This is a genomic window from Proteus columbae (genome assembly GCF_009914335.1).
GTDB lineage: Bacteria > Pseudomonadota > Gammaproteobacteria > Enterobacterales > Enterobacteriaceae > Proteus.
In genome coordinates, this window is record NZ_CP043925.1 from 2,529,824 (window position 1) to 2,587,494 (window position 57,671).

Annotated in this window: 49 protein-coding genes, 4 tRNA genes and 1 pseudogene (1 of these 54 cut by a window edge); 12 read left to right on the forward strand and 42 right to left on the reverse strand. The window is 38.8% G+C overall.

Going from position 1 to position 57,671, the window contains the following annotated elements; genetic code table 11:
- The 18 genes and pseudogenes from F1325_RS19400 to F1325_RS12205 form a co-directional block, all read right to left on the reverse strand.
- Positions 1 to 807, reverse strand: the 5' portion of a protein-coding gene (locus F1325_RS19400; RefSeq protein ID WP_244313565.1) for a pyocin knob domain-containing protein. 414 nt of this gene lie to the left of the window's left edge; 807 of the gene's 1,221 nt are visible here — the first part of the coding sequence; it begins with the start codon at positions 805 to 807; the stop codon falls past the left edge of the window.
- Positions 781 to 1,152 (reverse strand): annotated as a pseudogene (locus F1325_RS19190) (hypothetical protein); the annotation flags it as partial. The pseudogene F1325_RS19190 and the gene F1325_RS19400, both read right to left, overlap by 27 nt.
- A gap of 5 nt (positions 1,153 to 1,157) precedes the next feature.
- Entirely contained in the window at positions 1,158 to 1,814 is a 657-nt protein-coding gene (locus F1325_RS12130; protein ID WP_160230513.1) for a DUF2612 domain-containing protein, read from the reverse strand.
- Positions 1,811 to 2,998 carry a baseplate J/gp47 family protein gene (locus F1325_RS12135; protein ID WP_160230514.1) on the reverse strand — a complete coding sequence of 396 codons (1,188 nt, stop codon included), beginning with the start codon at positions 2,996 to 2,998 and terminating at the stop codon, positions 1,811 to 1,813. Before F1325_RS12135 ends, F1325_RS12130 begins: the two co-directional genes overlap by 4 nt.
- Positions 2,991 to 3,335: a hypothetical protein gene (locus F1325_RS12140; RefSeq protein ID WP_109373844.1), complete on the reverse strand. Its 345-nt coding sequence runs from the start codon at positions 3,333 to 3,335 to the stop codon at positions 2,991 to 2,993. Before F1325_RS12140 ends, F1325_RS12135 begins: the two co-directional genes overlap by 8 nt.
- The gene (locus F1325_RS12145; protein WP_109373845.1) at positions 3,332 to 4,024 is read right to left on the reverse strand and encodes a Gp138 family membrane-puncturing spike protein; all 693 of its coding nucleotides are present in this window, start codon (positions 4,022 to 4,024) and stop codon (positions 3,332 to 3,334) included. Before F1325_RS12145 ends, F1325_RS12140 begins: the two co-directional genes overlap by 4 nt.
- Before the next feature lie 2 nt (positions 4,025 to 4,026).
- The gene (locus F1325_RS12150) at positions 4,027 to 4,839 is read right to left on the reverse strand and encodes a baseplate hub protein (protein WP_109373846.1); all 813 of its coding nucleotides are present in this window, start codon (positions 4,837 to 4,839) and stop codon (positions 4,027 to 4,029) included.
- Positions 4,808 to 5,128 carry a phage baseplate plug family protein gene (locus tag F1325_RS12155; protein ID WP_160230515.1) on the reverse strand — a complete coding sequence of 107 codons (321 nt, stop codon included), beginning with the start codon at positions 5,126 to 5,128 and terminating at the stop codon, positions 4,808 to 4,810. The genes F1325_RS12150 and F1325_RS12155 overlap by 32 nt, the downstream gene beginning before the upstream one ends.
- Positions 5,129 to 5,140: 12 nt before the next feature.
- Entirely contained in the window at positions 5,141 to 5,629 is a 489-nt protein-coding gene (locus tag F1325_RS12160) for a phage baseplate protein (RefSeq protein ID WP_109373848.1), read from the reverse strand.
- Between the two features lie 2 nt (positions 5,630 to 5,631).
- The gene (locus F1325_RS12165) at positions 5,632 to 7,935 is read right to left on the reverse strand and encodes a hypothetical protein (protein WP_160230516.1); all 2,304 of its coding nucleotides are present in this window, start codon (positions 7,933 to 7,935) and stop codon (positions 5,632 to 5,634) included.
- Between the two features lie 82 nt (positions 7,936 to 8,017).
- Positions 8,018 to 8,476 carry a hypothetical protein gene (locus F1325_RS12170; protein WP_109373850.1) on the reverse strand — a complete coding sequence of 153 codons (459 nt, stop codon included), beginning with the start codon at positions 8,474 to 8,476 and terminating at the stop codon, positions 8,018 to 8,020.
- 63 nt (positions 8,477 to 8,539) lie between these two features.
- Positions 8,540 to 8,992: a phage tail fiber protein gene (locus F1325_RS12175; RefSeq protein WP_109373851.1), complete on the reverse strand. Its 453-nt coding sequence runs from the start codon at positions 8,990 to 8,992 to the stop codon at positions 8,540 to 8,542.
- Between the two features lie 10 nt (positions 8,993 to 9,002).
- Entirely contained in the window at positions 9,003 to 10,490 is a 1,488-nt protein-coding gene (locus F1325_RS12180; RefSeq protein ID WP_109373852.1) for a DUF3383 domain-containing protein, read from the reverse strand.
- Positions 10,491 to 10,498: 8 nt separating this feature from the next.
- The gene (locus F1325_RS12185) at positions 10,499 to 11,011 is read right to left on the reverse strand and encodes a phage gateway protein (protein WP_109373853.1); all 513 of its coding nucleotides are present in this window, start codon (positions 11,009 to 11,011) and stop codon (positions 10,499 to 10,501) included.
- Between the two features lie 93 nt (positions 11,012 to 11,104).
- Positions 11,105 to 11,554 carry a lysis protein gene (locus F1325_RS12190; RefSeq protein WP_109373854.1) on the reverse strand — a complete coding sequence of 150 codons (450 nt, stop codon included), beginning with the start codon at positions 11,552 to 11,554 and terminating at the stop codon, positions 11,105 to 11,107.
- Positions 11,551 to 11,955 carry a structural protein gene (locus F1325_RS12195; RefSeq protein WP_109373855.1) on the reverse strand — a complete coding sequence of 135 codons (405 nt, stop codon included), beginning with the start codon at positions 11,953 to 11,955 and terminating at the stop codon, positions 11,551 to 11,553. Before F1325_RS12195 ends, F1325_RS12190 begins: the two co-directional genes overlap by 4 nt.
- On the reverse strand, positions 11,948 to 12,256 hold the full coding sequence (locus F1325_RS12200; RefSeq protein WP_109373856.1) for a phage holin, lambda family: 309 nt from the start codon (positions 12,254 to 12,256) through the stop codon (positions 11,948 to 11,950). The genes F1325_RS12195 and F1325_RS12200 overlap by 8 nt, the downstream gene beginning before the upstream one ends.
- A 366-nt stretch (positions 12,257 to 12,622) precedes the next feature.
- The gene (locus F1325_RS12205; protein WP_160230517.1) at positions 12,623 to 13,438 is read right to left on the reverse strand and encodes an antitermination protein; all 816 of its coding nucleotides are present in this window, start codon (positions 13,436 to 13,438) and stop codon (positions 12,623 to 12,625) included.
- Between the two features lie 238 nt (positions 13,439 to 13,676).
- Here F1325_RS12205 and F1325_RS12210 point away from each other — a divergent pair, with 238 nt between their 5' ends.
- Positions 13,677 to 14,414 carry a LexA family transcriptional regulator gene (locus F1325_RS12210; protein ID WP_160230518.1) on the forward strand — a complete coding sequence of 246 codons (738 nt, stop codon included), beginning with the start codon at positions 13,677 to 13,679 and terminating at the stop codon, positions 14,412 to 14,414.
- A gap of 122 nt (positions 14,415 to 14,536) precedes the next feature.
- Here F1325_RS12210 and F1325_RS12215 read toward each other — a convergent pair.
- The 4 genes from F1325_RS12215 to F1325_RS12230 form a co-directional block, all read right to left on the reverse strand.
- A tRNA-Thr gene (locus F1325_RS12215) sits at positions 14,537 to 14,612 on the reverse strand.
- 6 nt (positions 14,613 to 14,618) lie between these two features.
- Positions 14,619 to 14,706, reverse strand: a tRNA-Ser gene (locus F1325_RS12220).
- A 291-nt stretch (positions 14,707 to 14,997) separates the two neighbouring features.
- Positions 14,998 to 15,073: transfer RNA gene (locus F1325_RS12225), tRNA-Thr, on the reverse strand.
- 6 nt (positions 15,074 to 15,079) lie between these two features.
- A tRNA-Ser gene (locus F1325_RS12230) sits at positions 15,080 to 15,167 on the reverse strand.
- Positions 15,168 to 15,369: 202 nt separating this feature from the next.
- Between F1325_RS12230 and rcsD the strand changes: the two genes are divergently transcribed.
- On the forward strand, positions 15,370 to 18,078 hold the full coding sequence (gene rcsD / locus F1325_RS12235) for a phosphotransferase RcsD (protein WP_109374145.1): 2,709 nt from the start codon (positions 15,370 to 15,372) through the stop codon (positions 18,076 to 18,078).
- Between the two features lie 2 nt (positions 18,079 to 18,080).
- Complete coding sequence (gene rcsB / locus F1325_RS12240; RefSeq protein ID WP_006533269.1) at positions 18,081 to 18,737, forward strand: response regulator transcription factor RcsB; 657 nt, start codon at positions 18,081 to 18,083, stop codon at positions 18,735 to 18,737.
- 390 nt (positions 18,738 to 19,127) lie between these two features.
- Here the strand turns inward: rcsB and rcsC are convergent, their stop codons facing one another.
- Positions 19,128 to 21,962, reverse strand: a complete 2,835-nt coding sequence (gene rcsC / locus F1325_RS12245) for a two-component system sensor histidine kinase RcsC (RefSeq protein WP_160230519.1) — start codon at positions 21,960 to 21,962, stop codon at positions 19,128 to 19,130.
- A 193-nt stretch (positions 21,963 to 22,155) separates the two neighbouring features.
- Positions 22,156 to 24,783: a DNA topoisomerase (ATP-hydrolyzing) subunit A gene (gene gyrA / locus F1325_RS12250; protein WP_160230520.1), complete on the reverse strand. Its 2,628-nt coding sequence runs from the start codon at positions 24,781 to 24,783 to the stop codon at positions 22,156 to 22,158.
- 172 nt (positions 24,784 to 24,955) lie between these two features.
- Here gyrA and ubiG point away from each other — a divergent pair, with 172 nt between their 5' ends.
- The 6 genes from ubiG to tyrP all read left to right on the forward strand — a co-directional run bounded on the left by ubiG (position 24,956) and on the right by tyrP (position 31,497).
- Positions 24,956 to 25,693 carry a bifunctional 2-polyprenyl-6-hydroxyphenol methylase/3-demethylubiquinol 3-O-methyltransferase UbiG gene (ubiG, locus tag F1325_RS12255; protein ID WP_109374142.1) on the forward strand — a complete coding sequence of 246 codons (738 nt, stop codon included), beginning with the start codon at positions 24,956 to 24,958 and terminating at the stop codon, positions 25,691 to 25,693.
- 348 nt (positions 25,694 to 26,041) lie between these two features.
- Positions 26,042 to 28,333: a class 1a ribonucleoside-diphosphate reductase subunit alpha gene (gene nrdA / locus F1325_RS12265; protein ID WP_109374141.1), complete on the forward strand. Its 2,292-nt coding sequence runs from the start codon at positions 26,042 to 26,044 to the stop codon at positions 28,331 to 28,333.
- An 11-nt stretch (positions 28,334 to 28,344) separates the two neighbouring features.
- Entirely contained in the window at positions 28,345 to 29,475 is a 1,131-nt protein-coding gene (nrdB, locus tag F1325_RS12270) for a class Ia ribonucleoside-diphosphate reductase subunit beta (RefSeq protein ID WP_109374140.1), read from the forward strand.
- Between the two features lie 25 nt (positions 29,476 to 29,500).
- Positions 29,501 to 29,779 carry a class I ribonucleotide reductase maintenance protein YfaE gene (gene yfaE, locus F1325_RS12275; RefSeq protein ID WP_109374139.1) on the forward strand — a complete coding sequence of 93 codons (279 nt, stop codon included), beginning with the start codon at positions 29,501 to 29,503 and terminating at the stop codon, positions 29,777 to 29,779.
- A 91-nt stretch (positions 29,780 to 29,870) separates the two neighbouring features.
- Positions 29,871 to 30,104, forward strand: coding sequence for a YgdI/YgdR family lipoprotein (locus F1325_RS12280; RefSeq protein ID WP_109374138.1), 234 nt, complete (start codon positions 29,871 to 29,873; stop codon positions 30,102 to 30,104).
- Positions 30,105 to 30,345: 241 nt separating this feature from the next.
- The gene (gene tyrP, locus F1325_RS12285; protein WP_244185081.1) at positions 30,346 to 31,497 is read left to right on the forward strand and encodes a tyrosine transporter TyrP; all 1,152 of its coding nucleotides are present in this window, start codon (positions 30,346 to 30,348) and stop codon (positions 31,495 to 31,497) included.
- A gap of 85 nt (positions 31,498 to 31,582) precedes the next feature.
- On the opposite strand, the gene F1325_RS12290 is transcribed toward tyrP, so the two are convergent.
- Positions 31,583 to 32,125 (reverse strand): YfaZ family outer membrane protein, encoded by a 543-nt coding sequence (locus F1325_RS12290; protein WP_100158496.1) that lies wholly within the window; start codon positions 32,123 to 32,125, stop codon positions 31,583 to 31,585.
- A gap of 283 nt (positions 32,126 to 32,408) precedes the next feature.
- Here F1325_RS12290 and F1325_RS12295 point away from each other — a divergent pair, with 283 nt between their 5' ends.
- Positions 32,409 to 33,863: a catalase gene (locus F1325_RS12295; protein WP_160230521.1), complete on the forward strand. Its 1,455-nt coding sequence runs from the start codon at positions 32,409 to 32,411 to the stop codon at positions 33,861 to 33,863.
- Between the two features lie 137 nt (positions 33,864 to 34,000).
- On the opposite strand, the gene menE is transcribed toward F1325_RS12295, so the two are convergent.
- The 6 genes from menE to F1325_RS12325 form a co-directional block, all read right to left on the reverse strand.
- On the reverse strand, positions 34,001 to 35,437 hold the full coding sequence (gene menE / locus F1325_RS12300) for an o-succinylbenzoate--CoA ligase (protein ID WP_160230522.1): 1,437 nt from the start codon (positions 35,435 to 35,437) through the stop codon (positions 34,001 to 34,003).
- Positions 35,425 to 36,396, reverse strand: a complete 972-nt coding sequence (menC, locus tag F1325_RS12305; RefSeq protein WP_160230523.1) for an o-succinylbenzoate synthase — start codon at positions 36,394 to 36,396, stop codon at positions 35,425 to 35,427. Before menC ends, menE begins: the two co-directional genes overlap by 13 nt.
- Complete coding sequence (gene menB / locus F1325_RS12310; protein WP_109374133.1) at positions 36,396 to 37,253, reverse strand: 1,4-dihydroxy-2-naphthoyl-CoA synthase; 858 nt, start codon at positions 37,251 to 37,253, stop codon at positions 36,396 to 36,398. Before menB ends, menC begins: the two co-directional genes overlap by 1 nt.
- Positions 37,254 to 37,265: 12 nt before the next feature.
- Complete coding sequence (gene menH, locus F1325_RS12315) at positions 37,266 to 38,033, reverse strand: 2-succinyl-6-hydroxy-2,4-cyclohexadiene-1-carboxylate synthase (RefSeq protein ID WP_160230524.1); 768 nt, start codon at positions 38,031 to 38,033, stop codon at positions 37,266 to 37,268.
- Complete coding sequence (gene menD, locus F1325_RS12320) at positions 38,008 to 39,702, reverse strand: 2-succinyl-5-enolpyruvyl-6-hydroxy-3-cyclohexene-1-carboxylic-acid synthase (RefSeq protein ID WP_109374131.1); 1,695 nt, start codon at positions 39,700 to 39,702, stop codon at positions 38,008 to 38,010. The genes menH and menD overlap by 26 nt, the downstream gene beginning before the upstream one ends.
- A gap of 333 nt (positions 39,703 to 40,035) precedes the next feature.
- Positions 40,036 to 41,367, reverse strand: a complete 1,332-nt coding sequence (locus F1325_RS12325) for an isochorismate synthase (RefSeq protein WP_160230525.1) — start codon at positions 41,365 to 41,367, stop codon at positions 40,036 to 40,038.
- A gap of 210 nt (positions 41,368 to 41,577) precedes the next feature.
- On the opposite strand from F1325_RS12325, the gene F1325_RS12330 reads away from it, so the two are divergent.
- Together F1325_RS12330 and F1325_RS12335 are read left to right on the forward strand one after the other, a co-directional pair.
- Positions 41,578 to 42,792 (forward strand): alpha-xenorhabdolysin family binary toxin subunit A, encoded by a 1,215-nt coding sequence (locus F1325_RS12330; RefSeq protein WP_109374129.1) that lies wholly within the window; start codon positions 41,578 to 41,580, stop codon positions 42,790 to 42,792.
- 15 nt (positions 42,793 to 42,807) lie between these two features.
- Entirely contained in the window at positions 42,808 to 43,851 is a 1,044-nt protein-coding gene (locus tag F1325_RS12335; protein ID WP_109374128.1) for an alpha-xenorhabdolysin family binary toxin subunit B, read from the forward strand.
- 59 nt (positions 43,852 to 43,910) lie between these two features.
- Here the strand turns inward: F1325_RS12335 and nuoN are convergent, their stop codons facing one another.
- Genes nuoN through nuoC form a run of 11 tightly spaced genes read right to left on the reverse strand, consistent with a single transcriptional unit; the run spans position 43,911 to position 57,638 of the window.
- The gene (gene nuoN, locus F1325_RS12340; protein ID WP_109374127.1) at positions 43,911 to 45,380 is read right to left on the reverse strand and encodes an NADH-quinone oxidoreductase subunit NuoN; all 1,470 of its coding nucleotides are present in this window, start codon (positions 45,378 to 45,380) and stop codon (positions 43,911 to 43,913) included.
- Positions 45,381 to 45,386: 6 nt separating this feature from the next.
- Positions 45,387 to 46,916, reverse strand: coding sequence for an NADH-quinone oxidoreductase subunit M (nuoM, locus tag F1325_RS12345; protein ID WP_160230526.1), 1,530 nt, complete (start codon positions 46,914 to 46,916; stop codon positions 45,387 to 45,389).
- Positions 46,917 to 46,935: 19 nt separating this feature from the next.
- A complete protein-coding gene (nuoL, locus tag F1325_RS12350; protein WP_109374125.1) occupies positions 46,936 to 48,771 on the reverse strand; it encodes an NADH-quinone oxidoreductase subunit L in 1,836 nt (611 codons plus the stop codon).
- Complete coding sequence (gene nuoK / locus F1325_RS12355; protein WP_023581731.1) at positions 48,768 to 49,070, reverse strand: NADH-quinone oxidoreductase subunit NuoK; 303 nt, start codon at positions 49,068 to 49,070, stop codon at positions 48,768 to 48,770. The genes nuoL and nuoK overlap by 4 nt, the downstream gene beginning before the upstream one ends.
- Entirely contained in the window at positions 49,067 to 49,600 is a 534-nt protein-coding gene (gene nuoJ / locus F1325_RS12360) for an NADH-quinone oxidoreductase subunit J (protein ID WP_109374124.1), read from the reverse strand. Before nuoJ ends, nuoK begins: the two co-directional genes overlap by 4 nt.
- A gap of 12 nt (positions 49,601 to 49,612) precedes the next feature.
- A complete protein-coding gene (gene nuoI / locus F1325_RS12365) occupies positions 49,613 to 50,155 on the reverse strand; it encodes an NADH-quinone oxidoreductase subunit NuoI (protein ID WP_006533299.1) in 543 nt (180 codons plus the stop codon).
- 14 nt (positions 50,156 to 50,169) lie between these two features.
- Positions 50,170 to 51,147 carry an NADH-quinone oxidoreductase subunit NuoH gene (nuoH, locus tag F1325_RS12370; protein ID WP_006533300.1) on the reverse strand — a complete coding sequence of 326 codons (978 nt, stop codon included), beginning with the start codon at positions 51,145 to 51,147 and terminating at the stop codon, positions 50,170 to 50,172.
- On the reverse strand, positions 51,147 to 53,879 hold the full coding sequence (gene nuoG / locus F1325_RS12375) for an NADH-quinone oxidoreductase subunit NuoG (protein WP_109374123.1): 2,733 nt from the start codon (positions 53,877 to 53,879) through the stop codon (positions 51,147 to 51,149). The genes nuoH and nuoG overlap by 1 nt, the downstream gene beginning before the upstream one ends.
- A 53-nt stretch (positions 53,880 to 53,932) precedes the next feature.
- A complete protein-coding gene (gene nuoF / locus F1325_RS12380) occupies positions 53,933 to 55,297 on the reverse strand; it encodes an NADH-quinone oxidoreductase subunit NuoF (protein ID WP_023581728.1) in 1,365 nt (454 codons plus the stop codon).
- Positions 55,294 to 55,839 carry an NADH-quinone oxidoreductase subunit NuoE gene (gene nuoE, locus F1325_RS12385; RefSeq protein ID WP_006533305.1) on the reverse strand — a complete coding sequence of 182 codons (546 nt, stop codon included), beginning with the start codon at positions 55,837 to 55,839 and terminating at the stop codon, positions 55,294 to 55,296. The genes nuoF and nuoE overlap by 4 nt, the downstream gene beginning before the upstream one ends.
- A 2-nt stretch (positions 55,840 to 55,841) precedes the next feature.
- The gene (gene nuoC / locus F1325_RS12390; protein WP_100158480.1) at positions 55,842 to 57,638 is read right to left on the reverse strand and encodes an NADH-quinone oxidoreductase subunit C/D; all 1,797 of its coding nucleotides are present in this window, start codon (positions 57,636 to 57,638) and stop codon (positions 55,842 to 55,844) included.
- Positions 57,639 to 57,671: the final 33 nt, after the last annotated feature.

Consider the following 57,671-nt stretch of genomic DNA (forward strand, 5'->3'; position numbering starts at 1 on the left):
ACCCGATACTAGATAATTCCCTTTCGGCTGATATTTTCCATCTGATTCACCTTTGGAATATGCGCCCACATCAGCTGCGGTCGGTTTATTTTGACTATTAAACTCTTTTGCCCATGGTGTAAAATTACCTTTATCATACTGGCTACGAGAATAAATACGGCTCGTGTTATAAACATAATAAAGTTGAGTAATACCAGCATTTTTTAAAACAATTAATGTACCCGCCATGGTTTCTGGGTAATTTAAATTTGTAGTCGCATTTGCATTCGCTGGCTGAAAATAAATACCCGCTGTTTTATAGTTATTTAAATTTTGATTAGCGCCAATTGAAATCGCCTGATTAGAAAAAATATCTTGCGATGTTACCGTCACATCGCCACTCAATGGCTTATCATTAACTTTACGTGTCGCAGTAACATAATTGCCTTTCGCTTGATATTTATTATCCGCTTCAGATTTTGAGTAACTATAACTCGCTACTTGGTAATTCCCTTTCCCCTGATATTTACTATCAGATTCTGCTTTAGTATAACTTTCACCTTTAGTCGCATAATCGCCCGACGGTTGATAACTTCCTTTTGGCTGATATTTACCATCAGATTCTACTTTGGTATAGCTATCGCCCTTAGTGGCATAATTTCCCGCAGGGGCATAATTCCCTTTCGGTTGATATTTCGTATCAGTTTCGGCTTTAGAATAACTATGACCTTCAACTTGATATTTACCTAGTGGTTGAAAGCGTTTGTCCGCATCGTCTTTAGAATAAGCGCCAACTTCATTCGCTGTAATATCCGCTTTTAATTCAATCCATGCATTACCAGCAATTGGCTCAACATTATTATTTTCAATTTTAGACTGCCAAGCTTTATTTTTATGATAAACCACACTACGAATAGGATAAGGTTTGCCTGCTTCCGACCACTTAGCAAAACCCTGCAATTGCATTTCACCAATAGACTCAGTGATATCGTGAAATAAACTATTCATTTTTTCACGTTCAATATCTTTTGCTGCTGGATCAGTAACTTGGTCACGTTCATAATCGTAACCATAACCTTGTGTATAAGACACAGAACCATCAGATTGAATTTCAACAGGCACAACTGTTTTATCCCCTTGTGTTGCAAAGGGGGTTTTAAATATTTTAGTCATAAGAATTATTCTCCGAAATTACTCTTCAGAAAGTTTTTACGATATTGACCATAACCAAAGGCCTTCTTGGTTACGATACGATATTTGACGCCCACGCCAGAAGGACGCGGCATTAAGTCGAAGTTTTCTAATAAAAGACGTAAACGTTCATCTGGATTAAAATTAAAAACATAATACATATACGTCATATCAAAAGGATCGAGCACAAAGACTTTGCTATCTTCACGCCAGAAAAAACGTTTAAGAAACTCATTAATATTGGTCACGGTAGGACTTTGAGTGAGATTAAAATAACGCATTCTCACCAGCATTCTTTTTTGATCTAAAGTCAGCGATAGAGTGTAATCCGCATTTCGTCTAAAGTTTGCCTTAAAATTGGCTTTATTTTTACCAAAACCAAGACCTATTTTATTTTTATCACTAGGAGGAATATCTATTCCTAAAGGTACATCTAAAATGCGTGACCATACTGATAAACCAAAATCGTTAGCTGTATCAATATTAAATACATCTCGATACCAGTTTTGCCAAAATGAAACCGTAGATTGATTAAAGTAAGCCGCTTTTAAATGTGCTAATGCTTTTAGCTTATCTGCATTTTCATATTGCCAGAGGATCGCTTTTAGTAGATCAGAATGAAAATCAAATTCTTGAATATTCATACGATCACCACTTGTACCGCCCCTTTTGGTAATCGGGCAATTTGATTAAGACCAATAGGAATTAATGCAACATTCCAATTTTTTCCATCTGTTGAAAGCTCCACTTTAGTGACAAATAAATGAGGCTCCACCGCATTAACCGCCGCTGAAATTTCAAAAGGAGAAACTTCTCGCCCGACCACCAGCCCGTTGTCTCCATCTATTTCACCCTGTACCCACTTCTCTAAAGCATTAGGAATAATGGTTTGTGCATCAATATTGGATTTTTTTACAGAAATACGGCAAAACACCGGTATTTCTTTCGGTCGTGAAAATTTAATAGGATATTCTTGACCACTTGCTGGCTCTATTACCTTTATTTCAATTTCACCATTAAATGCAGCACCTATTGTTTTTGTTCTTAATAATGATTTAGCAATTTCATGGCTATCCCCACCTTCTATACACACGTAAATGCTATGCGGTAATAATGAAATACCATCAACAATTAACGCTTTATCATTAAAATTTTCACGAAAAGAAAGAGAATTAACGCCCTCTAATTCATATAGCGAAGAAGTAATTGCTTCTGCGACGCTGACTGTATTTTTAGCGAGTGTTTGTTTACGCCGACGCCTTGCCTTTATATCTGACTCAGCATGACGACCAACAACTGCATGGGTTAAGTTATTCACTTTTTCCCATCCCAATACAGAACTTGCCACTTTATTTAATTGCCCAATACCACAACTAATAGAACCATATTCTTTGGCTCGCATATCGCCTTTAATTTTTCCATTATTAGCGATAATTAATGGTGATAACGTTTCAAAAACAGCCCCCATTATTGTGAGTGCCTGAGAACCTTTAGGAATAATAGTACCGGGAATACCCGTAAACTCGACATCACTTAAATAAGAATGTGTGGCATTAATACGCTCGCCGCCCATTAATGCCCATATTGCATCGAGAAAAATACCACCAGCAATATCTGGATTTATTTGATTTGCCAGTTCAGCATTATTACGAACAATCGCATCCCGATTTTCAATTTCCATAGTCACCAATACTCCTTGTGGAGTTTCTGGCGATAAATTAATGGATTGACCAAATACAGCACGAAATTCGTCTTCTACACGATTTCGTAATGTTGATGTATCAGGAACAATCACACCTTTATTATTGATATAACGATAGTCAGCCATTCAATGTAAATCCTCCATATATCGTGCGTATATCTGCCTGATATTTCAATGTTCCTTCTTCTAGAAAAGCATGGAAATAAGTGATAGAGACAACTTCCTCTATTTCAGCAATACGTTGTCGAAACGCCATTTCAAATAAAGGAAGATCAACTTGTCGGCTAAATGTAGCTGACCAATAAGGAATACCTTTATCTTTTTTATGTAGCATTTCACCACGGACAGCCTTAATAAAATGCTGACAAAGATTTTTTACTGCATCATCGTTGTCACAAATTTGAAGGTTACCATCAGCACCTATCGCAAAATCATTCTGCTGGTTTATTGAAAATGTCCTCATATTGGACTCCCTGTATTGTCTTTCCCTGCTTGTACCCCACTATGAGTATGTGTTGAGCCGATATCTTTTCCGTTATGGCGCATCAGCCCACCTTGTGAATCACTATTACCATTTACAGCGTAATTACCATTAACAGTAACATTGCCAGTAAATATCGTTTCAGGTGCGTTGATCTCATATTTTGGGGTTTCTAATACAACTTTATCGTTATGAAGAGAGAAACAGACTGAACCATCCATTGACTGAATAACTAAGGCATCAATGTTCTTCCCATCAATAGCCCATCCTTTGATCGTGTCAGGAAAAAACATAGCATCACTAAACGAATGTAATCGTGTTGTATTGGGTTGATCTTCTAAACCACCACGTTGAAAAATAAGGCTAATATCACGATCACAGGCTTTTAACCAGCCAAAATCACCAGGTTTAATGGGGGCTCTAATAAAAAATCCACCGCCACCAAATCGAAACACAGGAATGTTAGCAACAGGGGCTCGAGAGATTTTTTCATCATCCGTAGTCAACATCATGACCAAGGGCTTTATCATGGCTCGATTGGTTTTTTCATCATAATTAATGACAGTTGCGGGTAACATATCATCTGTATTCATCATTAAATGGCGAAATGCAGACGAAAAAGCCCCTGCCAATGAACCAACACTGGCAATATCATTATTGGGTTTACTCATAGTTAAGCTCGTTTACATGTTGCGGTATAGGCAAAATCAGCATCATGAGAGGCAACTTTAAATTCAAGCTGCTCAATAATGTAATCGCCATTTAGTGAGGTATTTAGTTTACTATCAAGGCGAAGCATTCCACCTAATTCAGAGGTACTATCGATAAGATAACTTACCGTCAATCCACTCTCCGTGGCTTTAGGAATGCCAATCATGCCTGAATTCATATTCAAAATACGAAATCGGCTTTTTAATGCTTTATCATCATCTTTTACGAATAACGTATCATCATCAATAAAAGCTTTAACATTTCCCGACTCTTGTAAACGCTCTATTTGATGTAATGCAGAGCCACAATAATACCAATTGGCAATATTTTTATCGGTCGCCTGAAAATCCAATTTCACGCCACAATCATTAGCAATAACTAACGCGATTTCACTCAATTTTTGAATTGCGCCACCACTAGAAGAAATAATTTTCCCAGAACAATGATGGCTAGTTTTTGCAGATAACGTTACGGTGACATTCGGAGGAGAGTCTATTTCTGCACTGACGATATCGCCAATAAAAAGCGAAAATAAACCAGAGTTAATTCGACCAACTTCTAAATAAAGCCGCCGAGCTTGCTTATTTTTATTATAAGGACTGGTTTCCGTCAGCAAATAATCCCTTGTCTCGGCATTAAGCCCTGTAATAGCGATTTTACATTCGTTTTGTAATGGATTTGCATATTTTTTTCCTCCTGCTGATATACGCAATCCTTCATACCATTGAAGCCTTTCGCCGACCTCAATCCCCACCCTTATTCGCCGAAGATCCATCTTCATTACTCCAATACACTAATGATTGTGTTTTTGTAAATTCCTCATACCACGGTAAAGCATCATTTTCTGTTAAAAAAACTAAATTAATCCCTTGTTTTAAATAACAATAAGGAATAATAGGTGTATTAGCGACCAAGCGAATACCTGTAATAAGCACTTCACCATCTCGCTCAATATCACAAAACATGGTTTGATTAGCGACCTTCAACGTAAAAATCCAATCAACACCAGCTATTTCGACAGAAAATCGCTGATTAGGAATAGCTTGTAATGGAATAGTTTGCATTTTATCTACCTCCTATTTTTCTTTTTTTCCTATTTGTGTTGATTTTTTACTTTTGACATTTCCACGATTGACTGTTGAGGTTTGCTTTGGTTTTTTTGTCGATTTAGAAGATTTTTTATTATATTCAGGCTCTATTGTTTTCCATTCTATAAATTTGAGTTTTAATTCGATGGCATTCACTTTTTGGGGATCTTCATCATGACTGAGGCTCTCTAACAACATCGGTTGATAGGTTTTGACTCTAGTTTGAATTCCCACTAGTGTGTGTTCGTCATAAAGCTGCTTGATAATAGAGTAACGATTCACAATATCACCCGTTAATAGTAATTCGACACTTATACTAATAGGGTCAACAATGATGTGGTCGCTACGATTTTCACCATTTTCAACCGCAAATTTAATAACTTGGTGACTATCAGTAATCGAAACTTTCATCGGATTAACGCTATCAAATAGTGTTGCAAATGACTCTAAATCAAAAATTCTAACTTCAGTTATCATAATTAACTCTTACCTCCGCTAGAGTAGTGCTCTGAAATTTCTTTAGCCGCTTCATTTATCAATGTTTCATTAATCGCTTTCACAACACCAGGCCCGTCAGTGGCTTGTGTTTCAATTCTGATTTCACCAATTTGAACATTACTTTCATTTTTAACGCTTGATTGGTTACTGATCATTTGACTGGTCATCGGGTTTAAACTATTTGTTGATGACAGTGCTAATCCATTATTTAACGCATTTACATCTTGTACTGGATTATAATAGGGTATTGCTGGCTTTGGTTGTGGAATGGTGTAATTGAGACTGCCTTCATCAGATAATTTCCGTTCCACCTTTTGAACAACAGTGATTTCTTTTTCTGTATCTTCCATACCTAAAAAGCTTTTTGCTGATTGCCAAATCCCTTTTATGGAATCAATACCTTCATTAACCCAACCTAATATTTTCTCTATATATTCCCACATCCAACTAAATACACCGACGATAGCCTCAGAAACAAAAACAAAGACACTAATAATCGATTGACCCCATTCAATAATATTATTAATGCCCGCTTTAAGAACCATAATAAATTGATTAAATGATTCAGATATAAAATTCCAAGCGGCAATAAAATATTCAGCAATAGCACTTGAGGCAATTTTTAACGATTCAACAAAGGTTTGCCATGCTGCCCATACAACCATAATTGCGTCTTTAAGCGCGGGGTATTGATCCAAAATACTGCCTATCATTGAATCATTACCATTAATAAAATTCATAATATCGTCATAGACGAGTTTAAATGCCGTCGCTAAGATCCCAATAACAGCAGCAATAGCTAATATAGGGAGTGCCGTTGCAAGTGTAGCAACTGCCGCAGACACCATTGCAGGTAAATAAAAAATGGCAACAGCACTACCAATAGCTGAAAAGAATCCGATAACAAAGTCTTTATTCTCAATACAAAAATTAACTAATTTATCAAACCACGTTATTCCTTTTGCAAGAACGGGAATAATTATCTCTAAAAAGTTATTTTTTAATTGTGCCGCTAATTGATCAAACTTATTCATTACTGCATTAAGCTGAATAGAACTTTCGATACTTTCATCATTAATACCAGAAAATTGTTTTTGAACCCCCATTGTGCGCTCTAATTCTTCGCGCCCCTTCATCATCAATTCAATGGTTTTTTCATCGACAACACCCAGTTTTTCCAGCTCTTTTTGGGCATCATCAAAGCTCATTCCTTTGACTTTATCTGCGGTTTTTAAAAGTTGTTCGATAGGATCTTCTGTATCATTAAATGCATTGGCCATTGCCGTCAAATCAGCTTGAGCGGCCTCTTTTGTGCCCCCAATTTCAGCCATAGCACCTGAAAATGCATCGATATCGATAGCTGCGATACCTATTTTTTCACTCAGTTTATCTAGCGACTCTATTTCTTTGGCGCGATCTAATGAAGCAGAAAAAACCTTTTGCAAAGTCCCCGTAATATCCTTAGCGCCAATGGCGTTAAGAATATAGTCCTTCATTTTCGCTGTGGTTTTCTGATAGCTTTTACCTGTTTCATCAACACTATCACCTAATCGACGTTGGGCCTTTGCTTCTTTAACTGCCGCCTCAATGCCTTGCGTTTGCATTGTAGTAATAAAAGTATCGTAATCAGCACCTAATTGTTTAATCAGTGCATCGATGACAATTTTACTTTCTTTATTTTTCTTTTCAGTTTCGGTTAAAGAATTCAACTCACCATTAAGTGAAGATAATTGCGCCTCCATTGCCTCATATTCAGTATTCAGGTTTGCTAAAATATGCGCTTCATCACCGCCACTATTATTGATCAATTCTCTTTGGTAATTTAAAACCGACATAGAATCTTTTAGGGTATCAATACTTTGTGTTACTGAATTAATTTTATCTTGAGTTTCACTGATATTAAGATCAATATTTATTGGCTCATTCAGTGATAAGCCCAGCATGCCCACTAAGATTTCTTGCAAGAATTTATCAAACTCTTGCGTTCCCATTAGAGCGCTTTTAACAATGCTTTGAATTGAGTTTTCAATAGTTACAGAAGCACTTGTCATTTCATCACTATTGAATGAAATACTTATGTCATGATCTTCGGGTAATTCCCCAAGATTGAAGTGAATTTCTTGAACAAAGTTATAGAAACTAGTAATACCTCCTGAAACCCCCTGTTCAATATTTTTCATTTCAACAAGAATTTCATCTGCTGATTTTCTAATATTTGCTAATGCACTATCAGATACTTCAGCCTCCAACATCAGTACCTGAGAAAATACCTGTAATAGAGACATTATCTCTCCTTTAACGCCGCTAGCGCCTCGTTATAACGATTAGTAATCGCGATCTCCCACAGATCAAAGGCTTCCTCTAGATCTATAGTTGTTTTGAGTTCTGTGAAGGAGGCGAAACCCGCGGAGATGATGACTGCAAAGAAGCCATCAGCGTTTTTATAATCGACGGGAGAGAACCGCTGAACTTGCCTAGAAGGTATTGTAGGAAATTTAGGCTCCCGTCTTTGCCGAAAAAACTGGTGTTGTACTTCAGCATTTCGAGTTCAAGACGAATCAAGGCTTCCCCATCAGGCACATGATTATCAATTAATGTGCTGGTTTTTAGATAAATCTCTTGCCCTTCTTTTTCAACTGCCACATAAGCCATCATTTTTAACATGGCTTCTTTGCTGACTTCATAATCACCAATTTTAGGTGCATTCGATAAAGGATATTTAGCGAGAATTTCTCGTCCAATCGTTGCAGGTAATCGGCTAATAATAAAAGTATGTTCTTCACGATCACTATCAATAACAGTGATCTCTTTTGGTTTAATTAACATAATTAAATCCCATAAAAAAGGCGGCCGAAGCCGCCATTAGATGAATAAGAATAACGCTAAAAATTAACGTGCTCTGACACGATCAAAATCTTGGAAAATAAAGGTGTACTGCTTAGATTTGAGACGCCCAGCACTCGCAATTGAATTACCACGACTACCATTAGTAATTCGACCATTACGAGCAGTGGTAATAGAACCATCACCATAAGAAGCCACTAATGTAATAATATCGCTTGCATGACGACGTCCTCGTCTTGCTGTATTTGCATCAAGCAAAATAGCCAAGTTTTCATCTTCTTCACTACCTGCTAATACATTAACCGTCACAGTTTGAGGTGTAGGCGCTGACCAACTCACTAAATTACCATTAATATCTACTGCGGTTTGAGTGATATCTACTGCTGGTAAATCTAAAGGATCACCATCATCTGAAAATGTGGTAATAGGAATACCTGCAGGAAATGTGTTACTTGCCTGAATAATTAAACTTAAACCTGTTGCTGAAATATCGTTCATTGTTTGTTCCTTAAACTAAATTGTGTGAGCCTTCAACTTTACGAACCCAATCGCCTTTACCGTAAATTAATACATATTTCATGATGTATTCTGGTAAATTAGAAGGACCTGTTTCTTCAACGATTTCAGCGTTATACCAATAACCTTTATTTTGTACATCGTGCCACGCTAAATCATCACCTGCTGCATCTGTAATTGCGATTTTTTGTACTTCAGCCAGCGTTTTACCCGTAAGAATAGTGCCATTATTTAATGCTTTCGTAACTGCACCCGCAATAACCATCATCGCTCTTGCTTCACCATCTTTATTCGCTGGAATACCACGAGTGGAAAGCAATAAGCTTAACCATTGCTGTGCGATATGGGCTTTTAGCCATTGCTCATTAGTATGAACACTCATATCTAATGGATTAGAAGCATTTCCACATAAAAAACCACGTTGATAGAAGCTAATATCAGTGCCAGTAACAGCTGTTTCACCGTAATAGTTCACGCGTAATTTATCTAATCGATCCGCCGCAATATCGGTCTTAACTTGAGATGGGAAAGTGATACCAAATTGACGATACATATAGTTAGTCGTCGCATTTGTGCGATCAAAATCTGTTGCAGCCATAATTGCCATCGGTAGAGCTTGAACAAAAAAGTCATCATCTGTTTTTAAATTTAATCCCGTTGATGCGGTACCGATTAATGCTTTACTATAAATTTCGGCTTGTTTATCTGGAACTGATAAATAGAGCTGGTATTTTACATTTTCACCCGCAATATACTCTGCTAACTCAACACTTTGCTCTACTGAAAGCTCGGTTAAGAATGTCGCACTACCAAATGAATCAGAAATCGCTTCGGCAGCGATAAATGCTTGAAGCGCTGTTTGTGCCACATTACCCTCAGATGCATCTCCGTCACTTAACCCCATAGCATCAGCTAAAGGTGAGTGATCTATGGTGATCTTCGCTTTTTCTTGTACACCACCACTCATCAAGAAAGCACCATCAAGTGCATTAAAAGTGACGTAACAATTGGCAAATTGAGGTTCGCTTTCAGCGTTTAATTTAGCTTGGATCAGAGAAGCAACATCAGCGTAAGACTCAACATCTTTTAGGGAAATATCAGTAATATTTTTAGAGATATCACCGATAGTCAAAGTAAATGCACCCTCTTCAATTAACTTTAATTTATCAAGAGTTGCTGCTGGTGTACCAAATAATGTCGGAGCACGACCTACGGGTTCAAAAGAAGCAATTTGTAGCTCTTTAGGTTTACTAATAGGTGCGGGACTAACATAACTAAAATATTGACGAGCAAATTTCGCTTCTGGTGATCCTGCACCAAGTAATTCATCCACTTGCCCACTAGCAAATTCAAGTACTTTCCCTGCTGGAATTTTAGGGTTTGTTGAGAAAATACGAGCTGTAAGTTTGCGCATAGGTGCGGCTGATGCACCAATAACCGCGCTCGCAATATCAATATAGCGCGTTTGTTTAATAGACATATTTATCCTTAAATACGATATAAGTTAGAAATAAGTAAATTTGTTGCAGCAGTGTCTAAAGATAACGTACTGGAAAAAGTGACATTAAAATCAAATGAAGGATTATGCTCATAGCTATTTCCAGCATTTATTATCGGCGCTCGTCTAATTTCGCTCGCACGTTGTATCCCTATTCCCTCTTTTCTCATTGATTCGACAAAAGACAACGAATTAATAATCATCCGAGTCATTCGAATTAAATCACCTGCTGTTAAATTTGGATGTTGTTTAATAAAACCTTGAACCTGAAATGTTAATTCGAACAGTTGTTGTTCTTTATGGTTTGCATTATTACCTTGAATATTATAATTTCTTTTTTGCCAACCTTGGCCAACCTCCTTTATAGGAAAAAACATAATAATATTATTATCTTGCTTTTTATCTGGTTGATAACCAGCAATAACATCAACATTAATACTTGCTGATCTAAATTGTTTTAATAGTTGTTCACGAATGGCAATATTAATATCATTATCTTTCATTTCACCTCCTTAATATAACTCTCCTTTTCTTTATAAAAATTCAATCTATTTTATAAATAATTTTTATTGATTATAAATTAATTAAAGTGATTTTTAATTAATACACTCTTGCCGAATATAATCTTGTAAACCTAAAATGATATGTTCTGATTGCGCAATTCGTTCTCTGAGTACCCAATAATTTCGGATAGCGGTGTCAGTAGGTCTGGCGGTGCTTGCATCAACCAAGCCGGCGGTGGAATTGGCTGATATTTTGGGGCATTCTGCTTTGATATACACCCGCTCAGGAGTACGTTCACTAATATCACGCAACTGATCAATTTCTTTTTTTGCATGCACAAGTTCCTGTAAATGACGATTATCAAGTTGATTAAGCTGACTTATTCTTAATTGATAATCTTTATTCTCTGCAATCTGTTGAATAAGAGATTGATTAATATTATTGTATTCCTGTTTCAAGGATTTATTTTTATCAATTAACCAAATCGATCCTATACCTAGGCATAAAATCACTATTGCCATTATCTTTAATAAATAATTCATAATAACAACCAAGCATCTTCAAAAACTTTTTCTGAATAAGGTTGATAGCCAAGTTCAATATTAACAATCGCTACTGCTAAAGGAATAGCGACATTTTTTAATTGTGTATTAATTGGATTATCAGCCTCAATACCAATTTCTTTTGATGCTCGACTAATATAGCCTACCGTATTATTTTCGTTAGGTGGAGCATAACGATTGATAATTGTTTTAATGGTATTTAACCCATATTTTTTTTGGTACGTTTGTAATAATTTGTAGATGGCTCGTATTCCATATTCAGGTGAAATAAATTGGCAAAAATCTTTATCGGTTTGCTCTATGGATAATCCTTGCCATTTCGAACCGTGCCGGATATTACCGGGGTTATTATTACGCTCACCTCGTGCTATTTTAGCCATTTTTAACTCCTGCTCTTCCTTTAAGGAGTTTACTCACGGAATCTACTCCGACATAACCAATAAACACACTGGCTAAGTAAGCAAACTCATGATTAATATTAAATAAAATTAGAATATCTTTAATAAACCAAGCAAACATTGCACACATCAGCCCATCTATAGAGGTTTTTTTCCATCCTCCGCCGTTATATAAACCTCGAAGAATAGCCATTCCTCCAGCAAGAGAGGCTGATATTCCTTGCTCTTTCATTGAAGAAAGGGCAATAAATATCTGTTCCCATAGATCTGGATTTTCTTTCATTGTTTCTCATGGCTTACCTCCAATAGGAGGAACTGTAATAAATAATATACTCATCCACAGCACTTAAATTTAAGCACTGTTTTAACATGAGTATGTTTATGTTTTATTTATCTAATTAGATAAATGGCAGATATAAAAAAGACCACATTGTGGTCTTCCATTGAAAATAAAATTTAACAGATATCGTTAATTTATATTAGCTAAGAAAATAGAGATACAAAAAAGCCCCACTTCAAAAATTGGGGCTTTTTATATTCTGTTGTGAGGTTTTTAGATACAAATATCTCACTGTGGAGTTATAGTATGCTTATTTTTCCTAAAAATCAATAACTATTTTCTACAAAAATAAATAAATAGAGAAAATTATTACCTAATGGTCACTTCTTGCAGAATTTTTTCTGATAAGGACTCTTCTTTAAAGCATTCTTCAACTAAATGTTCAAATAACGGCTTGTAGTTACTGTACGCAACAGTTTTAGAAACACTCACCACCATTTGTACTTGCTCTAATACTTCGCTGAATTTTAAACGAGGATATCCGCGTCCTGAACATTGATTACAAGGTTTGAAAACAGACATACCTTGCTTTTCACTCTCTTTTTTATCTAAAACTTGACCACGTCCATGGCAACGACATGCTAAACGAATTTCAGCTTTCCCCTTACATGTAGGGCAAACCACTCGAGTTGTTTCTCTTACTTCACGGTAAGAAGTTTTATTTTGGGGTTTAACTTTAAGCTCATTTTTAAAATTTCGCTCAAGCTCTTTAACAGATTTTGAGGTGTAGCTTTTTGTAGTAAAAACGTCAACTTCAATAAATCCATTACTGCAATCAGGACACGCTTTCTGACTTGCGGCACTTCTTGCGTAATCTTGGAAAGCATAATTAGCAATAATGTGTAAAACATTAACTTTCACATCTTCATTAAGTTTATCAATGGCTTTATATTGATAAGCCTGAGTTAGTGCATATTGATAAAGGCTTTCTATTGCTTCACTGGGATGATTAATACTATGTTTAGCTAAAAATAACTCTATGCCCATTCGCCCTTTTCGAGTTACTAAACTAATTGATGTCATCACATCAGTCACTGACAGTGAATCTACTGCCTTCACTGTTCTTACATCACTTAATACAATGCTTTTTGGTGAAAAATATTTAGGTAAGTCTGCTAGTCTCATTTAATGCTCCTTTTGATTTCCTATCACTACTAATTGGTCATCCATGTACCACGACAAGGCATGGCATTTATGCATCTAAATCACCCGCATTTTACGGCGTTATCTCAACGTGATTTTTACTTACCACTCTTGCATTGGTTTATTTAGTTAATTTTTTGTACTTTTCGTACTTTTATTAACTAATAGTTAATGCTATATTTTAACTAAAGTGACGTCAAGTAGCAAAGGAAATTAACCAATGGTTAAAAATGATAATAAAACGGAGTTCACAAAAAGGCTTCAAGAAGCTTGCTTAGATTCAGGGATTGCAGGACGTGGATTAGGTAAAAGAATTACAGATGCACTCGCTGAGCAAGGTATAAAAGTCAGTGCTCCAGCTGTATGGAAATGGCTGAACAATGAGTCAATTCCTGATCCAACAAATATCTTAGCATTAAGCCGATGGCTCGATGTTCGAGCAGAATGGTTAGAATATGGGCGAGGAGCAAAAAGAAACGATGGTGTTTCAGTAAATGAAATGACACCTGTTGATGATTGGGATAATAATACGCCGATAGAACGAGATGAAGTTGAGATCCCCTTCTATACTACTATTGAATTGGCTGCAGGTTTCGGAAGTTGTACCACTGATAATCAAAAGGTGGAATTATTGAGATTTTCTCGTTCTACATTTAATCGCTATGGCGTTCAACCTAGTGATGCCGTTGCTTTTAAAGTTCATGGTGACAGTATGTCCCCAGTTATTCCTGATGGTTCGATTGTCACTATCAGTACAGGACATACAAAAATTGTTGATGGTGGTATTTATGCTATTCAACAAGGCGATCTTTTGAGAGTTAAAATTTTACACCGACTCCCCAATAACACCATTATCATCCGTAGCTATAATACTATTGATTACCCAGATGAGCGTTCGACATTAGAAGAAGTGAAAATTTTGGGACGAGTATTTAATTGGTCTGTGATGGGGTGGTGATCACGATAATACACAAAAACACCACCATCTTTTTATGTGGTGTTTTTTTACTATATCATTTCAATATTAAAATTGATCCAAGAAAAAACCCGCTATCTCTTGCGAGATAACGGGTTCTTATATGGTGCCGGCTACCGGAGTCGAACTGGTGACCTACTGATTACAAGTCAGTTGCTCTACCAACTGAGCTAAGCCGGCTAATTCTGGCGGAAGGATAGAGATTCGAACTCTAGGATGGTTTCCCATCGGCGGTTTTCAAGACCGCTGCCTTCAGCCACTCGGCCATCCTTCCATAGCGCGGAATTATGCCTATCTCTGACCCCGCTGTCTAGTCCTGATTGTAAAAAAAATGACTTTTTTATCTGTTTGCTCAATCTTCAAACGCTTTCTGCTTAAAAAATGCTAACTCACTAATATATTGATTAATTTTTGATAACTAAAGATAAAAAATCAGAGTGATATTGAGAAATAAACGGAGTACCCCGTAAGGGTTTAAATAAAAATAAATAAGAGGAAAAATAAAAAAAGAGAATTATAGATAAGAAAAAACCCGCTACCTCTTACGAGATAACGGGTTCTTATATGGTGCCGGCTACCGGAGTCGAACTGGTGACCTACTGATTACAAGTCAGTTGCTCTACCAACTGAGCTAAGCCGGCTAATTCTGGCGGAAGGATAGAGATTCGAACTCTAGGATGGTTTCCCATCGGCGGTTTTCAAGACCGCTGCCTTCAGCCACTCGGCCATCCTTCCATAGCGCGGAATTATGCCTATCTCTGACCCCGCTGTCTAGCTCCGATTGTAAAAAAATTGGATTTTTTTGTTTGTTTGCTCAAAGTTCATCCGAATATCCCTTTTAAAAGGATAACCTGTTAATATAATGGCTGAATAATGGTGATTGTTTATTCAATTTTCTATTTTTAATTACATTGTCTCTTAAAGGCTCGCAAACTGAATGCGTACATTGAACCAACTCAAGCCAAATACACTAACTCGTCTATATGCCCTATTTCTTCTTTTTATGGTCATATCGCTTTTTCTCTACGCTTACAGTTATTTTGACACTTGGCTAGATAGCAAAAAAAACGCTATCAACAATACAACTCTCAAATTCTCTCGACAGGTTGAAGATTATCGTTACCACTCTAATCAGCTTTTTCAGTTATCAAATAAAATAACCGATACCTCGATGTTTCCTGTATTGCGACTTAATCCAATAAAATTGCGTTCTGATGTATTTTGGCTTGAAGGACGAGACCAAACCGTAGATTCCATTATATTTGGTAAACCCAATGAGCAAACCTTTCAGTTAGCACAACGATTTGCAAATTCACTCGAAATTCTTTGGGGTGTGCGTAATGATTACAGTTCACTTTATTATCTAAATGGTAAAGGGAATGATCTTATCTTAATTACAACTCATTCTGTGCTTAAACCGGAGATCCGTTACAAAGAAAGCTATTTAACATTAACGGCTGAAAGTAAACGGTCTGAGTTATTGATGCAATCAACTGCATTAGATGAAAAAGAGAGCCTTTCTCCTATTAGGAAAATGTCTACGGAAAACATTTATTACTATACTTATCGTATTATGTTTAATGTACCGGGTCAGCTAACCAGCGTAGTGGCGTTTGATCTGCCTATCAATAATTTCTTGCCTTCAGAGCTATCTCCACACTACTTAAGATTACTTCCGACAGGTCAGCAATCTGTTTATGACAAAAATAACATTGAAATATCAACCGATGGCTCTTCACTGATTTTTTCTCAACCGATTATTGGGATCCCATATTCACTCTCTTATGAATACCCTATGAAGTCGATTATAAAAGAGATTGCCTACAAAAATATTTGGTTATTAATCAGTCTGCTGATATTTATTTCTATCTCCGTTTTTGGCCATATTTATATCCGTAATAAGTACGTTTTTCCTTATATCTCGATGACTCGTAATCTACGGATCAAAGAAGAGATGACAAACGACATCATTTCAAACCTTCCGATAGGATTACTAGTCTATAATTTTTCCTCTAACCATAAGATTATTAGTAATAGTCATGCGGAAAAATTACTGCCTCATATCGATTTATCTAAGATCCGCCAAATGGCAGTTGAGCACAATGGCTTAATTCAAACGGCTATCAACAACGAAATTTATGAAATAAGAACAAGTAATAATAACAATATTGACAATACATCATTATTCATATTTCTGAATAAAGATAACGAAGCGCTAATCAATAAAAAATTACAACTTGCACAGCAAGAATATGAGAAAAATACCATCGCACGACGCAAGATCTTATCTAATATGTCATTAGAATTAATGCGTCCTATCAAAGATATAAATGAGATGGTTTATCAATTTAAAGAATTATTACCCGAAGACACTCATCAACAATTGCTTAGCTTATTATTAGAGAAAACAAATTACATTTCTGAATGGATAGAAAACATTACATTAATTAATAAGTTAGAAAACCAAGAATGGAAAATTCATAAGGATGAATTTGAACTATCAACATTAGTTGAATCTATTCTGATAACAGCATCACCTTTTATGATAAGAAAAGGCCTAACACTTTATTTCCACAATAATATAAGACCTGGATTACTTTTAATTAACGATGGTCCCGCTTTAAGTAAGATTATTTTATCATTGATTAATTATGCCATTAGCACGACTAATTATGGAAAGATAACCGTTAATCTGAATTTAGTTAAAAATAAAGATAAAGAAGAAATACTTATAGATATTATTGACAGTGGAAGCGGGCTTACACCTCAAGATATTGCTAATATAAAATACCCATTCTTAGGACAAGCAATGGGAGACAAATATTATTCTAATTCAGGTATCATTTTTTATTTATGCCATTTGCTATGCAACAAAATACAAGGAGAATTAACGATTAAGAGCCAAGAAAGTATTGGTTCTCATTTCCAAATTGCACTCCCATACCAGCATATAGATACTGAAGAACGAACATTTAACGTATTATTAGAGGGAATAAACGCAAAACTCGCTATAAAAAATCCTGAAATAGAAAAAATTATCTGTCAACAGCTTGATAAATATGGCGCCACATACTTTGATAAAAATAGAGAGAATCTTTATCCTGAATACGATATCATACTTAAGGATACACCGAATGATAACCCTGAATCTCCAACAATATTATTAATGAGTTCTATTGTTGGATTTGAAAAAATATCAAAAGATTTAATAAAGTGTAACTATAACTTCGGTGATCCTTTAATAGAGGCTATTACTTATTTAATTGAAGAAAATGAGTCATTTTCCCTAGATACAACTAAAGAGAGTATTTGGGATGAAAATAATAACCTTGATAAATACGAAGTAATTCTTAATAATTATAGGAAGAAGTTGAATGGTAGTGATTATAAGGAACTATTTATCAGTACTGTTCCTATTGATGTTGAAAAACTACACTTAGAAGCAACAAATAAAGACTTTCATTCTCTAGCCCAGACAGCTCACCGTCTAAAAGGGGTTTTTGCCATGTTAGATTTAGAATATCTCAGAGAAAGCTGTGAATATTTAGAGCATGACATAAAAAATCATAATGAATTAGAGATCAAAGAACGTATCACTCAACTGGATAAATGGATTCAACAGTTGCTGCAGCAAGGTAACAATTAAACATGAATAACCTTAATATTATTATTGCCGATGATCACCCAATCGTTTTATTCGGTATTCGTAAATCTTTAGAACAAATTGAATGGGTCAATGTTGTAGGTGAATTTGAAGATTCGACTTCACTTATCAATAACTTACCTAAGTTAAATGTGGATGCTTTAATTACTGACTTGTCTATGCCTGGCGATAAGTATGGTGATGGTATTACACTCATTAAGTACATCAAAAGACATTATCCTAATTTGTCTATTATCGTACTCACAATGAATAACAACCCAGCTATTTTGAGCGCAGTTCTTGATCTTGAAATTGAAGGTATTGTGCTTAAGCAAGGTGCTCCGACTGATCTACCAAAAGCATTGGCTGCACTACAAAAAGGCAAGAAATTTATGCCTGAAAGCGTTGCGAAGCTACTTGAAAAAGTAAATGCAAATGGTTATGGCGATAAACGTTTATCACCAAAAGAAAGTGAAGTGCTGAGATTATTTGCTGAAGGCTTTCTTGTGACTGAAATCGCGAAAAAACTTAATCGTAGTATTAAAACGATCAGCAGTCAGAAAAAATCAGCCATGATGAAATTAGGTGTCGATAACGATATCGCATTACTTAATTACTTGTCATCAGTGACTATTGATAAGGAAATTAACGGCCCGGATTAATTTCACCGTAGTTACCCTAGTCGCACCGATAAAATCAGGAAGCTCATCCCTTTGTGGGAGCTTCTCTGCTTTTTAATTTTTACTCTTTATCCCTCATTTTCTTTGGGTTTGCCTTTCTCTTTTCTTGCAAATATTTCCTGTTCAGAAGCACCTTATAAGCTACATGGCTTTATATCTGTACCTTTACTAGTTTTTTCGCTTATAGGCTGTTACAGAGACTCCCTCACTCTCCTTTTAATCAGCTTGTCTTATTATGGCTGTACTTTGCTTCATTTTATCTATCAAAATGCTTTGTAATTACGTCATTTTTACCTTATTTTGACTTAAAAAAAACCAAGGCTAATAAATTAGCCTTGGTTTTTAACTCGCTTTATTGTTCACGATCTAGAATTATTCTTTAGGTATATGCTTCACCAATACTTCTCTTAAAATAGAAAGCGAAACAGGTTTAGATACACAATCATTCATTCCTGCATCAATACAACGTTGTTTCTCTTCTGCAATCGCATTCGCCGTCACACCAATCACAGGCATATTACTGCCTATTTCTCTTATATGTGTTGCCAGCTGATAACCATTCATGTTTGGCATATTGACATCCGTCAGAACGATATCAACATGATTTTTAGCTAAATACGTTAATGCGTCACAACCATCTTCTGCTGTTACTGTATTAAAACCGATTTTTTTCAGTTGATCGGTCAACAATAAGCGGTTTATTGGGTGATCATCGACAATAAGAATCGTTAAGGTTTGTAAGCTACAATCAGTATCTTGCTCCACCATATCCACACAATTTGCTTCCACTTTATTTTGTGGCAATTGCAGTATTATTTTTGTTAACTCGTTTAATTTATAAGTACCGCAGACCCATACGTTTCCAGCTGTTTTCTTCGACGGCTCAAAATAATGCTCATTGATCCTAATAAATTGGCAGTTATCTTTTCTTGGTATATCGTAATCTGTGATAATAAAATCGGTCGAAGATAACACCACTTCTTCAGTAAGTAATTCACAGCTCAAGCCAAAATAACGAAGGTATCGACCAATAAAACCTTCTAAATAGAGATTTTTAATATCAATAAAACAGCGAACATTACTTTCTTTATAAATATTCTGTTTAAAAGAAGGCTCAATTCCTTCTAAAGCACCATAAAGAGGTATACGAACTGTAAAGCGGCTACCAATATTTTCTTGGGAAACAACGCTGATATCCCCATCCATTAAGTTAATTAGCTTTTCACAAATAGCTAAACCTAATCCTGTCCCTTCTGATGCACTTTCTGTATTTTGAGATACTTGGAAGAATGGTTCAAAAAGCTCATGCAATGCTTTATCGCTGATCCCTCGCCCTGTATCGTGAATATCGAAATAGAGATAATAATCATCTTTATAAAGATGCAAGGTAATACACCCTGTCGTAGTGAATTTAATACTGTTATTCAATAAATTAGAGATAACTTGTTGCACACGAACAGGATCACTATTTACAATTTTAGGTACATCAGGTTCGATAAAACAGTAAATAGCCAAGTCTTTTTTCGCAATCAAAGGTAAATAGTTAGAGATAACAAAAGAGAGCACTTGGCGACAATTAAATGGCTTAATATCAATTTTTAACTGTTTAGACTCAATTTTCGAGAAATCGAGGATATCACTAATAATTTTTAGTAATAACGATGAGGAGTTATCCATCGTTTTTAATAATCGAGCAGTATCATCGCTTTGTGTAAGAGATTGTAATAACTCTAAATTACCAATAATGCCATAAAGTGGCGTTCGTAATTCATGGCTGACAGTTGCCAAGAACATCGATTTAGCTTGGTTAGCTTGCTCCGCAGCTGTCGCCATGTTTTGTAATGAGCGCTCCATTTTAACCCGTGCGCTGATATCCACTAAAACACAGATAGCCACATCTTCATTTTGATAACGTGAATTAACAAAGCTGATTTGCAGATGATTACGATTGTTGGTCACTACATCGACCATATTGCTACTTTTCTCAGCAATAATAGAGAGGATATTTTGTTTATCGCTATGGCTAAGTAAACGAAAATAGTTATGAGCGAGTTCGTTACTTAAAATGATCATGCCATCACGTATTCTAAGAATACTAATCCCGACTGGCGCTGATGCCACAATCTTATGGTTAAACTGCTCGTGTTCTTCTAGACGAGAGGCATTGTTTTCAGCTGGGGAGAATATTTTTCGCTCAAAGATCCATACGAAGATAAAAATCATAATGGCTGAAATAATATTTAAGATCAGCGCATTAAAAATCGTAAATTTAAATTCATTTAAAATTTGTTTGAGTGGTAATGAATACACCACACTAAAAGATGAAGGCAATAATTTACGCTTAGCAACTAAGTCACTAAAGTCTTCATCAAAACCAAAATAAGGGGCACTAACATCAGGAACTTGTTTAACGGCATGATAGTTATTTTCTGCTGGATAGCTTAAAACAGTGGTGTTTCTACTATTAAGAAGGTGAATTGAAATCACTCTGTCTTTGGCGGGAGAAAAATATTCAAGGCGAATTGCCCTTTCAATACCGATCAAGCCAATAAATTTACCTGAGGCATAAACTGGCGACATAACATATAAAATTCCGCTATCTCCTTTTGCATCTGGCACTATCCAATATTGGTTAACCTCTTTACCTTGTGCGCGTTGATTGATGTAATTACGTGTATTTTCGTAAACCATCTTTTTCAACATTTCAGTATCAACAGGGGATGCGCGCAAAGGGAAGTTAATCATACACATGCTATGGGAGCCAACCATAAAGACTTGGTTTATTCCTTGCAGGGCGGGCGTATTATCTTTCCAATAATATAAGATGCTGTTAAATGAGCGAAAATAGTTATTCGTTTGCCCTTTAAACAATTCACAATCCGCAGTGTCATTAAGTTTATGAAGTGAAAAAGGTCCTTCATAAAATAATGAATTTTTCATACTCGGATTTAAATTGATCTGTTCTTGATGTCGTTCTGCGAGGTATTGTAAATCACGGATGGTGCCAGAGGTTTGCCTAAAGAAGCCAAGGAGATTGGTGTAGTTATTACTATACTCTTGCCGAATATCTGACTTTGTGTCATTGAAAATATTGATGAGGTAAAACATGGTTAACAATGCACCCATCGCCCACAACATGATACCTAATACACGAAAAAGGTAGCGGGAAATTTTTAACGATGTTTTAAAGGACGAGAGATATCTCAAACAACCACCCTAATCAATAATGCCTACCGCATAAGAAACTTATTCTATTCTAGCAGAAGTTACTGTATGTCTGAATGATATGATCTTTATCATCAAGATAATTTTTTCTGATGATGAACTGATCCTACCATATAAAAAAAGCAGGCAATTATGCCTGCTTTCTTTTATTTATACATCACAATAATGATAAATATTATTCTTCGTCTGCATCGTCCGCTAAATCTGAATCAGGTGCTTCTGATAACTCTTCGTTAATAACTTCATTAACTTCATCGTCATCTAATGCATCATCTTCATCTTCAACACGTTGCAAGCCAACGACCAACTCACCTTCGGTTGTACGAATTAAGGTAACACCTTGTGTATTACGTCCAACAATGCTGACTTCAGAAACTCGTGTACGAACTAATGTACCCGCATTCGTGATCATCATAATCTGGTCAGTTTCTTCAACTTGAATTGCACCAACAACTTTACCGTTACGCTCACTGACTTTAATAGAGATAACGCCTTGTGTTGCACGATTCTTCGTTGGGTATTCGCTTTGAGCAGTACGTTTACCATAACCATTTTCAGTTACGGTTAAGATATCACCTTCACCACGAGGGATGATAAGTGAAACCACTTTATCGTCATCGCTCAGTTTCATACCACGAACACCAGTCGCAGTACGTCCCATTGGGCGAACACAATCTTCTGCAAAGCGAACCACTTTACCATCCGCAGAGAACAACATAACTTCGTTAGTGCTGTCGGTTAAATCAACACCGATTAACTCATCACCTTCATTTAAGTTGACGGCAATAATACCTGCACTACGAGGACGGCTGAAATCTTGCAGAGGTGTTTTCTTCACGGTGCCGCTTGCTGTTGCCATAAAGACAAACTTACCTTCTTCATACTCTCTCACTGGCAAAATAGCCGTAATACGTTCATTTTGCTCAAGAGGTAATAAGTTGATAATTGGGCGACCACGAGCACCGCGACTTGCTTCTGGTAACTGGTAAACTTTCATCCAGTAGAGACGACCACGGCTTGAGAAGCACAGAATGGTGTCATGGGTGTTAGCTACCAACAGACGATCGATAAAGTCTTCTTCTTTAATTCTTGCTGCTGATTTACCTTTACCACCACGACGCTGTGCTTCGTAATCGGTAAGTGGCTGATATTTAACGTAACCTTGATGAGAAAGTGTCACAACAACATTTTCTTCATTGATCAAGTCTTCGATATTAATATCTGCTGTATTTTCAGTGATCTCAGTACGACGAGGATCGTTATATTGCTCTTTAATCGCATTTAGCTCTTCACGAATGACTTCCATCAGACGCTCTGGGCTTCTTAAGATATGCAATAGCTCAGCAATTTGGAGTAATAACTCACGATATTCATCTAACAGTTTTTCATGTTCAAGGCCGGTCAGTTTCTGCAAACGCAGATCCAAAATAGCCTGAGCTTGTTGCTCTGTTAGATAGTACTTACCGTCATGCACACCATATTGTGGCTCTAACCATTCAGGACGAGCAACATTGCTGTCACCAGCACGCTCTAACATGGTAGAAACGCTACCTAAATCCCAAGGTTGTGCAATTAACGCCGCTTTTGCTTCTGCTGGATTTGGTGCTTGACGGATCATTTCAATAACTGGGTCAATGTTCGCCAAGGCAACAGCCAGTGCTTCTAAGATATGAGCGCGGTCGCGTGCTTTACGTAATTCGAAAATAGTACGACGAGTAACAACTTCACGACGATGACGAATAAAGGCAGAGATAATTTCTTTTAAATTTAATAATTTTGGCTGGCCTTGGTGAAGCGCAACCATATTAATACCAAAAGAAACCTGCATTTGTGTTTGTGAGAATAAGTGATTTAATACCACTTCACCCACAGCATCACGTTTGATTTCAACGACAATACGCATACCGTCTTTATCAGACTCATCACGTAAGCCGCTAATACCTTCAATACGCTTATCTTTAACAAGCTCTGCAATTTTTTCAATTAAGCGAGCTTTATTCACCTGATAAGGAATTTCTGTCACGATAATAGTTTCGCGGCCTGTCTTCTCATCAGTTTCGATATCAGCCTGAGCACGGATATAAATTTTTCCGCGACCAGTACGGTAAGCATCTAAAATTCCTCTGCGACCATTAATAATAGCGGCAGTCGGGAAATCAGGCCCCGTAATATGTTCCATCAACTCTTCAATCGTGATGTCTTCGTTATCAACGTAAGCAAGACAGCCATCGATAACTTCGCCTAGGTTATGTGGAGGAATGTTTGTTGCCATCCCTACCGCAATCCCTGAAGAACCATTGACTAACAAGTTTGGAATACGGGTTGGCATTACTGCCGGAATATGTTCTGTTCCATCATAGTTAGGAACAAAATCAACCGTTTCTTTTTCCAAATCCGCCAGCAGTTCATGGGCGATTTTCGCCATACGAACTTCGGTATAACGCATCGCAGCCGCCGAGTCACCATCAACTGACCCGAAGTTACCCTGCCCGTCAACCAACATGTAACGCATAGAAAAAGGCTGTGCTAAACGAACAATCGTTTCATAAACAGCAATGTCACCGTGCGGGTGATATTTACCGATAACATCCCCAACAACACGGGCTGATTTTTTATAAGGTTTATTCCAATCGTTTCCTAGTACATTCATCGCGAAAAGTACTCGGCGGTGTACTGGCTTCAGTCCGTCTCGAACATCGGGTAATGCGCGTCCTACAATAACAGACATCGCATAATCCAAATATGAGCTTTTCAGCTCTTCTTCGATATTAACTGGTGTGATTTCTCTGGCAATGTCGCTCATGGAGCCACTGTCCCTCATACTACGGATTCAAAGGTTTAGAACTATACCACAAATCGCCAATTTTTGGAAAAAGGAAACGACTAAATTAATGATCCTTTCGCTATTCTCTTCGATTTCACCGTCTAACGTTGGTAGAATCATGGCAATATGAAAATAGGAGTAATACTTTCTGATGAATGATAAAACAACCTCTTTACATGCTAACGTGGATCAGCATGAAATCGACAAGTTTGAAAGCGTCGCATCACGGTGGTGGGATCTTGAAGGTGAATTTAAGCCATTACACCGCATCAACCCACTAAGACTCAACTATATTCAAGAACGCGCAGACGGCCTATTTGGAAAAAAAGTCCTAGATGTCGGTTGTGGTGGCGGTATTTTGTCTGAAAGTATGGCATGCGCTGGGGCTGAAGTAACTGGACTTGATATGGGTACAGAGCCATTACAAGTTGCACGTTTACACTCACTGGAATCGGGTATTCCTGTCACTTACATTCAAGATACCGTTGAAAACCACGCGAATGACAACCCACAAACTTACGACGTCGTTACCTGTATGGAGATGTTAGAGCACGTTCCTGATCCATCTTCTGTGGTAAGAGCCTGTGCAAAACTGGTAAAACCTGGTGGACATGTTTTCTTCTCAACCATCAATCGTAATAAAAAAGCGTGGCTAATGCTGGTAGTAGGTGCGGAGTATATTCTGAATATGGTACCTAAAGGCACACATGATGCTAATAAGTTTATTCGCCCATCAGAATTGCTTAGTTGGGTCGATGAAACCGATTTACGTAGCAAAAATATGATTGGTTTACATTATAACCCAATCACTGACAAATTCCGATTAGCGCCAAATGTCGATGTGAATTATATGGTGCACACACAATCGACACATAACTCGAATTCATGAAACTGAAAGTTTGATTTGGTTTAATAAAACATCAAACGATCACATTTTTTAAAATTGACTTTACATCGTTGTCACTTGAATTTGTGTTTCTTACTGCCTGTATTTATGCAGGGTACAGGCAGTTATTAAAAAATTTATCCCCTATTTATCCACAGAAACTATCAGATTTGTACACTTGATCAATCTCTCAATTACCTTTATCTTGTTATCACCATTTGAACCAACCCCTATATATTGTGTTTCCTTAAATTTCACACCACAAGACTCCTTGACACAAATTGTCATCGGGAGCGTTTTTTTGCGGTATAAAATTTCAGGTAACACTAATGCAAGAAAGGTGCATCGCTCATGAATCACAGCCTGCTCGTCACAAAACGTGATGGTCATAAAGAACGCATTGACTTAGACAAAATTCACCGTGTTATCGCCTGGGCCGCTGAAGGTCTAGAAAATGTCTCTGTATCTCAAGTTGAATTACGTTCTCAGATTCAGTTTTATGATGGTATCAAAACTGCTGATATCCATGAAACGCTGGTAAAAGCTGCTGCAGACTTAATCTCTGGTGAAACGCCTGATTATCAGTATCTCGCTGCCCGTCTTGCCGTATTTAATTTACGTAAAAAAGCGTATGGCCAATTTGAGCCACCAGCTCTGTATGATCACGTTAAAAAATTAGTCGATTTAGGCAAATACGATCGCCATCTTCTCGAAGATTACACGCAAGAAGAGTTCGAACAGATGAATAACTTTATTGTTCATCAACGTGATATGAATTTCTCCTACGCTGCGGTTAAACAATTAGAAGGCAAATACTTCGTTCAAAACCGTATTACAGGTGAAATTTACGAAAGTGCGCAATTTTTATACGTTCTAGTCGCTGCTTGCTTGTTTTCTCGTTATCCACAAGCAACACGTATGGACTATATCGAACGCTTCTATAATGCGATTTCAACCTTTAAAATTTCATTACCAACGCCAATCATGGCGGGTGTAAGAACACCAACTCGTCAATTTAGCTCTTGTGTTTTAATTGAGTGCGACGACAGCCTTGATTCTATCAATGCAACATCAAGTGCTATTGTGAAATACGTTTCTCAACGTGCGGGTATTGGTATCAATGCAGGTCGTATTCGTGCATTAGGTAGCGCTATTCGTAATGGTGAAGCGTTCCACACAGGCTGTATCCCTTTCTATAAACACTTCCAAACTGCGGTGAAATCTTGCTCACAAGGTGGTGTTCGTGGTGGTGCGGCAACCTTATTCTACCCATTATGGCATTTAGAAGTTGAAAGCCTGCTGGTACTGAAAAATAACCGTGGTGTTGAAGATAACCGTGTTCGTCATTTAGATTATGGCGTGCAATTAAACAAATTAATGTATGAGCGTTTAATCAAAGGTCAGGATATTACTTTATTCAGCCCTTCTGATGTTCCTGGTTTATACGATGCATTCTTTGCAGACCAAGACGAATTTGAACGCTTATATGTACAATATGAGAAAGACAAAAGCATCCGCCAAAAACAAGTTAAAGCGGTTGAGTTATTCTCATTAATGATGCAAGAACGTGCCTCAACTGGCCGCATTTACATTCAGAACGTTGACCATTGTAATACACATAGCCCATTTGATCCGGCTGTTGCACCAATTCGCCAATCAAACTTATGCTTAGAAATTGCACTGCCAACTAAACCATTAAATGATATTAAAGACCCTAATGGTGAAATTGCACTGTGTACGTTATCTGCATTTAACTTAGGTGCAATTGAAAATCTTGATGATTTAGAAGAACTTGCTCGTTTAGCCGTTCGTTCACTTGACGCATTGTTAGATTATCAAGACTATCCAATCTTGGCAGCTCAAAAAGGGGCAATGGGTCGTCGTACTTTAGGTATTGGTGTTATTAACTTTGCTTATTATTTAGCAAAACACGGTGTCCGCTACTCTGATGGTAGTGCAAATAACTTAACCCATCGTGCATTTGAAGCTATTCAATACTATTTATTAAAAGCATCTAATGAATTAGCGAAAGAACAAGGCGCATGCCCATGGTTTAATGAAACCACTTACGCTGAAGGTATTTTACCTATTGATACTTATAAAAAATCATTAGATGTACTGACCAATGAACCACTGCATTACGATTGGGAAGGCTTACGCAAAGACATTAAAGAGTACGGTTTACGTAACTCAACACTATCCGCGCTGATGCCATCAGAAACCTCTTCACAGATTTCGAATGCGACAAATGGTATCGAGCCACCGCGTGGTTATATCAGTATTAAAGCCTCTAAAGACGGTATTTTACGTCAAGTGGTTCCTGAGTATGAGCGTTTGAAAGGCGCTTATGAATTACTGTGGCAAATGCCAAGTATTGAAGGTTACTTGCAGTTAGTCGGTATTATGCAAAAATTCGTTGACCAAGCGATTTCTGCAAACACTAACTACGATCCTACTCGTTTCCCTAGCGGTAAGGTTCCAATGAACCAACTGCTGAAAGATTTGCTGCTCGCTTACAAATATGGTGTGAAAACACTTTATTATCACAATACCCGTGACGGTGCAGACGATGTTCAGGGTGATCTGGAAGAAGTCGTTGAGACGGAAGATTCAGATTGTGAAGGCGGCGCGTGTAAAATTTAATTGAGGAAGCTATGTCTTATACTACTTTTTCACAAGTTAAAAATGATCAACTTCAGGAGCCCATGTTTTTTGGGCAACCTGTTAACGTAGCGCGTTATGATCAGCAAAAATATCCTATTTTTGAAAAGCTAATTGAAAAACAGCTCTCCTTCTTCTGGCGTCCAGAAGAAGTGGACGTTTCTCGTGATCGTATTGACTATAATGCGTTACCTGATCATGAAAAACATATTTTTATTAGTAACTTAAAATATCAAACGCTGTTGGATTCGATTCAAGGAAGAAGCCCTAACGTGGCATTCTTACCTTTAATCTCAATCCCAGAGTTAGAGACATGGGTTGAAACATGGTCATTCTCTGAAACCATCCACTCACGCTCTTATACTCATATTATTCGTAATATTGTTAACGATCCGTCAGTTGTGTTTGATGATATCGTTGAAAATGAAGAAATTTTAAAACGTGCGCGTGATATTTCTTCTTACTACGATGAACTGATCAGACTCACTAATCTTTACCATATGTTTGGTGAAGGTGATCATGAAGTCAAAGGCGAGATGGTACACGTTACACTGCGTAAACTGAAAAAACAGCTTTACCTGTGCTTAATGAGCGTCAATGCATTAGAAGCGATTCGTTTCTACGTTAGCTTTGCCTGTTCATTTGCCTTTGCGGAACGTGAATTAATGGAAGGTAATGCTAAAATCATTCGATTAATTGCTCGTGATGAAGCCTTGCATTTAACAGGAACACAGCACATGCTGAATTTACTGCGTTCAGGTCAAGATGATCCTGAAATGGCAGAAATTGCGGCTGAATGTGAGCAAGAGTGTTATGACCTGTTTGTTGAAGCGGCAGAGCAAGAAAAAGAGTGGGCGGAATACCTGTTCTCTGAAGGCTCTATGATTGGTTTAAATAAAGATATCCTTTGCCAATATGTTGAATATATCACCAATATTCGCATGCAAGCAGTGGGTCTTAAATTACCATTTAAAGCACGTTCTAACCCTATTCCATGGATCAATGCATGGTTAGTGTCTGACAACGTTCAAGTTGCACCTCAAGAAGTTGAAGTCAGTTCTTACCTCGTGGGTCAAATCGATTCACAAGTTGATACTGATGACCTAAGTAACTTTGAACTGTAATACTGAGAAATAACACCGATACGTTATGGCATCTCATAAAGTGACCCTGCATCAGCAGGGTCTTTCAACACCTTTAGAATTTCATACTGACACCCATCCTTCTTTGCTTGATGCATTAGAGCATGGGAAAGTCCAAGTCGAATACCAATGTCGTGAAGGCTATTGTGGCTCTTGTCGTCTACGCTTAGTGAAAGGCAAAGTGTGTTATCGCAATGAGCCTTTAGCGTTTATCCAAGCCGATGAAATACTCCCCTGTAGTTGCCATCCCATTAGTGATATCGAAATAGAAATTTGCTCTGAGTAATTTGAATTATCTTAATTTTGGCTTTTTCCTAACACTCTTGTTCATCTTTGACTAAAGTTACAAATAACATTGATAAAAAAGGAAAAGTATTATGAAATTAAGTTCTATTTTCTCCGCTGTTGCTATTTCCACATCAATTCTGCTCGTCGCGGGCTGTTCAAGTCCACAAAAAATAGAAACAGTTAATGGGGAAACAATTTTAACGACAGATAAACCCCAAGAAGATGAAGCAACTGGATTAATTACCTACAAAGATTCAGAAACAGGGCAAATTAAACAAATTAATCGTGATCAAATAAGACGAATGGTAGAGCTTGACGATTAACGCTCCTATAAATATCTCTCTTAAAGCGCCAATTCATATTTATAATTGGCGTTTTTTTATTCACAAAATCCTTTTTGTAAACTAATCATTACAGTGTACGTAATTAAAATTTGACAGAAATTTACCATTCTTATACCCTGCTTTTTAAATAAATAAAATAGTTTAGAGAACAGAGGATTTTGTGAAGAATCGCACTATAGGCAGTGTTTTTATTGTTGCAGGAACAACAATTGGGGCAGGTATGCTGGCAATGCCACTGGCTGCCGTGGGTATTGGTTTTAGCACCATGATGCTATTGCTTGTTGGCTTATGGTTATTGATGAGCTATACCGCGTTACTGCTGGTGGAAGTTTATCAATACAATGATCCTCATACTGGTCTTGGCTCTATTGCAAAGCGCTACCTTGGTGTTGGTGGTCAAGTGATCACAGGACTTGCACTATTACTATTAATGTATGCGCTAACAACTGCTTATATTAGTGGTGCAGGTGAACTACTCTCATCCACACTCTCATCTTGGATTGGTCATGAGCTTTCTGTCACACAAGGTATCATTATCTTTACAGTGATTGGTGGAGCGGTGGTAGGAATTGGTACAACATCGGTTGATATGATTAACCGCCTATTGTTTACCGCAAAAGTTTTCTTCCTCATATTTATGCTGATTGTGATGTTACCTCACGTTGAATCAGTAAACTTAACCTCAATGCCTGTGGCATATGGGCTTATTCTTTCTGCTATTCCTGTTATTTTTACCTCATTTGGTTTCCATGGTAGTGTGCCAAGTATTGTAAGTTACATGAACGGCGATATTAAAAAGCTACGTATTATCTTTATTATTGGTAGTGCTATTCCGCTTGTTGCTTATATTTTATGGCAAATTGCCACTTTAGGTGCCATCCCAACAAATACTTTTATGGGAATTATGGCGCAACAATCTGGATTAAATGGTCTGCTTACTGCTATCCGTGATGTTGTTGCTACACCTCGCGTGAATATTGCAGTTAACCTATTTGCTGCATTAGCTTTAGCTACCTCGTTTCTTGGTGTTGCATTAGGCCTATTTGATTATCTTGCTGACCTATTCAAACGCAGTAATCGTGCAACTGGGCGTATACAATCAAGCCTATTAACGTTTGCGCCTCCTTTACTATGCGCGCTTTATTTTCCTAACTTTGTACAAGCATTAGCCTATGCCGCTATTGCCCTGTCAATCTTAGCGTTGCTTCTACCTGCTTTATTAGTATGGAAAGTTAGACAAGAACAAAACGGTGCAGATAAATACAAAGTTAAAGGCGGGAAAGGTGCATTAGGTATTGTGTTTATTTGTGGTCTGGTGGTTATTGGTATTCAAATCGCTATCACTTTTGGTTTATTACCACAAGTCGGCTAAATACTCACTTATACTAACAACAAAAAAAGCAGGTGCTGATTTTTCAACACCTGCTTTTTATTTGATCTTATCTGCTTTTTCTAAATTAGAAGCTTAAACCAGCGCCAACATAGAAACCATCAGCAATTTTATTATTACTTCTATTATGTGAGTTTTCGATTTCAATTACACGGTAACCTGCATTAACATGCAGTGGTTTAAATACTGTTAATTGAGCACCCACATCAGCTTCATAATAAGATTTGCTGCCAGAGGTTAATCCTTCAGGAGAAGCATAAGCTTCACCATAAACATTCAATGAAGGGAATACATTCCAGTTTAAACCTACACCACCCGCTAGTGCAGCACCATCATCACCATTTTTTGGTGATAAGTAGAGTGCTTTACCTCCAACACTCGCAGAGAAAGGTCCTAATGGTAATGCGAATTTTGCACCTAGACTACCCGTCTGACCATCATGATCACTTCGTGCCCAGTTACCATTAAAAGATAGCCCTGCGTTAGGATCACCTAAACCCGCACGAACATCAGTGTAATGCTTACCCGCTTGAATATTCATTGATACTGCATTTGCATTACCAGCCATAAATAACGCACTTACAGCGCCGACCAATAAATATTTTTTCATTGTTATTACTCCAGCAAATAATTGTCCTAACTTATAATTATACAACAAATTTATTAAACAACTTTAGCTAAAATTGAAAGCTAATCTGTAGAATTTTCAATCTATGTAAATAAGTTACGTCTATCAATGTTATTGGTCTAATTGGTTTTATTAATGAGTTTATTATTGCTAAAGTGGAATTACAGTCAATATTAACCATAATAAGTATAAGGCTGTTCGCTTCGTTTTATTCACACATGCTATTTTTTAGAACGTTCATTATTTCATAAACTGGAGATATGTGATGGAAAAGAAAAAGCTAACAACGGCATCTGGTGCGCCAGTTGTAGACAATAATAACTCGATGACAGCAGGCCCTCGCGGCCCAATGTTACTTCAAGATGTCTGGTTTCTAGAAAAGCTTGCTCACTTCGATCGTGAAGTTATTCCTGAAAGACGTATGCACGCAAAAGGCTCTGGTGCTTTTGGTACATTTAAAGTGACTCACGACATTACGAAATATACTCGTGCTAAAATATTCTCTAAAGTGGGCAAAAAAACAGACATGTTTGCTCGTTTTTCCACTGTTGCGGGTGAAAGAGGTGCAGCAGACGCTGAACGTGATATTCGCGGCTTTGCGTTAAAATTTTATACCGAAGAAGGTAACTGGGATATGGTGGGTAATAACACGCCCGTTTTCTATCTTCGTGATGCCCTGAAATTCCCTGACTTAAACCACGTTGTAAAACGTGACCCTAAAACTAATCTGCGTAATTTAGCTTACAAATGGGATTTTTTCTCTCATTTACCTGAAGCATTACACCAGTTGACCATTGATATGAGCGACCGCGGTTTACCAAAAAGTTATCGCTTTATTCATGGTTTTGGTAGTCACACTTATAGCTTTATTAATAAAGATAACGAGCGTTTTTGGGTTAAGTTTCATTTCCGTTGCCAACAAGGCATTAAAAATCTGATGGATGATGAAGCGCAAATGCTAGTAGGTCAAGACAGAGAAAGCTCACAACGTGATTTATTTGATGCTATTGAGCGCGGTGATTTCCCACGTTGGAATTTACAAATTCAAGTAATGCCAGAGAAAGAAGCTTCAAAAGTTCCTTATAATCCTTTTGATTTAACTAAAGTTTGGCCTCATGCGGATTATCCATTAATCGATGTGGGTTATTTTGAATTAAACCGTAATCCTGAAAACTATTTCTCTGATGTAGAGCAAGCAGCATTTAGCCCAGCCAACATCGTTCCTGGTATTGGTTTTTCACCAGATAAAATGTTACAAGGTCGCCTATTCTCTTATGGTGATGCACATCGCTATCGTTTAGGTGTTAACCATCATCAGATCCCTGTTAATGCCCCTAAATGCCCATTCCACAATTATCATCGTGATGGTGCAATGCGTGTTGATGGTAATAGTGGCAGCGGTATTACCTATGAGCCAAATAATGGCGGTATGTTCCAAGAACAGCCTAATTTCAAAGAGCCACCATTATCTATCGAAGGCGCGGCAGATCACTGGAATCATCGTGAAGATGAAGATTACTTCAGTCAACCTCGTGCACTGTATGAATTACTGAGTGATGAAGAGCACCAACGTATGTTTGCTCGCATCGCAGGCGAATTAATTCAAGCAAGTAAAGATACACAAAAACGTCAAATTGCCCTATTTAAGAAAGTCCATCCTGAATATGGTGCTGGTGTTGAAAAAGCAATGAAAGCATTAGCAAAAAAAGACGCTAAATAACCGCATAATAAGAAGCCCTGTGAGCAACTCGGCACTCATGCCCCTAGTTAAAAGCTAGGGGCATATTTTTATATTAAAGAAATAGTTAATTATATGAATTAAAGACTTCGCCTTTAGTATTAATAAATAAATAACAATTATATCTTCTTAAGAGCCATTTGCCCTTTCACCCACTCTTGCACTTGTTTACGGGAAATTTTAATTCCGCCATTCTTTAGGCTTTCAGGGAGTTGCAGGCAAGCAACGGGTCGTTGAAATCCAGCTAATCGAGAGTGATACCATTGTGGTAATTGATTGATTATTTCAATATCAGCATCGACAGCCGCGACAGGACGTTGCCCAAATTCAGCATCATCAATAGGGACAACAAAAGACTGACTAACACTTGGATGTGTATTAAGAATTTTTTCTATATCTTCTGGTTGAATACCTTCGCCAGCACTAAAAAAGAGATTATCCAAGCGTCCTAAAACACACCATTCATCAGCGATAAAGTCACCTTTATCTCGTGTTGAATACCAGCCATCCGCAGTGAGTGATAACGGTTTTAATTTACCATCAAACCAATAACCTAAAGCAACACTGTCTGATTTAATCTGAATTTCATCATCGATTAGTCTTACACCTTTGCCTTTTAATGGTAGCCCTACTCCCGCTTTACCATCTGCGCGTTTGGCGCAAACAGTGGATGCCATTTCGGTCATGCCATAACCACACCAGCATTGAATTCCGCAATGCTCTGCTTCTTGCGTTAATTCAATGGGGATCATCGCGCCACCTAATAAAACAGATTTTAGGCTGATCGAGTATTGCCTATCTTGTTGCGCTTTATTTTGTAAGAAACGCCAAAGCTGTGTAGGGACTAAAGAAGCATGAGTACAACCTTGTAATGCATCAATAAAAGGATGCATTTCACGCACCACCAGCGTTGCGCCACGTAACAACCAACGCCAAAAAATGCCTTGTCCTGATACATGAAACAAAGGTAAAGAGAGCAACCAGCTATCACCTTTCTCAAAGGGCATTAATGATAAAACACCTTCCGCACTGCAAAGATGCGCATCAAAAGTATGGACAGCCGCTTTAGGTAAACCTGATGAACCCGATGTCAAAATAAGCGTTGCCATGCGAGATGGCTCCCACTGTACATCTTTTATTTCATTTTTATGTTGACGTGGTGCGTTATTAAACTCAACACCATTAAGATCAAGCAAAGCCGCATCCAGATCTAGCGTTGATTCACTCAGATCAGCATAAAAATCAATATGTAAATGAGGTAATAAATCATCAAGTAAAGACTTTGGAATTTGTGGATTTAAAGGTAAAACCTTAGCTCCACATTGAAAAACAGCGAGTAATGCAAAAACAAGATTAAGGTTATTTTTTCCACGCAACAGCACTGTGCTTTGTGTATCAACACCTTGTTTAGCAAAATTGTTAGCTAAGTGATTAATATGACAACTGAGTTGCTGCCATGTAATAGGTGAAACACCTGAAATGATGGCCGTTTCATTTGGGTAGAGTTGTGCCCATTGATGCCACGGCCATTGTTTAAATGGAACTACTGTTGCCATACTGTCTCTAGTTGTTCAAGAGAGATAAGTGGAATATCCACATTTGGCCAAGGACGAATAAGTTGTTGTTTAATTAAATCAACGGTATCGAGCCCTGGAGTGCTATTAGGCGTTAACCACTGCGCAATTCTTGCCAATTGAGTCAGCCCAAAGCTGCTTTCAATACTTGAACTGATAATGGCGTCTAGTCCTAAAGCATGTGCTTGTTCAACAAAAGATTGGCAACGTTCAATGCTTCCCACCAATGTAGGTTTGATAACAATCGTTGTTACACCCGCTTGAGGTTTGATTTCAAAACCTTCATCACGCACAGTTTCATCCCAAGCGATGTTAATTCCTGTTGCCTGTGAAAAAGCGAGTGACTCTTCTGGTGTTTTACATGGCTCTTCTAAGAATGCAATGCGATCTCGCCATGCAGGGTTTACATATTTCGCAAATCCTTCGGCTTTTGCTGGCGTCCAACTTCTGTTTGCATCCAATCTTAATTTTAAGTCTGGAATGGCTTCTAATAACAAATTAACGACTATTCCATCACGCACAGCTTCATATAAACCCACTTTGATTTTAGCGACTTTTTCACCGTCCATATCATTAAGGCTTAAAATCAAATCATCAGGATCGCCATTACATAAAGGTGCAGCACGATAATTCGCTTCTTGTGGCAAAGTACCTTCAAGCTCTGCTAATGCACAGCTAATACCAAAAGCGACACTTGGTAGTTCACTATAAACAGGGTTTTCACCCGCACACCAAGCCGTTAACCAAGATTGTGCGGCTTCTTGGGCTTGTTCTAAAGTTTCACGGCTAAACTCAGGAAGAGGTGAAATTTCACCCCATCCTTGTTTGCCATTTTGCTCTAAACAGACAAGAAAACCATCACGCGATTTTAGCCTTTGATAACGCAGTACAACGCCTGCATCAGCAGGAAGGCTGAATGAATAGAGTTTGGCGTTTCGCATTATGGGTTACGTTTAAATCGAGAGAAATCAGGTTGACGTTTTTCATTAAAGGCGTTGCGGCCTTCTTGACCTTCATCAGTCATATAGAACAGCATAGTTGCATTACCTGCTAATTCTTGAAGACCCGCTTGACCATCACAATCTGCATTTAATGCAGCTTTTAAGCAACGTAATGCCATTGGGCTATTTTCCAGCATTTCACGACACCAACGCACCGTTTCTTTTTCAAGGTCAGCATAAGGAACAACGGTATTCACTAATCCCATTTCTAATGCTTCTTTTGCATCATATTGACGGCATAAGAACCAAATTTCGCGTGCTTTCTTTTGGCCTACAATACGTGCCATATAAGAAGCACCCCAGCCACCATCGAAAGAACCGACTTTAGGACCAGTTTGACCAAAAATCGCGTTTTCAGCAGCAATGGTTAAGTCACACATCATATGAAGCACATGGCCACCACCGATAGAATAACCCGCGACCATTGCCACAACAGGTTTTGGACACGTACGGATTTGGCGTTGGAAATCCAACACGTTCAGGTGATGTGTACCGCTATCATCACGGTATCCGCCGTAGTCCCCGCGAATTTTTTGGTCACCACCTGCACAGAACGCTTTTTCACCAGCACCCGTTAAAATGATAGTACCAATGGTGTCATCATAACGAGCATCCGCTAATGCTTGGATCATCTCTTTCACTGTCAAAGGACGGAAAGCATTACGCACTTGCGGGCGGTTAATCGTAATTTTTGCAATGCCATCGACTGATTTATGATAGAGGATATCTTCAAAACCTTCAGAACAATCCTGCCATTCAATCGGTGCATATAATTTTTCTTCGCTCGGGTAAAGCATAATTAGGTTCCTTTAACCAAAGAGGGATAAAACATGATTTATCACCGCAGCGTAAGCAACAGGCTGTGCCTGATGGGCATTATGACCAGCTTGCGGGATAGTCGTTAATGGCAGCGAATACTGCTGCGCAATAGATTGAAATTTATTATCTTTTTCACCACAAAGCCAAATAAACGGCAATGTGAGTTGCTGCAACTCTGTGACAAGCCAAGGTTGATTACCTAAAGAAAGCGTTTCTAAACTTTCTGCAATACAAAAACCAGCGTTATGACAACGTTTTTCAACGAGTAATTGGCGTTTCTCATCACTTAGATCGGCAAATACGGGTTGCTGATACCACTGTGCCAATACGTCACTGATAGGTTCATTACGGAAACGCTCAGCCCAGCGTTTATCATGTGCAATACGATTTTGTCTTTCTGTTGCATCATATAAACCTGGATTTCCACCTTCTACAATCAACCCCATTAATCCCGTAGTATCACCAAAACACGCATGATACATCGAAATTCTGCCACCTAACGAATAACCAATTAGCCAATAGTGGTCAACACCTTGCTCTTTTAGTGTATCTGTCAGCAACGTACTCACTTCAACAAAATTTTTCGCGCTGATAGAAGCAGAACCACCATGACGAGGCAAATCAATCACAAGTGATGGATATTCATGGCAAGCTTGAATGACAGGCTCCCATTCACAACCCTCACCTAATAGCCCATGCAACCAAACTAACCAAGGCCCTTCATTATGGGTATTATATCGCTGACATGCTAAAGTCATGAGATGTTACCTGTTTTACCAGCTGATTTAATGTTTTTGCACCATCGGTATCATCAACAATTAATTCAATTAATGTCGTTATTGGCGCCCCTGCCCAGCATTTCTGAACAGTCGTTAACAGTGCATCCCAACTTGTTGGTGATACATAATGCAAACCAAACATTGCAGCTGCGTGTTTGAAATTTAGTGAATGAGGCATACAGTAAAAGCGTTCTCGCTCTGCCTCTGGCGTTGGTAGCATTGAAAATATTTGCCCACCGTTATTATTCACTACGATAATAACATTAGGCGCATAAACTTGTTGATGCAACGCTAGACTATTTAAATCATACAGTGCAGATAAATCACCCAATATTGTTAATGTTGGCTTTTCTGTTGCACGATGAGCACCCGCAGATGTTGAAATTAAGCCATCAATACCACTTGCGCCTCGATTGCTCATCACAGGATAACCTTGTGGTAACTGAGCAAATGCATCGATTAATCGTACTATCAGACTATTGCCAACAAATAATTGTCCATCATTAGGAAGTAATTTATCTAATTGGTGCGCAACCTGTGCTTCACCAAAATAATCGGTTATTTCACTAACTTTTTGATAGGTTTGTTTGGCTATATTAGTTAATGCATTAGTCCACGGTGAATTATCAACCGCAGAATGTGCCGTTAGCCACTGCATCGGTGATAACGTAAATTTCTCACCTTGATGATGACCAGGATCTAAGCGCCCCGGAATAGGATCAATGATCCAATACGTTTTTGGAGAGCACCCTACTTGCCATTGTAATAAGCGTTTACCTGTTAAACTTGAACCAAATTGAATAACGATTTCAGCCTTATTTAATTCTGATTTTGTCTGTGGATTATTCAACCATAAATCGGCACAAGGCAACGGTTGCCCCGTTTGTGATAAAACATCACCCAATAAAGGCCAACCTAATTGAGATGCCCATTTTGCAACTTCGACACCTTCTTCTGGGCTAATACGTCCTGCGATAACCACCCCTTTTTTCTGACGTATAACATCCCATTGAGGATGCGTCGATACAGAGGTAAAAAGGGATTCTTGTAACCACGGCTTATCACTTTGCCACCAATGGCCCAATGCCTCAGTCCACGGCGTAGATGTTTTAACATCATCACCATATAACGGTTCAGCAAAAGGGCAATTAACGTGTAATGCGCCATGAACCAATGTATTCATCGCATTATCAAGTGTAGAAACTAACCAACTTGCGGGAATATCAGTTGTCGGTCGTGGTAAAGAGAGTGTTTTTGAAGGATGAGTTGCAAAAATACCTTGCTGACGAATTGCTTGATTCGCACCACAATCAATTAATTCTGGCGGTCTATCTGCGGTTAAAAAGATCACTCGCTCACCCGTTAATCCTGCTTCAATTAAAGCGGGATATAGGTTAGCCACCGCGGTACCCGATGTCACAATAACAGCAACAGGTTCTTTCGATGCTTTTGCAAGCCCTAATGCTAAATGCCCCAACCCACGCTCATCAAAATGTGTATGACACGTTAATTTATGATTTGCGGCTGCGGCAAGTGTTAAAGGTGTCGAACGAGATCCGGGTGCAATACAGATATGGCGTAAACCATGACGAGTCAAAGCTTCGAGTATAACTTTAGCCCATTGGCGATTAAACGAACTATTAGACATTGATCATCCCAACAACGAAAACCTGCAATTGCTATTATAATATCTGTTCCTAAATACTTTTCTTTAGCCTAGTTCAATGAACAGTCGTTTTCGTTAAATAAATCGTTAAAGAAACACTCAAAGAGTGCATTATTTAGGCTAATCATCCACTCTATTTTCAATGAACTCTTTTTATCGTTAAGAATAAGAATAAATAGCACAAGTGGCTTAAAGAATAGCATCAATTAGTTAACAAATCGCAATAGTTAATTGAAAAGTAGCACTAAAAATGCGCTTAAAATAAAACCATCAAATTTTGATGGTTTTAATAAATTTAAGATTATCTGTAATAAATTAATTTTCTTTTTCTAGCAATGTACGTAAACCCGCAGCTTTATTCTCAATTTCAGTCCATTCTTGTAGCGGATCTGAACCAGCAACAACACCTGCACCTGCATAAAGTGTCAGAGTATCATCATGCAGTTCACCACAACGTAGGCTTACGGCAAATTCTGTGTGTGGTAATCCTAAATATCCTGCTGAACCCGCATACCAACGACGCTCAAAAGGTTCATGTTGACGAATAAAAGCGCGAGCAATACTACGAGGTAAGCCACATACTGCGGCAGTAGGTTGAAGTCGTTTTAAACAGTCAATATCATCAGAATCAATCAGTTTCCCATGTATATAACGACGAAGATGTTGCACTTTACGGAGTCGGATCACATCCGCTGCTGAAACATCAATACCTTCAACACCTCCTTGTAATCGCTGACAAATATCATCGACCACCACCAGATTTTCATGCTGATTTTTTTTGTCATTCATCAGCCAATCTGCAAATTCTGTCGCTTGCTGTTCATTGTCAGAGCTGGCAGCCGTTCCTGCTAACGCTTCGGTATACAGCATTAACTCATCACGTTTATATAATCGTTCTGGGGTTGACCCCATAAATGCATCAGAAGGTGAAAAAGCCAACATATAATGATAGCAGTGATGATTAACATCACGACTTGCTTTCATAAATTGAATTGCTTTTAGCGGATTATCCAACGTCAAGCAAGTTGCTCTTGCAGGTACTACTTTTTCAAAATGATTTTGACGTATTTCATCTAATGCAAGAGTGAGATAATCGACCCACTGAGCTTGCGTTAAGGAGTGATTCACCGAAACCACAGAAACAGCAAGCGGCTCAATATCCAGCGCTTGATTTAAGGTTTGCAGAAAATCTAAGGTGCTTTGTTTATCACCTTCATTCAACATATTTAGATGAACAGAAAGCTGTTGCTGGTGGCGTCGAATTTCAATCCATGGCAGAAAAAGGTAGGCGTCATCGCCATTCTTTTCATCAATACGACCAGGAATAATAGTATCCCATGCATTTAAGCCCCAAATACGTACATCATCAATACAGGGATCCGATTGGTGCACAGCTAAAAATTGGTGTGCATCTTGAATATGATTGAAACAGCGTAATTGTCCACAGGCTGCCACTTCTTCATGTTCATCACGATGCTGCCAATAAAATTGAGGATAATACGACTGCGCAGCAAGCCATGAGAGCAATGAAAATGAAACCTCTGCTGGCAAGGTGACTTTCAAATGTAAAAGATTACCTTGTGCTGTCAGATTTATATTTTTAACTTTTTCGTACAGTGTCGAAAACACAGGATTAACCTTTTCCACTCCAAATACCCACAACTAATTAAAAAGGAGATTATACGTCTCTATACGAATTATCAAAGGACTGATTAATTATAACCTTTGTCATTTATCAAAGTTTTGTATTTTTCATGTTACAAAGTAGAAGTATTAACTCGCACTTCTGAAATAACCAACAAATCTTCATTAGATAAAGTGGTAAAGATAAAAATTTTCATACATAAGTGAGGTTATATGGATACAACCACCTTTGAACACGTCGATAAAATTATTGAGACGTCCGATATTCCTAAGGTTGCTTTGGGATTAATATTAGGTATAGATATTGAAGATGGACGACTACCTGGTATTGTGACATCTCATGATTTAATAAAAATAAAGTCTTATGTTAATAAAGCACTTTCTCTTCCTTACAAAATAGATGATGTCATCAAATTTATTCATTATAGTAAAATAAATGAATCACAACTCTCTCCTGATAATATTTTGTCTCTATTCATTCAAATACGGGAGCATGCATTTGAATGGAATCAAATTGAATATGCAATAAAGCAACAAGCAATTGATTTAGAAATAATGGGTAGAGAAATCACTTCTACAGGTGAAAATGTCATTTTATTTATTAGTCAAATGCCTTTATTAGCAAAAATATCTACTATTATTAATGACATTTCTGAGCAAGAGTTAAAAAACATTCGATACACATCTCAAGATAAAGAAGTTTCAACACAATTAATTCATATATTAGAAAGTATGAAAGAGGATATTGAAAATGAACGTGATAAGACCATAAAAATAAAAGACAGTTTATCTACCTTTAGAAGTAAAATAATGGGAGGCAAAGATAGCCAGAATGTCAATCATCATTCTATTTATCACGACATTCTTAACAAGAAAAGATTTATTAATGAGTTTTATACAGATAATAGTCGTTCACTTATTGAAGAACGAGATTTACTCGTTGAAGAAATAGAAATGCTCAAAGATGAATATAAACACTATATAGGTCTTGCATTTACGGGACTCGCGATTGGCATTATTGGTGTTATTATCACAGGTGGAATATTCGGGGCAAAAGCCGAAGCCATACGTAAAAAGAAAAATGAACTTATTCAAAAGGTGAAAGAAATCAATGCTGACATCGATATCTATGAAGGTTTATCTTTGCATTTAAATACATTTTATATTGAATTATCTGAAATAGAGCAATTTATTGAAGATGCAAATATGGCGTTAGAACATATTGAATATGTATGGCAAGCCATCTTAACAGAAATAGAAACATCAATAACGCATTTTAATAAAATTAACAATGCATTAGAGCTGATTAAATTTAGTATTTACCTAGAAAAAATTATCGCACCTTGGTATATGGTCATTGGTTACTCAAAGGAAATCTTACTCTCTTTTGATGATGCTCTTTCTACATTTTATTCATCTAAAGATTAACAAAAGGATATTGTTATGAATCATAATGAAAAACCCGTCAATTTAGAAGAATGTTTTAAACATAATCAATTATTTCATGCGCACAGAAATATTCTCTCTTTAAGTAATAGTAAATGTTATCTAGATAGTACACTTGAGGGAGAAGTCAATAATCTATTAGAAACAAACAATAAAAATATTGAACGCATTATTTATTTTTCACTTAGTTTAAAAAGCAGATTAAGGCAAAGTTTATTTAATGATATTTTTAAAACAATAAATGAAATTGACAATGAGATAAAAACAGGAAATCTTGATAATGAAATAAAAAATAAATTAGAAAAAAAAAGAAAAGAAATAATCAATATATTTTCAAATGAAATAGATGAAATAGAGAAAATGATAAATGAACATGGTCATTCACTTTCAATTGAAATCAATAAATTAAAAAATAAATTCCTCACAAATAAAGTAATGCCTTTTATCTATGATAAAGAAAATGATGTTAAAATATGTTCAGAAGAGATTATTACCTTAGAAAGTACATCAGAAAAAACAAAAAATGAGTTAGATATTATACGTGATAGTGAAGATATCTTACATAAAAGAAATTTTTTCGATCTTTTTAAAAACAAACTTCCTCAGCAACAACAAATTGATGTTCTTAATATTGAAACACAAGAAAAAAACGTTTTATCTTCATTGGTAAAAATACTGAATAATTTATTTTCCACGTTAGATACTGGCTTTTCTTATAGTAAAGTTGTTAAAACTCGGCATCAACTTACTTCGCTTTATTTATCACAAATAAAAAGTCTTCATCAATTAAAAACTAAGCAGCAAAAAATATTATTAAATATGAAACATCATTATAATATTATGGATATTGATTACTTTCTTCATATATTGATTAAACAGTTAACATTTCTATCTGAAAGTTGGCGGGAAATAGCCTTGAAAATATCAATTTTAGAAAACAACATCTTATTAAATGAAGAGATTATTATTCCTATCTTCTCATTTTTAGATGATTTCTCTTTATATTATGAGAGTGCAGACAAAATAAATATTTATCAATAATAATTAAAAAACGGCTCTATAAAAGAGCCGTTTTATTATTTAACGATTCGTTATTACGATTAGTTGATTGCTGGAGCAATAATCGCAAAATTCGTTAATTCAATAAGTGGTTGTGGCCATACCCCTAAGGCAATCACAACAACAGCACAGATTAGCGCAACAAATATTGCCATATTTTGTGATGTTGTTGAAATAGCTGGGGTGTTGTCATTGTCTGGTTTGCGTAAAAAGACAATAGCCGCAGCACGTAGGTAGTAGAATAAGCCAATTGCACTACCTAACACAACCATGCCTGTTAACCACCACAAGCTTGAGCTAATACCTGCAATGATGACATACAGTTTACCAATGAAGCCTAATGTAACTGGTACGCCTGCCAGTGATAGCATCATCAGTGACATCACCACAGCAACTACAGGGCGGCGCCAGAATAATCCGCGATAATCTTCCAGTGAATCCATTTCGCCTTCACGATAAGGACTTGACGCTACTGCAATAGCACCAAACGCCCCGAGACTTGCAAACAAGTAACCAGCCAAATAAATTTCAGCGGTTTCTTGTGCTAATACAGGGCTATATTGCAGCACAATTAATGCCACTAGTAGATAACCAAGGTGTGATACTGAAGAGTAACCCAATAAGCGTTTTACGCTCTTTTGCGTTAACGCCATGATGTTACCAAACAAGATAGAGGCAATTGCCATGAAACCTAAGATCATTCGTAAGGTTTCACTATCCGCAGCTGGCGCATCAAGGAATAAACGCATAACAACAGCAAAAATACCAATCTTACTTGCCGTCGCTAAGAACGCGCCAGTGGGTGCTGGTGCACCTTGGTAAACATCTGGTGTCCACAATTGGAATGGGAATAAAGATAATTTAAATCCAATTCCCACTAACATCATACCTAAACCTGCAAGTACTAATGGTTTATGGATATTGCTATCACTTAAACTTTGTCCCATTGCAGCAAAGGAGAGATCCCCTGCTTCTGCATAGAGAAGTGCCATACCAAATAGTAAGAAAGAAGAGGCTGCCGCAGAAAGCAGCATATATTTGATACCTGCTTCCAGTGATGGACGTTGTTGGAATGCGTAACCGATAAGACCAAACAGCGGTAATGTCAGTAATTCAATACCAATAAACATCGATGCAAAGTGGTGGGCAGACGAGAGTAAAATCCCTCCAACTACCGCAATCGCAATCAGCAGATAAAATTCTTCTTTGTTATCTTGATAGCCTTCTAACCAAGGATAAGCAAAAGCGATAGTTCCAATACCAGAAAGGATCACTAGTGCAGTAAAGAAGCTTGAGTATCCATCAACGTGATAAAGCGTGGTCACGTCCACTACGCCTAATGCATTAACGTAATAGAGCGAGCCCAGCGCAATGATGAAACCCGTAGCTGTCAAAGTGGCAATGGTAAAATGATCGCGTCGCCATGCAATGGACAGCATCACAACCACCACCGTCAATCCGACGATCAATAGCGGTAGCATTGCGATCAATTGTTCAGGAGTTATTGTCATGGCGAATTACGGCCTTACTGTTGAAATAGAAGCGGAATACCAAGTCTGGAGATTTTCCATCGCTGATATTGATGTGTCTAATACAGGTTGTGGGAAGAAGCCCAAAATAACCAGTAAAACAACCAATGTGATCAGGATAAAGAATTCTCTCAGATCTAACCCTTTATAGGTTCTTTCAGCTGTTTTCGGTGAACCATAGTAAGCCTGTTGCATCATCCACAGCGCGTAGACAGAAGCAAAGACTAAACCAAAGACCGAAATAATAGTGATCAGCTTAAAGTTACCATAAGTACCAAACAGGATCATAAACTCACCCACGAAGTTACCTGTTCCTGGCATACCTAAAGAGGCAACCGCAAAGAACAGTGAAAACGCAGGTAAGAAACGGATGCTTTTCCACAATCCACCCATTTGGTTCATATCACGCGTACCTAAACGCTCATACAGCATGCCACACATGATAAATAAACCCGCAGCTGACAAACCGTTGGTGATCATTTGAATAATCGCACCTTGGTAAGCCAATACAGAGCCGGCATAAATCGCAATCACGATAAAGCCCATGTGAGAAATACTACTGTAAGCCGCAAGACGTTTGATATCAGTCTGACGGAAGGCTAACAGTGCTGCATAGAATACGGTAATTAAACCTAACCACATCGCCACAGGTGCCAGTAACGCTGACGCTTCTGGGAAGAGTGGTAAGTTAAAACGTAATAGACCGTAAGCCGCTGTTTTTAGCAAAATACCTGATAAGTCAACAGAGCCTGCTGTTGGTGCTTCTGCGTGAGCATCCGCTAACCAGCCATGTACAGGTACGATAGGCATTTTTACTGCAAATGCAGCGAAGAAACCTAACATCAGAATAAATTGCAGTTCAGAGCCTAATACCGTATGTGCTTGTAATAAGGTATCGTAATTAAACGTCCAAATACCTGTTTCACGGTAGAAAGCAACCGCTAAACCGATAATGGCCAGCAACATTAACAAGCCACTTGCCTGTGTATAGATAAAGAATTTTGTTGCCGCACTGACGTGTGCTTTATCACTACTTCCTTTGTGTCCCCATAAAGAAATCAGGAAATACATTGGGATCAACATCATTTCCCAGAAGAAGAAGAATAAGAACAAGTCTGTCGCTAAAAATACGCCCATCACACCGGCTAAAATCCACAGCAGGTTAAAATGGAAAGCACCTTGTGATGGCTGATTTTCATTCCACGATGAAAGTACCGCTAAGATACCTAAAATCGCAGTTAATACAGTCATCAGCAATGACATACCATCAAGTGCAAATTGGATATTAATCCCTAAAGCAGGGATCCACGGCACAAAGAAAAACTCTGTCCAACGTGGTGCTCCATCAGCACTAAGTAGTTGATAATCGCCTTGCAACCAAAGTTGCACAGAAATAATGAGTGTTAATCCCATCGTCAGCAACGCAACCCAGCGAGGGACTTGCGAGCCGATTCGTTCAGCCTGCCAACTTAGCAGGCCACCGATGAAGGGAATAAGTATTAGCCAGGGTAATAACATGGCGCAATGTGTCCCTTAATTAAACCAGAAGCAGCAGAGCGATAACCAGCACTGCACCTAAACCGAGAGAAGCCGCATACCAACGTGCCAATCCATTCTCACTGAAACTTAATCCTTTATTGGTACCTTTAAGCAGGCAACCGAATAAATTAAAGAATTGGTTAACAGGATCATTTTGGATAAGCCACGCCGCCCCTTTATAAGGTTTGACAAACAGCACTTCATACAGCGCATCGAATCCCCAAGCATGGAACCACCATGTTGAGAAGAAACGACCTGTACGAGTATTAGCAACCTTAGAAACACATTGACGCTGTTTCAGGTATAACCATGCTGCAATGGCAACGCCTACTATCGCTACCACACCAGAAAGTGCTTCTAATACATATTTACCCTCATGTGATGCGCTTCCTTCAGGGAAAACAGCACCTAACGGTTGAGTAATTAACGCACCGATAAATGTTGATAACAGTGCTAATACCGCTAATGGGAAAGTATGCGCAAACCCTTTAACTTGGTGTGCTTCGGTTTTGGTTTCACCATGGAATACGATGAAAATCAAACGGAAGGTATAAAGTGACGTAAATAACGCACCAACTAAACCTGCAAGCATTAAGTTAAAATGCCCGTTTGAATACGCACCCCATAAGATTTCATCTTTACTGAAGAACCCTGCTGTTAACAGTGGTAATGCCGCTAATGCGCCACCACCAATTAGGAAACAAGCGTAAACAAATGGGATCTTCTTACGTAATCCGCCCATCTTAAAGATATTCTGTTCGTGGTGGCAGGCAACAATCACAGAGCCTGCAGATAAGAACAGTAATGCTTTAAAGAAAGCGTGAGTCATTAAGTGGAAAATTGCCGCATCCCATGCTTGAGCGCCTAAAGCCAAGAACATATAACCAATTTGGCTCATGGTTGAATAAGCAAGGATACGTTTGATATCGGTTTGTACTAAAGCCGCAAAGCCCGCTAACACTAATGTGACTGCACCAATAATACCGACTAATTCGAGTACTTCAGGTGCCATTAAGAATAACGCGTTACTACGTGCAACCAAGTATACACCTGCCGTAACCATCGTTGCGGCGTGGATTAATGCAGATACTGGTGTAGGGCCTGCCATCGCATCCGCTAACCATGTTTGTAATGGAAGCTGTGCTGATTTACCTACTGCACCGCCTAATACCATTAACATTGCCCAGTTAATGACGCTTGATCCTACTGCTAATTGCTCAGGAGCCAGTACTGCCATTTCACGGAAGCTCAATGTACCTAATTGGTCAAATAGGATAAACATACCGATAGCTAAGAACACATCACCGATACGCGTTACGATAAACGCTTTCATCGCAGCGGCACCATTAGCAGGATTGCTATAATAGAAACCAATTAACAGGTAACTACATAGACCAACCCCTTCCCACCCCATATACATCAGCATCATATTATCAGCCAGTACTAAGACAACCATACTTGCGATAAATAAGTTGGTATAAGCAAAGAAGCGAGAATATCCTTCTTCGCCACGCATATACCAAGATGCATACATATGAATAAGGAAGCCAACACCGGTAATCACACCCAGCATGGTTAATGAAAGACCATCAAGAACCAGTGTAAACGGAATATTGAAATTCCCTGCTGACATCCAGTTCCATAAAGTCAGAACATACGTTTCTTGCCCATTAGCAAAGAAATCCATACCTGCCCAAAGTGCAACAAGGGCAGATAGACCAACAGAACCTGTACCAATCCATGCTGATACGTTTTCAGACCAACGACCACGCGAGAAAGCGAGCAGTAAAAATCCCAGCAGTGGTAGCAGAATGGTTAAATAGAGTATATTCATCCGCGCATCTCACTGACTGTATCAATATTGATGTTTTGGCGATGTCTATGAAGCTGTAACAACAATGCCAGACCAATACTTGCCTCTGCCGCCGCCAAACTGATTGCCAGAATATACATTATCTGACCATCCGTTTGACCCCAAAAGCTACCACCGACAACAAATGCCAGCGCAGCTGCATTAATCATAATTTCTAGTCCGATCAACATAAACAACAGGTTGCGGCGAAGTACTAAGCAGGTAAAACCTAACACAAACAGTACCGCAGCCAAGATCAAACCATGTTGAAGAGGTATCATTTTTGCTCCCCTGCGTTTTCGTTTTCGACGAGATCATCATGGCTCTTATCACGACCAATGTGGTAAGCAACAATCAATCCAGACAATAAGAGAACAGATGCTAACTCAACAGCCAGAATATAAGGCCCAAATAAGCTAATACCGACCTCTTTCGCGCCAATCACCTCTCCAGCAATTTCGCCGTGAGTGACACTACTAATGGCGTAAATTAACACGACTAATAGCGTCAGAGATAAAAGCGCAGGCCCAATCCAAAACTTCGGTTGTAGCCACTTTTTCTCTTGATCAACAACGGATTTACCTAAGTTGAGCATCATCACCACGAAAACGAATAACACCATAATGGCGCCAGCGTAAACAATGATTTCTAATGCACCAGCAAAATAGGCGCCTAACGAGAAGAAAACCACAGAGAGCGCAATCAATGAAATCACTAAGTACAACAAGGCGTGTACAGGATTGGTATGAGTGATCACTCTCAATGTTGCAAGGATGGCAATCAGCCCCGCGATGTAAAATGCAAATTCCATGAATATCGCTCCTTACGGTAACAGGCTTTTGACATCAATAGGTTTAGCTTCATCATCCGCATCACCTTTATCTTTGCCGTTAATCGCCATACCTGTTTTACGGTAAAAGTTATATTCAGGATATTTGCCTGGCCCTGAAATCAACAGATCGTCTTTTTCATAAACCAAATCCTGACGCTTAAACTCACCCATTTCAAAATCGGGCGTTAATTGTAACGCCGTTGTTGGGCAAGCTTCTTCACATAAACCGCAGAAAATACAGCGAGAAAAGTTGATACGGAAAAACTCCGGATACCAACGACCATCTTCATGTTCTGCTTTCTGTAATGAAATACAGCCAACTGGACAGACTGCTGCACACAAGTTACAAGCAACACAGCGTTCTTCACCATCAGGATCACGCGTCAACACAATTCGTCCACGATAGCGTGGTGCAACATTGACAGGTTCTTCCGGGTACATCTGTGTTTCGCGTTTGGCGAAGGCATGTAAGCCAATCATCCAAATGCTTCGTACCTGGGTGCCGAAACCAGTCAATAACTCTTTTAAAGTCATGGTTCAATCACCCCTTATTGAGCGTTGTAAAGTATCACTGCAGCAGTAACCAGCAGATTAATAAGCGTTAACGGTAAGCAAATTTTCCAACCAAAAGACATCACTTGGTCGTAGCGCGGACGCGGCAACGATGCACGGATAAGGATAAACATCATCATAAAGAACCCTGTTTTCAGTGCAAACCAAATGAATGATGGTAAGAAAGGTCCTTGCCAACCACCAAAGAATAACGTCACGATAAGACCCGATACCGCAACGATACCGATATATTCACCAACAAAGAATAAACCGAATTTCATACCAGAATATTCAATGTGATAACCATCAGCCAGCTCTTGCTCAGCTTCTGGTTGGTCAAATGGATGACGGTGACAAACAGCAACCCCAGCAATCGCAAACGTAATAAAGCCAAAGAATTGTGGGATGACATTCCACATATTTGCTTGTGAGTTTACGATGTCAGTCAGATTAAAAGAGCCAGCTTGTGCAACAACACCTAAGATTGAAAGTCCTAAGAACACTTCATAACTTACGGTTTGTGCTGATGCACGCATTGCACCTAACAGGGAATATTTGTTATTACTTGACCATCCTGCAAATAACACGGCATACACCGCAATACCTGCAACCATCAAGAAGAACAAAATACCGATGTTTAAGTCAGCAACAACCCATGTTGAGCTAACAGGTACAATCGCAAATGACAGCAGTAAAGATGAAAACGCAATCACTGGTGCAATGGTGAAGATAAAGCGGTCAGCAAATTTCGGGATCCAGTCCTCTTTAAAGAACATTTTAATCATATCCGCAATTAGCTGTGCTGAACCTGCATAACCTACACGGTTAGGCCCATAACGGTTTTGGAATAAACCCAGTAAACGGCGTTCCCCCATACTCATAAAAGCACCACAAGTGACCACGACAAGCAAGATCACAACGGCTTTTAATACGGTGAGTAAAATCTCTGTAACTTCAGGAGATAACCAGCTCATTATGCAATACCCCGCAGTTGACGAACCGATACACCCACCAGCGATGGAGAAATACCTGCCATACCTAACGGCAAGCCAATTTGACCTTGAGTCAGGTGAGCACTGATTTTCACAGGTAAGGTGAATTCACGGCCTTCGTAAGTAAACATCGCTTGCTGACCTTGAGTTAACGCTAATGCTTGGGCATCAGATTCACTCAATGTTAAATAAGCGGTTTCCATACGAGATTGGATAACTTCAGCGCGTTGTGATAACTCTTCACTACCAAATAAACGGTAGCAAGGTGCGACAGTCCATTGATTTTTCTGTGCATTAAATGGCGCAGGAATATCAGTGAAGTAGCCAAGTGTATTATCACCACATTCAATTAAACGCACACCCGGATCGCCAAAACGTAAGCTGCCACCCACTTCTGCTTGGAATTTATTCCATGCTTGAGGTGAGTTCCAACCCGGTGCCCATGCAAATGGAATTTGCTGACGAGGTGCTGTTGGGCTGTTATTACCTTCCATTGAGAACGCAAATGGGGTGTCGATATCTTTTGGTTGACGCTGTTCATGAACAGACACATTCGCCAGCATAGATGTACGACCACTATAACGATGTGGTTCACGAGCCAGTTTTTGTCCACGAATACGGAATGACGCATTTGGTGCCGCATCAACAATGCCAGCAAACTGAGGAAGACTCGTCGCACAATGTTCAATCACATTGTCTAACTGTGTCCAATCCAGTGTTCTTTCATGCCATTGTGAATCAACCGCACTCAACCAACGCCAGCTTTCATGCATCACCACTTCTTTGTTATAGAAAGAAGGTTCGAAAACTTGGAAATAACGTTGTGCTCTGCCTTCTTGACTCACCATTGTTCCATCACTTTCAGCGAATGAAGAAGCTGGGAGAACAAGATGTGCTTTCGCCATAATGTCAGTTTGCTGGTGGTCGATGACAATTAAGTTATCTACTTTAGCAATCGCATCATCAATCACGTCGGCATCAAAATGACGATATAAATCGTTTTCCATGACAACAACGGTGTTAGCTTGACCACTACGCATCATTTTTAATGCGTCATCAAGTGGCTGTGCATTCATCATGGCAAGACCCATGCTGTTTGCATCATCAGCAACGAAAGAAAGCCCTACTTCATTACCTTTCGCTTTTAATGCAAAAGCAATGTTAGCGGCTGCTTTGATAACGTCTTCGCTCCCCGCATGGCTACCACTGATAATTAATGGTTTCTTGGCTTGAGAAAGTGCTTGAACAACCATTTCGATGTGTTTATTCAGTGCTTCATCAATGCCATCAACAGCAGGTGCATCACCGTTAATGTTATTCGCAATCGCAAAACCTAAACGCGCTTGATCAACAACGGGTGCACGATAACTCCACGCAGCAACATCATCGAGGCGAGTTTCATCAACATGAGTGACAAACAGTGGGTATTTTGCACGTTGCCCAATATTCATAATCGCAGCAATTTGCCAGTCAGCCACTTTTTGAGCTGCCGCCATTTCACGCGCTTTACCTTTCACGGCCTGACGTACAGACAATGCCATACGAGCACCAGTTTGTGTTAAATCTTCACCTAACACTAAAACGGCATCGTAATCTTCAATTTCACGCAGAGATGGAGTATGAACGCCACCTTTTTGTAAAATATCTAACATTAAGGTCAGACGTTTTTGCTCTGATGCAGAGATACCGCTATAGAAGTTTTCAGCGCCAACAACTTCACGTAATGCGAAGTTACTTTCAATGCTTGCACGCGGGGAACCAATACCCACGATACGCTGACTTTTCTTCAGCATATCCGCAGCTGCTTGAGTCGCTTGAACAGCGTTAATTTCTAACCAGTTACTGCCTAAACGTTTTTTAGGCTGACGAGGTCTGCTTGCTAAATTCACATAGCCATAGCCAAAACGACCACGGTCACAAAGGAAATAGCGGTTTACAGTCCCGTTATAACGGTTTTCGATACGACGTAATTCACCGTAACGTTCACCAGGGCTGATGTTACAACCCATGCTACAACCCTGACAAATGCTTGGTGCAAACTGCATATCCCATTTGCGGTTATAACGAGATGAGTGGGTTTTATCGGTGAAAACACCCGTCGGACAAATTTCAACCAAGTTACCTGAGAATTCGCTCTCTAATGTGCCATCTTCAACGCGTCCAAAAAATACGTTGTTATGTGCACCAAAGACACCAAGATCAGTACCATCAGCATAATCTTTGTAGTAACGAACACAGCGGTAACAAGCAATACAACGGTTCATTTCGTGAGAAATAAACGGTCCCAAGTCTTGGTTTCTATGTGTACGCTTAGTAAAGCGATAGCGACGCATAGTGTGACCTGTCATTACCGTCATATCTTGAAGGTGGCAGTTACCGCCTTCTTCACAAACTGGACAGTCATGAGGATGGTTTGTCATATACCATTCAACAACGCTTTCGCGGAATTTCTTCGCTTCTTCGTCATCGATAGAGATAAACGTGCCATCAGTCGCAGGTGTCATACAAGACATCACTAAACGACCGCGGGTATCCTCAGCATTTTGATACTGCTTAACCGCACACTGGCGGCAAGCGCCAACGCTTCCCAGCGCTGGATGCCAGCAAAAATAAGGAATATCTAAGCCTAAATTAAGACAGGCTTCTAACAGGTTATCAGCCCCGTTAACTTCATATTCTTTGCCGTCTACATGAATCGTAGCCATAGTCAGCATGCTTCCCAAAGGCCTGCACAGCAGGCGTTAAACCTAGAATGTGTCGTGAAAAATTACCAGCGGCTTTTCAGCAAGTTAGGCTGAATACCTCTGATCAAGTTGGCATTGGTATAATCTTCTTGAATAATGCCAGCCTCAAATTCTTCACGGAAATATTTAATGGCGCTTTGTAAAGGTTCTACTGCACCCGGTGCGTGAGCACAGAATGTGTGTCCCGGACTTAAAGAACGACATAAATGTTCAAGGGTTTCGATATCACCAGGGCGACCTTTACCGTTTTCTATCGCACGTAAGATTTCGACACTCCATGGCAAGCCATCACGACAAGGTGTACACCAGCCACAAGATTCACGAGCAAAGAACTCTTCTAAGTTACGGGTTAATGAAACCATATTAATTTCATTATCTACCGCCATTGCAAGTGCTGTACCTAAACGGCTACCTGCTTTTGCAATCGTGCCAAAATCCATTGGAAGATCGAGGTGATCTTCTGTTAAGAAGTCAGTACCTGCACCACCCGGTTGCCATGCTTTTAGCTTAAGACCATCACGCATACCGCCTGCGTAATCTTCAAGGATCTCGCGCGCTGTTGTACCAAATGGTAATTCCCATAAGCCCGGATATTTCACACGACCTGAGAATCCCATTAATTTAGTACCCGCATCTGGGCTTTTACCTTCACTTAAGCCGATATACCAATCTTTGCCATGTTCAATAATCGCAGGCACATTACACAGTGTTTCAACGTTATTGACACAAGTTGGTTTACCCCATGCTCCTGATGTTGCAGGGAATGGAGGTTTAGAGCGCGGGTTAGCACGACGACCTTCTAATGAGTTGATTAATGCTGTCTCTTCACCACAGATGTAACGACCTGCACCCGTGTGAACAAACAGTTCAAAATCAATGCCTGAACCAAAGATGTTTTTACCCAGAAAGCCTGCTGCTTTTGCTTCTTCAATAGCATGGCGCAGATTCTTAGCCGCTTCGATATATTCGCCACGAAGGAAAATATAGCCACGGTAAGCTTTTAGTGCGTGAGCGCCGATAATCATCCCTTCAATTAACAGATGTGGAAGTTCTTCCATTAAGAGACGGTCTTTATAAGTACCCGGCTCCATTTCATCTGCGTTACAAAGGATGTAACGGATATTCATGCTTTCATCTTTTGGCATCAGGCTCCATTTCAAGCCTGTTGAGAATCCAGCACCACCACGACCTTTTAGGCCAGCATCTTTAACTTCAGTGGTCACCTCAGTCGGTGACATACCTTTTAATGCTTTTTCTGCCGCTTTATAACCGTTTGTAGCACGGTATTCATCCAACCATACAGGCTGACGATCATCACGTAAGCGCCACGTTAGCGGGTGCGTTTCTGCGCTACGAATAATCGGTTTTGCTCCTGAAATTGCTGTCATGGATACTGCTCCAGTAACGTTTCAATCTCTTCAGGTTTAACAAAGCTGTGAGTATCGTCATCTACCATCATAGTAGGACCTTTATCACAATTACCTAAACAGCAGGTTGGCAGTAACGTAAAGCGACCATCTGGTGTAGTTTGACCAGGAATGATATTAAGGTGCTTTTCAATCGCTGCTTGAATGCCTTGATAACCTGTAATATGACAAACCACGCTGTCACAAAAACGAATGATGTGACGGCCAACGGGTTGACGGAAAATTTGGCTATAGAACGTCGCAACGCCTTCAACATCGCTTGCAGGGATCCCAAGAACATCCGCAATCGCATAAATTGCGCCGTCTTCAACCCAACCGCGGTTCTTTTGCACAATTTTCAGTGCTTCAATAGAGGCTGCACGCGGATCTTCGTAATGATGTTTTTCTTGTTCAATTTCAGCACGTTCTTCTTCAGTTAAAACAAACGTTGCTTTCTTTGAATGTGTTACATCAACGATTTCGATCTGCACAGCATCATCTTTTTGGTTTAATTCATTTTGCATGATTAACGATCCACATCCGACATTACAAAATCAATACTTCCCAGATACACAATCAAGTCAGAAACCAGACTACCGCGGATAACCGCTGGGATTTGTTGCAAGTGAGCAAAACTTGGCGTACGAATACGGGTACGGTAGCTCATTGTGCTGCCATCACTGGTTAAGTAATAGCTGTTGATCCCTTTCGTGGCTTCAACCATCTGGAATGATTCATTAGCAGGCATAACAGGACCCCATGAAACCTGTAAGAAGTGGTTAATCATGGTTTCGATATGCTGTAATGTACGCTCTTTTGGTGGAGGCGTTGTCAGTGGATGGTCTGCTTTAAATGGCCCTTCTGGCATATTTTTATAGCACTGTTCCAGAATACGTAAGCTTTGGCGTAGTTCTTCTACTTTCAGCATTACGCGGTCATAACAGTCACCATTACTTGCGACAGGGATTTCAAATTCAAAGTTTTCATAACCTGAATATGGACGCCATTTACGCACGTCAAACTCAACCCCAGTTGCACGAAGACCGGCACCTGTGACACCCCAATCTAATGCTTCTTTAGTATTATATGAGGCAACACCAATAGTACGACCTTTTAAGATACTGTTTTGCAGTGCTGCTTTTACGTAAGAATCTAGACGTTTTGGCATCCAATCTAAGAATTCACGTAATAAGCGTTCCCAACCGCGAGGTAAATCATGAGCAACACCGCCGATACGGAACCATGCAGGGTGCATACGGAATCCGGTAATTGCTTCAACGATGTTGTAAACTTTTTGACGGTCAGTAAAGGCAAAGAACACGGGTGTCATCGCACCAACGTCTTGGATAAAGGTACTGATATACAGTAAGTGGCTATTAATACGAAATAGCTCAGACAGCATGACACGAATGACTTTAACGCGTTCAGGCACTTCAATACCGGCAAGTTTTTCCACTGCAAGTACATAAGGCATTTCGTTAACGCATCCGCCGAGGTATTCAATTCGGTCTGTGTATGGGATATAACTGTGCCAAGATTGGCGCTCACCCATTTTTTCAGCACCACGGTGGTGATAACCCACGTCAGGCACACAGTCGACGATCTCCTCGCCATCAAGCTGAAGAATAATACGGAATGCACCGTGAGATGATGGATGGTTAGGGCCGAGGTTTAAGAACATAAAGTCCTCATTCTCAGTACCGCGTTTCATCCCCCACTCTTCAGGTTTGAATGTCAGCGATTCCATTTCCAGATCCTGTTTCTGCTTTGTCAGCACATAAGGATCGAACTCTGTCGCACGAGCAGGATAATCTTTACGCAACGGATGACCTTCCCAATCAGGAAGCATCATAATACGGCGTAAATTTGGATGCCCATTAAAGACAATCCCAAACATATCCCAGACTTCACGCTCATACCAATTCGAGTTAGGAAAGATAGATGTGATAGTCGGAACATTAAGATCATTTTCACTTAATGCGACTTTCAGCATGATATCTTTATTACGATCGATTGATATCAGATGATAGAAAACAGAAAAGTCTGCTGCTGGCAAGCCTTGACGATGCGTACGAAGACGCTCATCAAAACCATGCATATCAAACAGCATGACATAAGGTTTTGGTAAAGATTTGAGGTATAGCATTACCTCAATAAGTTGTTCCCGTTTTACCCAAACAACTGGCATGCCAGTACGAGTAGGCTGGAACGTAAACGCATCTGGCCCAAATTTCTGACGCAGTTCATTAACCACCTGATCATCAATATGATCGGTCGTTTCCCACGCTGGCCGAGCGCCTTTTTGCGCTATCTGATCGGTCATTTCTATTCACCACAACTTTGATCAGGGTTACTA

Coding starts and splice junctions, on each gene's coding strand:
- F1325_RS12130 (WP_160230513.1), bottom strand. CDS start 1,814: ATGAATATTCAAGAATTTGATTTTCATTCTGATCTACTAAAAGCGATC.
- F1325_RS12135 (WP_160230514.1), bottom strand. CDS start 2,998: ATGGCTGACTATCGTTATATCAATAATAAAGGTGTGATTGTTCCTGAT.
- F1325_RS12140 (WP_109373844.1), bottom strand. CDS start 3,335: ATGAGGACATTTTCAATAAACCAGCAGAATGATTTTGCGATAGGTGCT.
- F1325_RS12145 (WP_109373845.1), bottom strand. CDS start 4,024: ATGAGTAAACCCAATAATGATATTGCCAGTGTTGGTTCATTGGCAGGG.
- F1325_RS12150 (WP_109373846.1), bottom strand. CDS start 4,839: ATGGATCTTCGGCGAATAAGGGTGGGGATTGAGGTCGGCGAAAGGCTT.
- F1325_RS12155 (WP_160230515.1), bottom strand. CDS start 5,128: ATGCAAACTATTCCATTACAAGCTATTCCTAATCAGCGATTTTCTGTC.
- F1325_RS12160 (WP_109373848.1), bottom strand. CDS start 5,629: ATGATAACTGAAGTTAGAATTTTTGATTTAGAGTCATTTGCAACACTA.
- F1325_RS12165 (WP_160230516.1), bottom strand. CDS start 7,935: ATGTCTCTATTACAGGTATTTTCTCAGGTACTGATGTTGGAGGCTGAA.
- F1325_RS12170 (WP_109373850.1), bottom strand. CDS start 8,476: ATGTTAATTAAACCAAAAGAGATCACTGTTATTGATAGTGATCGTGAA.
- F1325_RS12175 (WP_109373851.1), bottom strand. CDS start 8,992: ATGAACGATATTTCAGCAACAGGTTTAAGTTTAATTATTCAGGCAAGT.
- F1325_RS12180 (WP_109373852.1), bottom strand. CDS start 10,490: ATGTCTATTAAACAAACGCGCTATATTGATATTGCGAGCGCGGTTATT.
- F1325_RS12185 (WP_109373853.1), bottom strand. CDS start 11,011: ATGAAAGATAATGATATTAATATTGCCATTCGTGAACAACTATTAAAA.
- F1325_RS12190 (WP_109373854.1), bottom strand. CDS start 11,554: ATGAATTATTTATTAAAGATAATGGCAATAGTGATTTTATGCCTAGGT.
- F1325_RS12195 (WP_109373855.1), bottom strand. CDS start 11,955: ATGGCTAAAATAGCACGAGGTGAGCGTAATAATAACCCCGGTAATATC.
- F1325_RS12200 (WP_109373856.1), bottom strand. CDS start 12,256: ATGAAAGAAAATCCAGATCTATGGGAACAGATATTTATTGCCCTTTCT.
- F1325_RS12205 (WP_160230517.1), bottom strand. CDS start 13,438: ATGAGACTAGCAGACTTACCTAAATATTTTTCACCAAAAAGCATTGTA.
- F1325_RS12210 (WP_160230518.1), top strand. CDS start 13,677: ATGGTTAAAAATGATAATAAAACGGAGTTCACAAAAAGGCTTCAAGAA.
- rcsD (WP_109374145.1), top strand. CDS start 15,370: ATGCGTACATTGAACCAACTCAAGCCAAATACACTAACTCGTCTATAT.
- rcsB (WP_006533269.1), top strand. CDS start 18,081: ATGAATAACCTTAATATTATTATTGCCGATGATCACCCAATCGTTTTA.
- gyrA (WP_160230520.1), bottom strand. CDS start 24,783: ATGAGCGACATTGCCAGAGAAATCACACCAGTTAATATCGAAGAAGAG.
- ubiG (WP_109374142.1), top strand. CDS start 24,956: ATGAATGATAAAACAACCTCTTTACATGCTAACGTGGATCAGCATGAA.
- nrdA (WP_109374141.1), top strand. CDS start 26,042: ATGAATCACAGCCTGCTCGTCACAAAACGTGATGGTCATAAAGAACGC.
- nrdB (WP_109374140.1), top strand. CDS start 28,345: ATGTCTTATACTACTTTTTCACAAGTTAAAAATGATCAACTTCAGGAG.
- yfaE (WP_109374139.1), top strand. CDS start 29,501: ATGGCATCTCATAAAGTGACCCTGCATCAGCAGGGTCTTTCAACACCT.
- F1325_RS12280 (WP_109374138.1), top strand. CDS start 29,871: ATGAAATTAAGTTCTATTTTCTCCGCTGTTGCTATTTCCACATCAATT.
- tyrP (WP_244185081.1), top strand. CDS start 30,346: ATGCTGGCAATGCCACTGGCTGCCGTGGGTATTGGTTTTAGCACCATG.
- F1325_RS12290 (WP_100158496.1), bottom strand. CDS start 32,125: ATGAAAAAATATTTATTGGTCGGCGCTGTAAGTGCGTTATTTATGGCT.
- F1325_RS12295 (WP_160230521.1), top strand. CDS start 32,409: ATGGAAAAGAAAAAGCTAACAACGGCATCTGGTGCGCCAGTTGTAGAC.
- menE (WP_160230522.1), bottom strand. CDS start 35,437: ATGGCAACAGTAGTTCCATTTAAACAATGGCCGTGGCATCAATGGGCA.
- menC (WP_160230523.1), bottom strand. CDS start 36,396: ATGCGAAACGCCAAACTCTATTCATTCAGCCTTCCTGCTGATGCAGGC.
- menB (WP_109374133.1), bottom strand. CDS start 37,253: ATGCTTTACCCGAGCGAAGAAAAATTATATGCACCGATTGAATGGCAG.
- menH (WP_160230524.1), bottom strand. CDS start 38,033: ATGACTTTAGCATGTCAGCGATATAATACCCATAATGAAGGGCCTTGG.
- menD (WP_109374131.1), bottom strand. CDS start 39,702: ATGTCTAATAGTTCGTTTAATCGCCAATGGGCTAAAGTTATACTCGAA.
- F1325_RS12330 (WP_109374129.1), top strand. CDS start 41,578: ATGGATACAACCACCTTTGAACACGTCGATAAAATTATTGAGACGTCC.
- F1325_RS12335 (WP_109374128.1), top strand. CDS start 42,808: ATGAATCATAATGAAAAACCCGTCAATTTAGAAGAATGTTTTAAACAT.
- nuoN (WP_109374127.1), bottom strand. CDS start 45,380: ATGACAATAACTCCTGAACAATTGATCGCAATGCTACCGCTATTGATC.
- nuoM (WP_160230526.1), bottom strand. CDS start 46,916: ATGTTATTACCCTGGCTAATACTTATTCCCTTCATCGGTGGCCTGCTA.
- nuoL (WP_109374125.1), bottom strand. CDS start 48,771: ATGAATATACTCTATTTAACCATTCTGCTACCACTGCTGGGATTTTTA.
- nuoK (WP_023581731.1), bottom strand. CDS start 49,070: ATGATACCTCTTCAACATGGTTTGATCTTGGCTGCGGTACTGTTTGTG.
- nuoJ (WP_109374124.1), bottom strand. CDS start 49,600: ATGGAATTTGCATTTTACATCGCGGGGCTGATTGCCATCCTTGCAACA.
- nuoI (WP_006533299.1), bottom strand. CDS start 50,155: ATGACTTTAAAAGAGTTATTGACTGGTTTCGGCACCCAGGTACGAAGC.
- nuoH (WP_006533300.1), bottom strand. CDS start 51,147: ATGAGCTGGTTATCTCCTGAAGTTACAGAGATTTTACTCACCGTATTA.
- nuoG (WP_109374123.1), bottom strand. CDS start 53,879: ATGCTGACTATGGCTACGATTCATGTAGACGGCAAAGAATATGAAGTT.
- nuoF (WP_023581728.1), bottom strand. CDS start 55,297: ATGACAGCAATTTCAGGAGCAAAACCGATTATTCGTAGCGCAGAAACG.
- nuoE (WP_006533305.1), bottom strand. CDS start 55,839: ATGCAAAATGAATTAAACCAAAAAGATGATGCTGTGCAGATCGAAATC.
- nuoC (WP_100158480.1), bottom strand. CDS start 57,638: ATGACCGATCAGATAGCGCAAAAAGGCGCTCGGCCAGCGTGGGAAACG.